The following is a 55,856-nucleotide window of genomic DNA, read 5'->3' on the forward strand; positions in this document are numbered from 1 at the left end:
ATATCTTCGAACGGCAAACGCCCGCGGCCAGCGGTGCCGGGGCCGTTCACAACATCGCTCATCGCCTGGCGCACATAGCGGACGTGATCGTCTGGGAAATCAACCTGGTCGAAACCTTTGGGCGTTGCATCCATTGTGAGGCGCGGCATCACATGGCGCCCGGTTGCGAGCCGAGCTGAACTGACCGCGAGTTGCAGCGGACTGGCGAGATAATAGCCCTGACCGATGGAGGCGTTGACTGTATCAAACGGCTCCCAATCGCGGTCAAACTTGTTCCGCTTCCAATCCGCATTCGGGACAGTGCCGTAAAATTGACTGGTGACGGGCAGGGGGAATTCTTCGCCCATGCCAGTGAGCTTCGCCATCTCGGCCACTTTGTCGAAGCCGATCAGCTGCGCGAAATGATAGAAATAGCTATCGCAGCTCTGATAGATGGCCTTGGCCATGTCGACCCGGCCATGATTGCTCCAGCAATTGAAGAAGCGATTTCCGATCCGCCGTCCGCCTGCGCAGGTGATCGCCTCATCCGGAGCAATGCCAGCCTTTAAAAAAGCCATGCAGTGCATCGGCTTTACCGTGGAGCCGGGCGGGTAAAGCCCTTTTAATACCTTGTTGCGTAGCGGAATGCGCGCATCTTCGCGCAGCATTGCATATTCGACGCTGCCAATGCCGTCAGAGAAGCTGTTCGGGTCGAAGCTGGGCATGCTGGCCATGCAGAGCAGATCGCCAGTTGCGCAATCCATCACCACGACAGAGCCAGATTCCAAGCCAATCCGGCGCGCGGCATAATCCTGTAGCGGGCCATCAATGGTGAGGCGCACCGGCGCGCCTTGAACGTCTTCGCGTGTGTCGAGGTCGCGGATAATCCGACCAGAGGCGGTCACTTCGACGCGGCGAGCGCCTGGTTCTCCGCGCAATTCCTGCTCGAACTGTTTTTCCAACCCGTCCTTGCCGATCTTATAGCCGGGGGTGATCAACAGCGGATTGCGCTCCTCCTCGTCATATTCCTCGGCATTGGCGGGGCCAACATAGCCGATCAAATGGCCCACGCTTGGCCCGGTTGGATAGAACCGAGAGAAGCCGCGCTGAGGCATCACGCCCTGCATATCTGGCAGGCGGACGCTGAGCGCGGCGAATTGCTCGTAGTCCAAGCCGCTGGCGACTTCGACTGGTTGAAACCCGCTGACCGCTGCGACTTTCTGTTTAACGTCGGCAATGCGCGCTGGGGACAGCGAGAGCAGCGCGCCAATCTCATCAATCGTTGTATCGGCATCAACCAAGCGATCTGGGATCAAATCGACCCGGAAGTCTGCGCGATTGGACGCTAGCGGGGCTCCATTTCTATCGAGGATCCATCCGCGGCGCGGCGGTATCAGAGTGAGGTTTACGCGGTTGCTTTCCGACTCGAGCCGGTATTTCTCATTCTCAGCAATCGCGAGATAGCCCATACGCGCAGCCAGCAGAACGCCGATCCCGCCCTGGATTGAACCCACCACCATGCTGCGCCGGTCGAACGTGTTCTTAAGGGTGGAGGCGCTGACAATCGGTTGGTTGCGGCGGTGCTTCGCCATCAGCCAATCCTCCGCGAACGCGAGAGTCGGTATCTATCGAGCCAAGCAATCATGCGAGATATTATCGGATAGAGCAGGACAGACAGCAAGACTTGCGGCACCGCAGCAATAAGTTGGTGGATCGTAGGGGGAGCGCCGGACACTGCCATTGCCGCAAATATGTACAGAACGATCGCTAAACCCGCGCTGAACCAGTCCTGCCAAAACCCTCGCCACGGGAAGCGGGTTTCAATCATTTCCAGCGCGATCATGGTCAGCGACCACAGCAATACCGCGCTACCAAATGGCTGACCGCTGAACAGATCATCGAACGCGCCCAGTGGCACGCCAACCCATAACGGTAGCAATCCCGGTCGCATGATCCGCCAGGCAATCAGCACGAGGAAACCGAGTGGTGGGGCCAGAGGCATCACGTCAGCGAGCAAGACAAATGGTACCAGCGAGCCGATCAGGATCGACGCGTAGGGCACAATGCTGGCGCGAAGCGGAGACTGCGTGCGGTTTATCCGGCTACCATATCTGTCTGATCTTGCCGCCGGGCTGTAACGCTCCATTACTCCTCGAGCTCCAACTCTATCGGGGTGTCTGCGCTCTCCACAGCTTCAGGCTGCCATAGCGGCTCAACCGATACGAAATCGGTGGCGGATGGATCCGCAATCAACCGGGCAATGCCGCCGTCATTGGTTTTCTCGCTCAGGATCGCCACCGCAACGCCGGGCCGGTAATATCCGCCTGCGCCGCTGGTGAGGAAGATATCGCCAACCTCTAACGGATTGATGCCCAGATTAATCAGGCGGATCCGAAGCAATCCGTCTCCGCGCCCTTCCGCAAAGGCAACCGTTTCATCGGTCGCACGCCGGACCGGCAATACGCTCTCGCTATCGGTTAGCAGCAGAATGCGTGAACTGCTGCGTGAGACCTCAAGCACGCGCCCTACGACGCCTCTGGCGCTGCGTACGGACATGCCGATCTCGACACCATCGTTGCGGCCCGCGCCAAGATAGGCGAAGCGGCGACTGCTGGTTGAGCTTGATCCGACCAACCTGGCAACGGCAACGGGTTCGGTTTCTGTGACTGACAGGCCGAGCAATCCCTTAAGGCGGATGTTCTCTTGCTCGACCGCTTCGGCCTCGGCCAAGCGGATGCGGGCGATCTCAACCTCTTCGCGCAAGGCCGAGTTTTGCTGACCCGCTTGGTAATATGCGGTGATCTTGTCCCAGAAACTGTCACTGCCGCTGCGCACGACGGATGCGCCTTCGCCAGCGGGGGCGGCAACATCAGTTGCTGCTCCGCGCAGGTCGGCAAATGCGCCGGGTTGCCAATAGGAGATGATGAGCAGGCCTGCGCCAATCAGCGCGCCGATCCCCGCGAGGAGATAGCCGGTAAAGACCGAATATTGTGCCCTGCGCGAATGGCCCGAGCGCCGGGATGAATTCGGCGCCATGCCTGTTTCTCCCCTTCTGCCTTATTAGGCGGTCATCAGCACGCCGCGATAGATCGGATCTTCCATCGCCCGGCCTGTGCCAACGGCAACGCAAGTCAACGGATCTTCAGCGATAGAGACAGGCAGGCCTGTTTCTTCCCGAAGATGCTCGTCCAAGCGGCGGATTAGAGCGCCGCCACCGGTGAGCACGATGCCTTGGTCGACGATGTCTGCGGCGAGTTCTGGTGCGGTGTTTTCCAGTGCAATCCGCACACCTTCGACGATCGCGCCGATCGGTTCGGACAATGCCTCTGCGACATGCGCCTGATTGATCGTGATTTCTTTCGGCACGCCGTTCACCAGATCGCGGCCCTTGATAATGATGCTCTCGCCAATGCCGTCTTCCGGAGTGACGGCGATGCCGTAATCCTTCTTGATCCGCTCTGCCGTCGCATCACCTATCAATAGGTTGTGGTGCCGACGAACGTAAGAGACGATGGCTTCGTCCATCTTATCACCGCCAGTGCGAACCGAGGTGGTGTACGCCAGGCCGCGCAGAGATAGCACTGCGACCTCCGTCGTGCCGCCGCCAATATCGACCACCATGGAGCCAACAGGTTCTGTCACCGGCATGTCTGCACCGATCGCCGCGGCCATCGGTTCCAGTATCAGGTGCACCTCAGATGCGCCCGCGTTGGATGCCGCATCGCGGATTGCGCGGCGCTCCACCGATGTAGAGCCAGAAGGCACACAGATGACAATCTCGGGATAGCGGAACAGGTTACGTTTTCCGTGCACCTTGCGAATGAAGTGCTTGATCATTTCCTCAGCGATCTCGATGTCGGCAATCACGCCGTCGCGCAGAGGGCGGATCGCTTCAATGCTGTCAGGCGTCTTGCCCATCATCATCTTCGCATCATCACCCACGGCCTTGACGCGCTTGATCCCGTTGATCGTCTCAATGGCAACCACAGATGGTTCGTTCAGGACGATTCCCTGATCCTGAACATAGACCAGTGTGTTCGCGGTGCCCAAGTCAATCGCCATGTTTTGGGAGCCGAATTTGAACAGGTTGGAAAGAAAGCTCATTTTTATCGTTTTTCCGTGGATTTGAAGGCAAATTCCGCAGACCCCCTGCGACGATTTGCACCCAATAATGACAACACCCCATCCGCCTAGCGAATCCGCCGCAAAAACGCCAAAATATTTGTCGACAGCGGGGCACATTTTCCCCGGAGCTCTCGAAATTGCGGCGTGTGGCCGCTAAGATGCGACAAATGCCCCAAAATAAGCCTCGTATCCGTCGCCTTCCCAGCGACCTTGTTAACCGTATCGCTGCTGGTGAGGTGGTGGAACGGCCTGCGGCTGCGCTGAAAGAGCTGGTTGAGAACGCAATTGATGCCGGTTCGTCGCGAATCGCTATCAAGTTAACTGATGGCGGACTGACCAGGTTTGAGGTCACCGATGATGGCTGCGGTATGGACCCTGAGGGTATGGAATTGGCGCTTGAACGCCATGCCACATCCAAGCTGCCGGATGACGCGATTGAACAAGTCGCAACTTTGGGTTTTCGTGGGGAGGCGCTGCCTTCAATTGCCAGTGTAGCAAAACTGACTTTGGAAAGCCGCCCGGATGATGCGGATCGCCCTTCGACAAGCTCAGGACAGGGCTGGCGTCGGGTGGTCGATCATGGTGAACTGGTCGAAGATGCGCCTGCTGCCTTGCCGCCTGGCACGCGGGTTCGCGTCGAGCAATTGTTTGCCAAGGTTCCGGCGCGGCGCAAGTTTCTGCGCACCGCGCGCAGCGAGTATATTGCCTGCCTCGATGTGGTGCGCCGCCTTGCCATGGCGCGGCCTGACATTGCCTTTACGCTTGAGCAAAGCGCCAATGGCAAAGACCGCCGTGTGCTAGCAACCCAGACGGATGAGCCGCTGGCTGACCGGGTGGCTCAGATTGTCGCACGCGAGCTGAAGGACAATGCGGTTGCGATTGATCTCACCCGCGAGACGCCAGGTGGCACGATGCGCCTGACCGGGCTTGCCGGATTGCCGACCTACAATCGCGGTGTCGCTGATCATCAATATCTCTTCGTGAATGGTCGCCCGGTAAAGGATCGCCTGCTGGTGGGTGCGGTTCGCGGTGCCTATTCCGACATGCTGGCGCGTGATCGCCACGCTGTCCTCGCGCTGTTCCTTGATTTGCCGCCAGAGGAAGTGGATGTGAACGTCCACCCCGCAAAGACCGAGGTTCGCTTCCGCGATGCGGCGGCGGTGCGCGGGTTTATCGTCTCCGGCCTACGCCAAGCTTTGGCAACAGGCGACCGGCGCAGCGCGCAAGGGCCAGACCGCGCAGCAATGGAGCGCTGGCAAGCGGAACCGATCGCGCCAGAGCCTAGGCCTGCGCTTCGATCAATTTTTGAGGGTCGGGATTGGACATCTTCCAATCCCGGGTCGCAGCATCGCGTCTCAGAGCCGCGGTTGCCCGATTGGCAGGCACAAGTGCTGGAGGGCGGAACTGAAGCGCTACCGACCGGCCGCGCGCATGAGGCGGCTCCGATTGCCGAGGAAGAGCGTGAATATCCGCTTGGTATTGCGCGGGGACAAGTGGCCAACACCTACATTGTTGCAGAGAGTAAAGATGGGTTGGTACTGGTTGATCAACATGCCGCGCATGAGCGGCTGGTTCTGGAACGCCTAAGGGCTGCCGGGGCAGGGGAGGCGACCGCCCGCGCGCAGGCTTTGCTGGTGCCGGACGTTGTCGAGCTGGACGAAGTGGATTGCGACCGGCTGGAGGCTGCGGCGGAAGGGTTCGCGCGCTTTGGCCTAGCGATTGAGCGGTTTGGTCCGTCGGCCATGCTGGTCCGCTCAATCCCACATGCGCTGGGCGGCGCGAACTCGGATAAGCTGCTGCGCGACCTTGCCGATGACATTGCGAAACACGGGGTCGATAAGGATGCAGGCGCGCTGCTACTGTCCGAACGGCTCGAATATGTGCTGGCGACCATGGCATGCCATGGATCGGTGCGGGCTGGGCGAGTGCTATCCGTGGCGGAGATGAACGCACTGTTGCGAGAGATGGAGGCAACGCCCAGATCGGGTCAATGCAATCATGGCCGTCCGACTTGGGTAAAGCTCGATATGGAAGATGTCGAGAAACTGTTCGGTCGGCATTGAGGGTTCCAAGACGCGAGGCACGAACTAGGATTTCAATCGATCATGAGGTGCTTTTGGCCAGACCAATTCGTAGATTCGTTGAAGGTCAGCACGGGCAGATACACCTGCGTGTTGCCGAGCCGGCTGTGCCAGAAGCACAGCCGCTGGCCTGTCTACATATGAGCCCCAAGTCGGGACGAATTTTCGCAAAGTTCATGGAGCAAGCCTCGAATGACCGCACCGTCATAGCGCACGACTATCCCGGTTTTGGCGAATCTGACCCGCCGCCGCCCAATCCGCTCGTTTCCGTTGAAGATTATGCGCAAAGCCTGTGGGATGTCGTTGATGCACTGGAGCTAGGGACGATCGATATCGTCGGATATCATACCGGCTCCGAAGTCGCAGCAGAGGCCGCACGTCAAAGACCGGAACAAGTCGGCAGTATAGTAATGATCTCGGCACCGATTTTCTCGGATGACGAACTCAAGAAGATGCATGAGACCTTTACACATATTCCATTGGATCTTGAGGGAACAAGATTCCGGAAAATGTGGGAAAGTGTGGTTCACCACAGAGGCCCGGGTACAGAGCTTGAATCGATGGCAATGTCATTCGCTGAAAATCTACGTGCCGGTGAAAATTACGAATGGGGACACCGGGCAGCGTTCGCGTATGCTACGAAATATCCGGAAGTAGTCGCCAGCCTTGCCCATCGCATAACCGTTTTGATGCCGGGTGATGAACTGGAAAAATACACTCCTCGGATTGCTCCATATTTGTCCAACGGGAGAATAGTCGCACACCCCGAATGGGGGCATGGTTTTCTGGACGCGCATACTGAAGCCGCAGTTGCGGCAGTGAAATCAGCATTAGCTTGAAAGTCAGGATCGTTGCTTGATTTCCCTTGTCGGGATTGAACCACTATTGACGATTTCTAGGCCAAGCGTCCGTTCCTCACCCAGTTAGAAATGCTACGTGATCAGTGTTCTAGACGTTGAACTTGAACAGCATGATGTCGCCGTCCTGCACGTCATAATCCTTGCCTTCTTGGCGCATTTTACCCGCTTCTTTTGCGCCCGCTTCACCGTTCAGCTCGATATAGTCTGAGTAGGCAATCGTCTCAGCGCGGATGAAGCCCTTCTCAAAATCCGTATGGATTTCGCCAGCGGCCTGCGGGGCTTTTGCACCCGACGGGAAAGTCCAGGCACGCGATTCCTTTGGCCCTGCGGTGAAGAAGGTTTGCAGGCCCAGCAGCGTGTAGCCAGCGCGGATCACACGGGCGAGGCCGCTTTCTTCCAGACCCAGTTCGGTAAGATATTCGCTGCGGTCTTCCATCGGCATGGCGACGAGTTCCGCTTCGATTGCGGCGGAGACGACCACCGCTTGCGCGCCTTCAGCCTCGGCCTTGGCAAAGACTGCTGCGGACAGATCATTACCGCTGGCCGCTTCGTCTTCCGCGACATTGCAGACGTACAGAACAGGCTTTGCAGTGAGCAGTTGTGCTTGCTCAAACAGTGCAGCTTCCTCGTCATCCTTCGGCTCAGTCAGGCGCGCGGGCTTGCCATCTTTCAGCAGATCGAGCGCTTGGCCCAGAACGCTGGCGAGCGCCTTAGCATCCTTGTCACCGCTGGTCGCGCGACGTTTCGCGTTCTCAACTCTCTTTTCCAGGCTCTCAAGATCGGCCAGCATCAGCTCGGTCTCGACCACTTCGGCATCCGCAATCGGATCGACCTTGTTGGAGACGTGCTGAATATCGTCATCTTCAAAACAGCGCAGCACATGCACAATGGCGTCGACTTCGCGGATATTGCCGAGGAATTGATTGCCCAGACCTTCGCCTTGGCTCGCGCCTTTGACGAGGCCCGCAATGTCTACAAAGGCGAGCTGGGTCGGAATCACTTTGGCGCTCTTCGCGATGGCCGCGATCTTATCCAAGCGATCATCCGGCACAGCAACTTGGCCTACATTGGGCTCAATCGTGCAGAACGGATAGTTGGCCGCCTGCGCAGCTTGCGTCTCAGTAAGAGCGTTGAAGAGGGTCGACTTGCCGACATTCGGCAGGCCCACGATCCCGCATTGGAAACCCATTGTAATTCTCGCTTAGGTCAAGGAATTTGCGCTCCCTTAGCGGTCGGGCGCGTCTATTGCCAGCCCAGCGAGCATGCCGATCAGACGTTGTGAACCGCCTTGATCCATGGGCCGAAGGGTGATGCGCCAAGCCAGCCGACCTGAACCTCTGCCGCGACATTGTTGATCGCGATTTGCGGTTTGGCACCCGGATGCACTTCTTTGCGAAGCGGGCGCGTGCCAGTGGGCATGGTGATGATCTCTGCAATGGCGTTTGGCACATCCATCGGGTCGGTCGTGCCGCCGCCGGTTCGCTTGCCCAGCGGTTCGATCAGAGCCGGGTAGCCAGAGGTATGCTTCTCATCGGCGCGTTCGAGAAGTGTGACGCTGTTCTTGTTGGAATTGGACCAGATCATTGTCGGATAGCCGCCCGGTTGGATCACGCTAACCTCAATACCGTGCGGAACCAGCTCGTAAGCGAGCGCTTCGCTCATGGCTTCAAGCGCAAATTTGGTCGGTGAATATTGTCCAAAGCTTGGTGCAATCACGCGGCCGAGCTGAGACGAGATATTGACGATCAGGCCAGACTTCTTTGCGCGCATCGCGGGCAGGGCGGCGCGAGCCATACGGTGCGGGCCAAAGACATTGGTGTCGAAAATCAGCTGGGTTGCCTCCATGTCCTGAATTTCGATTGGGCCGCCGAATGATATCCCGGCATTGTTGATTAGCACATCGAGCGCGCCGCCAGCGATGCGTTCTGCTTGGGCGACGCCAGCTGTGACCTGCGCATCGTCCGTCACGTCAATTTCTATCACGTGCAGGTCGAGTTCTTCGGCCTTAGCGAGTTGTCGCAACTCGTCTGCTTCAGAGCGCGGAAGGTTGCGCATGGTGGCGAACACTTTGGCACCTTGGCGAGCGAAATCCTCCGCCATCAACCGGCCAAATCCGGTCGAGCAACCTGTGATCAGCACGCTTTTGCCAGACATGTCGGGCTTTGCGGTGAGGGCGTCTTCTTGAGCGAGGCTGGCCGTGGCGGTGAGTGCGGTGGTTGCGGCGGCGCCTGCGAGCAGGGAGCGACGAGTAACTTGGGTCATGATGTGGTCTCCAATTTCATTGAACCAACGCGTGGGCGCGACAGGGTTCCCGAGTGAGCTTACTTTGTTCTCTATTGCGGGTGCTGCGTGATCTAACCTGCAGCGGGCTCTTGGTCAGCCGATCCCGTGTCTTGTGGCGACTCAAACAATTGCAAGCGGTGCATTTCTTTCTGCAGGAACCAGATGGCGTAAACGTCGTAAAGAGCGTGGCCGATCATCACGGCGAGCAAACTGCCGCTCCAGATGTAGAAAAGGCCGAACAAGGCTCCAATCGCGAAAATAATGACAGCGATCAGCGGTTTGGCAAAGTGGATGAGCGCAAAGATCAGGCTAGCAAAGATGATAGCCAGAGGCAGCGACACATAATCGCTCATCAATGTCTGCAGGCCGCCGCGAAACAACGCCTCTTCACCCACGCCTGCGCAAATCGAAAAGAAGATGATTACGGGCACCGAAAGCCGCTTTTCGAGGAACGCGAAGTTCTTTGATTGAAGCCGTGTGAGCTTCTCAGCAAGTTGAGGGAAGCCATGAAAGATGGTTGCCGCCACGGCGATCATTGCGAGGCCGAGGCCAATCCCTAAGGCGATTTGCCGAAAGTCGACTGTCACAAATCCGGTGAGAGCGCGATCAGATATCCACCACAGCAGCAAGCCGATTGTGACAAACAAGGAAGCTTGAACGCCGAGAGATTTGCAAATGTCAGCGACTGACATCTTTCGCATCTCTTCATAAGGATTGCTCATTGCTGGCGCATCGCAATCTCGCTCATGAAGCGCGGCTCATCGCCGTTGGCGAGCCATTCTGCCTCGCCTCCGACAGCACCCAGCATCGTGACAAGGTCGTCTTGCTCAGCCTTGGCGTAGTTCCCAAGCACATAGCCTGAGACACGATCTTTGTGGCCTGGATGACCAATGCCGAGGCGCACGCGGCGGAAATCTGCACCCAGATGTCTGTCGATAGAGCGCAGGCCATTGTGCCCGGCGGTACCGCCGCCTTGTTTCACCTTAACCTTAAAGGGCGCGAGGTCGAGTTCATCATGAAAGACCGTGAGAGCGTCGAGGTCCAGCTTGTAGAACCGCATCGCCTCGCCAACACTCCGGCCGCTTTCATTCATGAAGGTTGCCGGTTTGAGCAGCAGAATACGCTGGGCACCGATCCGCCCTTCTTGAACCCAGCCCTGAAACTTCTTTTGAACCGGTCCAAAGCTGTGCATTTCGGCCAGCACATCGCATGCCATGAAGCCGACATTGTGTCGGTGCATGGTGTATTTCGGTCCGGGATTTCCAAGGCCAACCCAAAGCTGCATCGTTTTCCTTTAGCAGGCTTCGCCTGCCCCTCAAGCGGCGAGGAGTTTTAGTTTTCCGCACATCATCCGATGTGCGATTTCCTCGCTCATGCAACCTTAAGGTCGCGTCGCTGCGGGCGGGCGTGCGCCCTTGCGGTCGCTTACGCAACCGAGCTCCGCGACCAAGCCGATCCTTCTGCCGCGAATCAAAACGGCGGACTGGTTTCCCAGCCCGCCGCCTTGGTGATTGGGTCTGTAAAGTACTGGTGCGACTTACTCGCCGCTGTCCTCGCCACCTTCAGCTGCTTCTTCGCCGCCTTCGGTTGCTTCACCTTCTTCGCCCTCGACCTCTTCATCTTCGGCGCTCTCTGATTTCTTGAGAGCCGATGGAGCGACGAGCGTCGCGATGGTGTAGTCACGATCGGTGATCGCGCTTTCGCTACCAGCTGGCAGTTGCACTTCGCTGATGTGGATCGAATCGCCGACTTCTTTGCCGGTCACATCGATTTCAATCTCGCTTGGAATCTTGTCAGATTCGCAAACCAGGTCGAGCTCGTGACGGACCACGTTAAGAACGCCGCCCTTCTTAAGGCCAGGCGATTCTTCTTCATTGGTGAAGATAACCGGAATGGCGACTTCGATCTTTGCATCCTTGGAAAGGCGGAGGAAGTCGACATGCGTCGGACGGTCACTGACCGGATGCAGGGCTACGTCCTTCGGCAGGGTGCGGACACTCTTACCATTAACATCGATGTTCACGATCGAGTTCATGAATTGGCCAGTCATCATCTGACGGACCAGTTCTTTTTCCTCGATGTGGATCGTGGTTGGTTCTTCTTTGCCGCCGTAAATAACGGCGGGGATGCGGCCTTCGCGGCGTAGTGCACGGGAGGCTCCCTTGCCTGCCCGTTCGCGTGCCTCGGCCGGCAGTGTCAGAGCGTCGCTCATAATCGTCTACCTTTCAAATGCGGATAAAGTTTCAAAATCTTCGCGCGCCACGCCTCCAGGGATGACCATGACGGGTGAAGAGGGCGCGCCTTAGGGCGTGCGTGCTGGCTTGGCAAGCGTTTTGGCATGGGCTGTGACGCCTCTGACCAGGGCGGTGAGAGCTAATGCAGCGGCGTTACTGTGTAGCCGCTTGCCTTCAACATCGCGGGCAAGCCATCTGGCCCGACCAGGTGAGCGGCACCAACGGCGACGAGTGGCCGGTCATCGCCTGCCAACATCGTCTCTAGCTTTTTCGTCCAATCCCGATTGCGCCCGACCAGCAAAGCTTCGCGCAGTTCCGGGTCGGCCATGATGCCGGTTTCGGTCGCGTCGATCAAAGTCGCTGTGTCGCCGGTTAGCCAGGCATTGCGCAGGCGCGCCGGATCGGCCTGAAGCTGCTTTGCCTCTGTAATAATGCCGGAAAGCAGGTCGCGTTGGTCCTGTTCCGGCAGGCTGTCAAAGATGCGTAACTGCGCAATTGCGCCTTCGAACTCTTGAACCGTGCGACCCTCAAAATCGCGTACGACCTCGCGGTCAACGCCGTTCGCAGGGTCACCCTGAGCGCCGACCTGAGCCAGTTGCAGCGCGGCGGCCCATGTCTCGGTTGATCCGAATTGCGCCGCAGAGAAGTTTGACTTCGATATGAGGTCGAACAGGGCAGGGCGCTTGTCTTCGCTGACCCGCATCGCGAGGTCCGGTAGGCCCGGTGTGTAGGCGAGCTGGGCAAAGACCGTGGCAATTGTCTCGTTGTCTTCCAGATTGGCGACCTCCACAACGACCAAATCAGCCGCATCAATAGCCGCCCTGATCTCCGGTGTGCGCCAATTTGTGCCATCGGGAAGGGCATGGATCGTGCCGAGCATCCAGCCCTCGGTTTCACCCTCTGCATTGGTGATTTCGAACAGTGGTGGAGATGCTTCGTTAGGAGCAGGAGCGACTGGGCCAGAGCCGCAACCGGCGAGCGCCAGCAAAGCTGCCAATGGTGCAGCAACGCGGACGCTCACCAAACGGTACATTATTGGATACGAGCGGAATCGATACCGCGTTCTTCGAGATAATCCTGAACGCTTTTCTCACCGGCAAGGTGACCTGCACCCACCGCGATGAACAGAGTGCCAGGGGTTTCCATACGGTTCTCAATCCAATCGGCCCAGTTGCGGTTGCGAGCGTAAAGCAATTGCTCAGCCAATTCTGGATCGCTCAGGCCTTCGTTCATCAGCTCAGCCAATCCGTCGGCGTCCCCGGCAACCCATTCAGCGACCATTTTGTCGAGGAACGGTTTGACCTCGTCGACACCCTCAGCAGCCTCCATCAAGAATTCGATTTGCGAAGCCTGCGGCAGCCCATCGAAAATACCGAACTGGAATTCAATCGTTTCAAGCGCTTCGGTCTTCTTGTCGCCAGCCTTTTCGAGCAGCACGTTTTCAACGCCTGCATCGGGTGAATAGCCCTGCTGGATGAGCGGCAATGTCGCGAGCGTGATGCCCGCAAACCATGGCTCAACTTGATCGAAGGCAGCAGCAGGTGCGCCAAGTTTTGCCAGAGAGGCTTCGTAAACGGTGGTTTGCTCTTCGCTCAGTAGCGACCGCAATGTGGTGCCAGCGGGTAGCAGTGCTTTAGAAACGACCAATTGCTGGATCGCGGCCTCGGTGTCTGGACCCATGTCGATTTCGGTGACGATGGTGTCGGACGATGTCAGTGCTTTTGAAATAACGCCATCATACCATTCCAGCTCTTTCGGCAGGGCATGGACGGTGCCGAACAGATAGATCGTGGTGTCCTCATCAGAGACCGACCATAGCGCCGGTCCAGAGCCGGTGTCTTCAGCGATTTCCAGTTCTGATGCGGGCACTTTGGTGTCCGGAACGGGAGCGGGTAGAGTTTGCGTTTGAGCGCAAGCGGTCGTTCCGGCGAACAGAGTAATAGGGGCGAGGGCAGCTGTGACTGTGCGGGAGAAGTTTTTCATATTACGTTCCTAGATAGAGAAAGTTGATTGGAAGGGAATGGGCAATTTTCCCATGAAGAATTTGATCGTGCGGCGCGACTGTCATGCCTGCTTCAGGCATATTTGCGATAGAACCACACGGCGGTCCAAACGACGCAGACGATCAGGAAAACGATCATTGGTTGCTGCTCTGGCACCCAGCCAGCTCGAGCGGCCAGCCACCATGCTGGCACCATGAAAAGGTACAGGTGCACGGCAACCATTGCGCCTTCGCGGTAGGCACCGGCTTCATGCTCATCGACGGCCCGCCACCAAAGCCAGCTTATCCAAGGCACTACAATCAGCCATACAACGATCCCGATACCAGTTACCGCGGATGAGACTGGGTTGTTGGAGAATAGTATGTCCATGCTGCCATCGCCCATCGCTCCAAAATATATGCCGAGCACAAATCCCACGGCCAAGGCAATCCAGAGAAGATTGCGTGCCTTGCGAATTTTGGGTGACATGGGAACCGAGGTTTCTCGTTCATTTTTGGTCATCGAAAATCTCCTCGATTTGCATTTCAAACAGGCGGGCGATCCGGAATGCGAGCGGGAGTGAAGGATCGTGCTTGCCGGTCTCGATGGCGTTGACTGCCTGGCGCGACACGTCGAGATGAAGCGCCAGTTCAGCTTGGCTCCAATCTCGCTCCGCGCGCAGCACTTTCAGCCTATTGTTCATCCGCGTTCCTTCCAGCGCTTGACTAGAACCGCGATCAGATATGCTGACACTGCGGTGAGTGCGGCTGTCCGCAGGCCCAACACGCCAGTCGGATTGAACCCTCTGGCAAGAGCGTCCGCGACTAGAAAAGCAACGATCACCGCGAAACCCGCCGATGTTCCTGCGTGCCAGGTCGCGAGCGTGTATTCGTCTTTCGCTCGATTTGCGAACATAAGGACAGTTGAAGCGAGGATCATACCTGCGGCCAAACCGGCGGCGAAGTCTGGTAAGGCAATCGCAGTTCCAATCCAAAGCAGAATAACACTGGCCGAAGCTGTGAGATGAGAGACGAAAAACACGTCTGCACCACCTTTTGATCGCGATAATAACATGGCATGTCCTAATCATATGCGCCTGACTAAATGTCAGGTGTGCTTGACTATATGTCGTGATTTGCTGACTATGTCAAGATAACCTGACATTTTGTTTTGGATAGTTGACTTTATTGGGCGCAGACCCCGCTTTTGGATGGGCTGTTATGCTCCCGTGCTGCGCTGCGGCATTGACGCTGGTTAGGGCATCCGCCAAAGCCTGCCGCCATGACTACCCAGCTTCCTAAGTGCGATCCCCAAAGAGATCCCACGTGCTCGTTTCAAGACATGATTCTGACGCTGCATGATTTTTGGAGCGCCAATGGCTGCGTTATCCTGCAGCCTTACGATATGCGGATGGGCGCGGGCACGTTTCACACCGCAACAACTTTGCGCGCTCTTGGGCCAGAGCCATGGAACGCGGCGTTTGTTCAGCCGTGTCGCCGCCCAACCGATGGCCGCTATGGCGAGAATCCCAACCGCCTGCAGCATTACTATCAATATCAGGTCATCCTGAAGCCTTCGCCGAGCGACATTCAAGAGCTGTATCTTGAGAGCCTGCGTCAGATCGGGATCGATCCGTTGAGGCATGACATCCGCTTTGTTGAGGATGATTGGGAATCGCCTACACTCGGCGCTTGGGGCCTCGGCTGGGAAGTGTGGTGTGACGGGATGGAAGTCACCCAATTTACCTATTTCCAGCAAATGGGCGGCTTCGACTGCAAGCCTGTGGCGGGTGAACTCACTTACGGGCTCGAACGCCTTGCCATGTATATCCAGGGCGTCGACAGTGTCTACGATCTGGCATTTAATCAGAACGGCGTTTCCTACGGCGATGTGTTTCTCGAAAATGAGAAGCAGATGTCGAAATGGAATTTTGAGGTCGCCGACACAGACGCACTGTTTGACTTGTTCAACAAAGCAGAGGCGGAATGTCAAAATGCCCTCGCAGCCCAAGTGCCGATCGCTGCCTATGAGCAAGCGGTTGAGGCAAGCCATATCTTCAACCTGTTGCAAGCACGCGGTGTGATCAGCGTGCAGGAACGCGCGAGCTATATGGCCCGTGTCCGCGACCTTGCGCGCGGATCATGCGAGGCGCATATGGAGAAAGAGGCCGCGGGCTGGGCGGAGAAATATCCGGAGTGGTCGAAATGAGCGATTTTCTCCTGGAGCTCCGCAGTGAAGAAATCCCAGCGCGCATGCAGAAGAGCGCCCGCGCTGAGCTGGAAAAGCTGTTCCGCCGCGAGCTGGGCGCCGCTGGGGTTTCCGTCGGTGAGCTGACCATCTGGTCGACCCCACGCAGGCTCGCGCTGATCGCGCGTGGCCTTCCGATCGCAACGGAGGCGGTGCGCGAAGAGGCCAAGGGCCCGCCGGAAGGCGCGCCGGATCAGGCGGTCGATGGTTTCTGCCGCAAGAACGACGTGACGCGCGACCAATTGGAAGTGCGCGAGGTCAAAGGCCGCAGCACCTATTTTGCCGTGATCGAAAAGCCGGGACAGGCGGTCGCCGATCTGCTGTCTGCGGCGATCCCCGCGATCATCCGCGATTTCTCCTGGCCCAAGTCTCAGCGTTGGGGCGCGGCCTCAATTTCGACTGAGAGCCTCAAATGGGTGCGCCCTCTGTCTGGCATTATCGCGCTGCTCGATGGTGAAGTTGTGCCGTGCGAGGTGGATGGGATTGTCAGTGGCCGTGAGACCAAGGGGCACCGGTTCCATTCTGCTGAGGCGATTACGATTGAAGGCGCCGATGATTACGCGGCCAAGCTGCGCGATGCCCATGTGATCGTCGATCATGTTGAGCGTGAAGCGATGGTGCGCGAAGGCGCGAAAGCGGCTGCTGAAGCGGCTGGTCTGAAACTCGTCGAAGACGAAGGACTGGTAGTCGAAAACGCGGGCCTGACCGAATGGCCAGTGCCGCTGCTTGGGCGGTTTGAGGATGACTTCCTCGACGTGCCGCCAGAGACGATCCAGCTGACCGCGCGGGTGAACCAGAAATATTTCGTGTGCGAGGATGCCAGCGGCAAGCTCGCCAACGCCTTTATTTGCACCGCCAATATTGAGGCGGAAGACCCCGCCGTGGTGGTCGACGGTAATCGCAAAGTTCTGGCCGCGCGGCTGGCCGATGCGCGCTTCTTTTGGGAATTGGATCAGAAGAAAACGCTGGCCGAGCATGCCAAGGGGCTGGAGCGGATTACGTTCCACGAGAAGCTTGGGACGGTCGACGAGAAACGGATGCGGCTCGCTAATAGTACACGAGAATTTTGTGAGGAAGGCGTTGTGAAAGGCGCTGATGCTGATCGAGCGGAATTTGCAGCTCTGATATGCAAAGCTGATTTGGTCACCGAGATGGTCGGAGAGTTTCCCGAACTGCAGGGTTTAATGGGAGGCTATTATGCTAAAGCTGAAGGATTGTCAGACGAACAGGCTGATGCAATCCGTGACCATTACAAGCCGGTTGGGCAAAGCGACGCAGTTCCCCTAGCTCCCACAACCGTGGCGATCAGTTTAGCTGATAAGTTAGACAACCTGGCTGGCTTTTTTGGCATTGATGAACGGCCAACAGGTTCCAAAGATCCGTTTGCTCTAAGAAGGGCTGCTATTGGCGTCTCGAGGTTGATCCTCGAAAATCACCTACGCCTCTCTCTCTTCGAGACAGTCAGAGACCTTCAAATCTTGTCACCATACACGGATTCTTACGCCATCTTTGAGAGAATTTACGGCGAAGGGTTCGAAGAAAGACTGTCTAAAGAGCAAGCGACTGAAGTCGATAACGAGAACCTAAATGAGGTTGCTCATGGGGTTGTGGAGTTCATCATTGACCGCTTCAAAGTCCAACAACGCGAAGCAGGCGTCCGGCACGATCTGATCGACGCCGTTTTTGCTCTCGGCGGAGAAGACGACCTCGTCCGACTGCTTGCCCGCGTCAAAGCGCTCCAAGCCTTCGTCGAAACAGACAACGGCACAAACCTGCTGGCAGGCTACAAACGTGCGGCCAATATCCTGAAGAAAGAGGAATGGGGAGCGGAGCCACGAACCCATCGCCTGAACCCGCTGAGAAGGTTCTGATTGAAAGGCTTGAGTTTCTTGAGAGTGCCGCGCGTGGTGCCATTGTGAATGAGGATTTTGAAGCCGCGATGGAACTGCTTGCTAGTCTGCGTTCGCCAATCGACCAATTTTTTGAAGACGTGATCGTCAATGCTCAAGATGCGGATATTCGCAGCGCCCGGCTCGATCTGCTCGCTCGGTTCCGCGATGCGGTGCACAAGGTCGCCGATTTCAGCCGGATCGAAGGATAATGTCTCTCCCCAGGACAAGCCTGTAATTGTCCAATTTCGCTGCCAAGAAGGTACAAGTAACGTGAACACGGTTTATCCATTTGGCGGAAACGCCGCTCACGATGATGCCCGTCAAAAAGACAAGACCGTCACTGGCGGCAAGGGCGCCAATCTGGCGGAGATGGCGGCGATTGGCCTGCCGGTTCCGCCAGGTTTCACGATCACGACCGAGGAATGCGTTCGTTATCTGCAAGACGGCGCGGACCCTTCGACATCGCTCGGGACAGGTTTTTCCGATGATCTGCGCGCGAACGTAGCAAAAGCGCTGGCGCATATTGAAAGCGCAGTGGGCAAGACCTTTGGCGATGCGAGCGATCCTTTGCTCGTCTCGGTCCGATCCGGTGCGCGGGTGAGCATGCCGGGCATGATGGACACGGTGCTCAACCTCGGCCTCAATGACGATACTGTTGAGGGGCTGGCGAAGACTTCTGGCGACGAGCGGTTTGCCTGGGACAGCTATCGCCGGTTTGTGCAAATGTATTCCGACGTGGTGCTGGGCGTGGATCACGGCCTGTTCGAAGAAGCGCTGGAGATCTGCAAAGAAGACAATGGCTTTTACGCCGACACTGAACTGAGCGCGGATGATTGGCGCGCTTTGGTGAGCGAATACAAGGGGATCGTCGAAAGAGAGCATGGGAAGCCATTCCCGCAAGATGTCGCAGAGCAGCTGTGGGGCGCTATCGCCGCTGTTTTCGACAGCTGGGATGCGGACCGGGCGAAGGTTTATCGCCGTCTCAATGATATTCCCAGCGATTGGGGCACTGCCGTCAATGTGCAGGCGATGGTGTTCGGCAATATGGGTGAGACCAGCGCGACCGGCGTGGCCTTTACTCGCGATCCGGCAACGGGCGAGCGCGCCTATTACGGCGAATATCTGATCAATGCTCAGGGTGAAGACGTGGTCGCGGGTATTCGCACGCCGCAATATCTCACCAAGGCCGCTCGCGATGCAGCGGGCGCAAAACCGCTGTCGATGGAAGAAGCCATGCCAGACGCTTACGGCGAGCTGGCGCGCGTGTTTGACCTGCTCGAAGGCCATTACCGTGACATGCAGGACATCGAGTTTACCGTGGAGCGCGGCAAGCTGTGGATGCTGCAAACGCGCAGCGGCAAGCGGACCGCCAAGGCGGCGCTAAAAATGGCGGTCGAGATGGTCGGGGAAGGCTTGATCGATCAGAAAACCGCGATCCTGCGGGTTGACCCGATGGCGCTCGACCAGCTGCTGCACCCGACGCTGGATCCCGATGCGCCGCGCAATGTGATGACCACTGGCTTGCCGGCCTCTCCGGGTGCGGCGGCGGGCAAGATTGTGCTCGATGCCGACACGGCGGAGCAATGGTCTGGTCGCGGTGAAAAAGTCATTCTGGTACGGGTTGAGACCAGCCCAGAGGACATTCACGGCATGCACGCGGCGCAGGGTATTCTGACCGCTCGCGGCGGGATGACGAGCCACGCGGCGGTTGTCGCGCGCGGCATGGGGCGCCCTTGCGTCTCGGGTGCAAACGGCGTTTCGATTGACCTTGCCTCGCGCAGTTTGCGGATCGGTAATGAGGAGCTGAAAGAGGGCGACGAAATCACCCTCGACGGCGCCAATGGTCAGGTTATGCTGGGTATTGTGCCGACGATTGAGCCAGAGCTGGTCGGTGACTTTGGCACTCTGATGGAATGGGCGGACAGCCACCGCCGGATGCGCGTGCGCACCAATGCGGAAACGCCGGCGGACTGCAAAATGGCGCGGCAATTTGGCGCAGAGGGCATTGGCCTGTGCCGTACGGAGCATATGTTCTTCGACGCGGGCCGAATTAGTGCGGTTCGGCAGATGATCCTGGCCGAGGACGAGGCTGGACGGCGCGCCGCGCTGGAGAAGCTGCTGCCAGAACAACGCGCTGACTTTACCGCGATTTTCGAGGTGATGACGGGCCTGCCGTGCACGATTAGACTGCTCGATCCACCGCTGCATGAATTCCTGCCGCATGGAGATGCTGAATTTGCAGACCTTGCCGATGCGACCGGACTGGGTGTCGATCACCTCAAACGCCGGGCGGGTGAATTGCATGAGTTCAACCCGATGCTGGGCCACCGTGGTTGTCGTCTGGGGATCACCTATCCTGAGATCTATGAGATGCAGGCGCGCGCGATCTTTGAAGCGGTGTGCGACGTTCAGGCCTCAAGCGGCGAAGCGCCTCTGCCCGAGATCATGGTGCCTTTGGTGGCGACCCGCAAAGAGCTGGCGATTTTGCGCGAGCTGATTGATCGGACCGCCGAAGAAGTGTTCGCCGAAAAGGGTGCGCGCGTGGAGTATCTCGTCGGCACGATGATCGAGCTGCCGCGCGCTGCCTTGATGGCGGGCGAAATCGCGCATGAGGGCGCATTCTTCAGCTTCGGTACGAACGACCTGACCCAAACAACCTTGGGCGTGTCGCGCGACGATTCTGCACGTTTTCTCGCGCCTTATGTTGATAAGGGCATCTTCGCTCGCGATCCGTTCGTCAGCCTCGATGTTGACGGCGTTGGTCAGCTGGTCGAGCTGGCAGCGGAGCGGGGCAGGGCAACGCGCGCTGACATTAAGCTCGGCATTTGCGGCGAGCATGGCGGTGATCCGGCGAGCATCGCATTCTGCGAAGAAGTCGGGCTCGATTACGTTTCCGCATCGCCATACCGCGTGCCAATCGCCCGGTTGGCGGCGGCGCAATCGGCGCTGCGGGACTAACGCCAACCAGTAAGGGTTAGCAGTTCGAAGGTTTCAGTGACGCGGCCTTCGCTGTCTTTCATGGCTTCGAACGCGTCTTGGGCGCGGGCGAGGGCGCTGCGCGTCAATGGCGGCGGCGCATCGGCCAGTACGTTGGCTAGAGCCTGCTCGCGCAGATCAGCGATCAAACGATCCAGACTGCGATAACTGACATCCACCGTGTGGCTATCAACGACCTGACGTTTGAAGCCAGCTCGTTCGAGCAGGCCGGTTGCAGCGCGGCTGCCAATCTGAGGATGGACGCGCGCGGCCGGGCGCTCCCCGTCTGCGGTCATCATGATTTGACGCAGCGCAGGCAGGCTGCCCGCACCGACCACCTGCGCAAACAAGATACCGCCGTCGGCCAAGGCATTGCGATAGTGCAGCAGCGCGCCGGGCAGATCATTGACCGTGTCGAGCCGATTTAGGCTGATGATGAGATCAAGGTCCGAGTGGCCGCTCGGTTGCTCTTCATCATGTAATGGCAGGGCGGTGAGATCGGCGCCCAATCGGCGTAAGTCGGCCGAAAGTTCGCCCGTGACCTCCCCGATCACCAGCGCGTGCGACGGCTCAAGCCGCATAAAACCAATGCGTTCGATGCAGTCCCGCTCCAGCTCCTCCGCCAGCCAACGCGCGGCCCCATCAGCCTGTGCCAAGCGGAATGCGCGCGCTGCTCTTGCCTCGCGCCGTGCTTTTGAAAAGATCGTTGGAACTTGGCGTGTCTGCATAACCGGCGCTGCCCTGCCGTGCTTGCCACCACAGTGCAAGCCATGCGACACTTTGCGCATGGGTTTGGGTGCGCATATCGCCGAAGGGTTGAAGCCCGTGGTAGACTTGGTCTATCCACCGCGTTGTCCGCTATGCGGCGATGCAATCGCTGATCAAGGCGGGGTTTGCGGCGCGTGCTGGGGCGATCTGGTTATTCCGGGAGAGCCCTCCTGCAAAACCTGCGGCAGGCCGTTTGGCTCTGACCAAATGGATGAAGAGGCGCTGTGCGCACCGTGCATGGCCGACCCGCCTAAGCATTCCGGGATTGTTGCGGCCACGGTCTACAATGACGCTTCGCGCAAGCTGATTTTGACCTTCAAGCATGGCGGCAAGATTTCGCTCGTGAGTCTACTTGGCCGATTGCTGGCTGCTCGACTTCCTGATCCGGAGGAAGGTGGCGATGCGCCGCCATTGTTGATTCCGGTTCCGCTGCATCGCTGGCGGCTGTGGCAACGCGGCTTCAACCAATCGGGGCTATTGGCCAGCCAACTAGCCAAGCAGGGCAAGGGCGAATTGCTGGTCGATGGATTGGTCCGGCGCAAGCGAACACCAAGCCTAGGCGGCCTGGGCGCGAAGGAGCGGCGCAGGACCCTGTCTGGTGCGATTGCGATTCGGGAATCGCGCAGGGCGGCGATCAAGGGACGCGATGTGATTCTTGTCGACGATGTCCTCACCAGCGGAGCGACCAGCGATGCCTGCGTCAGCGTGTTGCTGAAAGCGGGCGCTCGTTCGGTGTCGATTGCGTGTTTTGCCCGCGTTGTAGACAGCGAATTCGATGCGTCGCTCCACCGCATGGCCGCGACTGGAGCTTAACAAAAAAGAAGCCGGAAAACACAACGCCCGAGGCCATTACGACCCCGGGCGCCACGTGACGAAAAAATGCGGACCCGCTCTTAAAGAGCTCAGGCAGCCACCCCCTAACTTGGCTACCAGGATCCAATCCCTCATCGTTCGAACTGTCTCTTGCCAACACCCCGCGGCCAGCAGAGAAACAGTTACCCCCTGAACCTGGCATTCTTATGACGCCGGTATCCGGTGGACAGACCCGCTAAGGCCTGCTGAGAAGCTTTGTCTCATTGGAGTCTTAATTCGCAAAGGTCGAAACCGCTGGCTGGTGGATTTTGCGTAGGCTCTGTGGTTATCGTGCAACAAGCCATCGCATTAACAGCCCCATTCACCGAAGGATTAACCATTGAATAACAATTTTGACCGCGATGACGCGGCGGAAAAGCAGGATCGCGAGCGGGGTAGTGCGCTCCTACCCAAGTTTGATGATCGCGGTTTGTTAAGCGCAGTTGTTACCGATTCGGCCAGCGGTGAAGTCTTGATGGTCGCCTTTATGAACGCCGAGGCTTTGAACAAAACGATGGAAACGGGTCGCGCGCATTTTTGGTCACGCTCGCGCCAGAACCTTTGGATGAAGGGGAGACCTCTGGCAATGTCCTGGAAGTCCAAGAGATGCTGGTGGACTGCGATCAAGATGCGATTGTGCTGAAGGTTCAGCCAGTCGGGCCGACTTGTCATACCGGCGCGCGTAGCTGTTTCTACCGCCGGATTGAGGACGGCGAATTGATCGATGCTTCTCGTTAAGGTCAATACTTGACGCTCACGTAAAGGTAAGGTAGATAATGGTGCATGGCTACAGCACACGCACAATCATCTTCCCGTAAAGCCGACGTTTCGGACGAAGCAGGCCAGCGCCGTAACGGTGCGCATCTCGATCGCCCCGATAAGCATGAGCGTGAACAGTTCTCGATCTCTGATCTGACCAGCGAATTTGAGTGCACTGCACGCGCGCTACGCTTTTATGAGGACGAGGGGCTTATCTCTCCGGCTCGCGTCGGGCTGACCCGGGTCTATTCAAAGCGAGACCGCGCGCGGCTTGCCTGGATTATGCGGGCAAAGAACGTCGGGTTCAGTCTGACCGAAATTCGCGAGATGATCGATCTTTATGATCTAGACGATGGCCGCGTTGAACAGCGGCGCGTCACGATTGAGAAGTGCCGCACGCATATTGCAAAATTGAAAAGCCAGAGGGCCGACATCGATTCCTCGATCAAGGAACTCACCGATTTTGTGGCCGAGATTGAAAAGCTCGATCTTTGACCGCCTAACCCCCTGAATACTCAACACTCCACTAAGGGATCTAGTGATGCCAACCTACACCGCTCCAACCCGCGAGACCCGCTTCATCATCAGCGAAATGCTAGACCTCGCGAGCTACGGCAATCTGCCGGGCTTTGAGAATGCGACGCCTGACATGATCGACACGGTTGTGAATGAAGCCGGGAAGTTTTGCTCAGAAGTTCTCGCGCCGCTCAACCAGATTGGCGACGAGCAAGGTTGCACCCGCCACGAAGATGGCTCTGTGACCACGCCTGATGGTTTCAAAGAAGCGTATGAGGCGCTGGTTGAGAGTGGTTGGACGACTCTGACCGGCCCTGAAGAGTTTGGCGGTCAGGAATTGCCGCATGTTCTGGGCTTTGCGTTCGAAGAATATATTGGCACTGCGAACCAGGCATTTGCGATGTACCCGGGCCTGACCGGCGGCGCGACCGCAGCTCTATTGGCAGCGGGCTCTCAAGAGCAGAAGGAAATGTACGCGCCAAAGATGATCTCTGGCGAATGGTCCGGCACTATGAACCTGACGGAGCCACATTGCGGCACCGACCTTGGCATGATCCGAACGAAGGCTGAGCCGAAGGGCGATGGCTCTTATGCGATCACTGGCACCAAGATTTTCATCTCTGCCGGTGAGCACGACCTAACCAGCAACATCATTCACTTAGTGCTGGCGAAGACACCAGGCGCTCCGGACAGTTCAAAGGGCATCTCGCTGTTCGTGGTGCCTAAGTTCATCGTTGATGAGAACGGCGAGCCGGGTGAGCGCAATGGCGTATCCTGTGGCTCTATTGAGAAGAAGATGGGCATTCATGGCAATGCGACCTGCGTTCTCAATTATGATGGCGCTACCGGTTGGATGCTGGGCGAAGAGAACAAAGGTCTTGCCGCCATGTTCGTGATGATGAACGCGGCGCGTCTCGGCGTTGGTATGCAGGGCCTCGCCCAAGCAGAAGTCGCCTATCAAAACGCTGTCACCTATGCGCTGGATCGCCGCCAGGGTCGCGCTTTGACTGGTCCAGCGGACACTGACGCTCAGGCTGATCCGATCTTTGTCCACCCGGACGTTCGCCGGATGCTGATGGATGCGAAAGTCTTCAACGAGAGCATGCGTGCACTGTGCCTCTGGGGCGCTTTGCAAGTGGACCTGACGCACAAGGCGCAAACCGAAGAAGACCGCCAGCTGGCGGATGACCTCATCGGTCTGATGACCCCGGTTATCAAAGGCTATGGCACTGACAAGGGGTATGACATCGCCAACAACATGCAACAGGTCTATGGCGGCCATGGCTATGTGACCGAGTGGGGCATGGAGCAATTTGTCCGCGATAGCCGGATTGCTATGATCTACGAAGGCACCAACGGCGTGCAGGCGATGGACCTTTGCGGCCGTAAGCTTGCATCGAAAGGTGGCCGTGCGGTTCAAGCGTTCTTCGCAATGATCGACGAAGAGATTGCCTCCGCGAAAGACTCGCCTGAATTGGCCGATGTTGCAACCAAGCTTGAAAAGGCGCTGGGCGAGCAGAAAGCCGCGACCATGTGGTTCATGCAAAACGCGATGGCGAACCCGAATCATCTTGGTGCTGGTGCGCATCATTACATGCACATCATGGGCATTGTGACGCTGGGCTTTATGTGGCTGAAAATGGGCAAGACTGCGCTTCAGCAACTGGCAACGGACACCGAAGACCCCGCGTTCTACGAAGCCAAGTTGACCTCAGCAGCTTATTATGCGGAACGTTTCCTGCCAGATGCAGGCGCGCTGCGCCGCAAGTTGGAAGCTGGCTCTGACAATATGATGAAACTGTCAGCAGATGCGTTCGCAACAGCGGCGTAACGCCAAACATAATCGTCACGTGAAAAGGCCCGAGAGCGCAAACTCTCGGGCCTTTTTCGTGTCTCAGTTGGAACCAGCTCCGGCCATGACTTTCTCAGCCACTTCCTCAATCGAACCGGTGACGAGCAGCGGGCTGCCCCCGACCATCCCGACATTGGTTTGGCCATTTTCGCCGGTGCGCAGCCAAGCGATATTGTTCGCAACAACCAAGTAATTGCCACCGCGCGATTCGAGTAAGACGAATTTCATATCAGTATCTCCAGACCGCGCTTGTGATGAAGCGATAAGGTCAAGATCAGATTAAACTCGCGGCCTCGATAGAGGCGTTATTACACTGGCAGGAAGTCGGGCACGGAGAGATAGCGCTCACCCGTATCATAGTTAAAGCCAAGCACGCGTGTGCCAGCATCCAGCTCCGGCAGCTTCTTGGCGATTGCAGCCAAGGTTGCTCCGCTGGAAATGCCGATCAGCATGCCTTCTTCAGCCGCCGCGCGGCGTGCCATTTCACGGGCGTCCTCCGCGTCAACCGGGATGGCACCATCGATCGCGTCAGTGTGCAAATTGCCTGGGATGAAGCCTGCACCAATGCCCTGGATCGGGTGTGGGCCGGGCTGGCCGCCATTGATCACGGGCGAAAGCTCTGGCTCAACTCCGTAAGCCTTAAATCCGCTCCAGTGCTTCTTGAGTTCCTCTGCGCAGCCGGTCAGGTGACCACCGGTGCCAACGCCTGTGATCATCACATCAATCGGACTGTCTGCAAAATCGGCGAGGATTTCCTTCGCTGTCGTGCGGGCATGGACGGCAACATTGGCTGGGTTCTCAAACTGCGAAGGCATCCAAGCACCGTCGGTGCTCTCTACGATTTCGGTCGCGCGCTCAATTGCGCCCTTCATGCCCTTTTCCTTAGGAGTGAGGTCAAAAGTCGCGCCGTATGCAAGCATCAAGCGGCGTCGCTCAATCGACATGCTCTCTGGCATGACCAGCACCAGTTTGTAGCCTTTGACCGCAGCGACCATTGCCAGGCCAATGCCGGTATTGCCGCTGGTCGGCTCAACGATTGTGCCGCCTGGCGCGAGCTTGCCTGATTGCTCAGCGTCTTCAACCATGGCCAGGGCGATACGATCCTTGATCGAGCCGCCTGGATTGCTGCGCTCTGACTTCAGCCAAACTTCATGATTGGGGAACAGTCGCGACAGGCGAATATGCGGGGTATTGCCAATCGTCTCTAGGATGTTTGCAGCTTTCATCTCAGGCCTCCTGATGTTTTTCCGTGGGGGAATTCGTTTCTGACGGTGTGTCTAGCATGTCTTCTGGCGGATCGAAGCTCTTAGTCATACGCAATACAGGAAATATTCGGCTCCACAGCCCAACGGTTACAATCGCGCCAATGCCGCCTGCCACTACGGCGGCAACCGGACCAACTGCGCTGGCGAGGAAACCTGAGAATGCGTCCCCGCCCTCGTTGGAGGCGCTAATCGTCAGTAGTGACGCAGACGACACTCGACCGCGTTTGTCATCGGGCGTGTGCAGCTGGATCAGTGATTGCCGGATGTAGACGCTGAACATGTCCGCCGCGCCAACAATGACCAGCATAGTTAGGCTCAGCGGCATCGAGGTCGACAGTCCAAAGACAATCGTGGCGAGGCCGAACACGGCGACGGCCCACAGCATTTTTGGGCCGACATTGATCTTAAGCGGGCGGAACGAAAACCACAGAGCTGTAACCGCTGCGCCAACAGCAGGGGCCGCGGCGAGGAAGCCCAGTCCAACCTCGCCCGCGTTCAGGATGTCGCGCGCATAGACCGGGAAAAGCGCGGTTGCTCCCGCAAGAAACACGGCAAAGAGGTCGAGCGTGATCGCGCCGAGCACCATCTTGTTGCGTACAACATAGGACACACCATCAATAATCGCGCCGATCGGACGCTGGTCTTTGCGGGTCGCAGGCTGCGGAACTTTGCCAATGATGGAGAGCGCGATCAGCGAGACTGCAAACAGTGCGCATGCGGCGAAATAGGGCAGGGCGGGTCCTGCACGGTACAATACGCCGCCAATGGCTGGGCCAATGATCATGCCAACCTGCCATGCGATGGATGACAAAGCGATCGCCGTCGGCAGCAGGGCTTTTGGTACAAGATTGGGGGCAAGCGCTGACAGGGCTGGTCCTGCAAATCCGCGCGCTATTCCCAGAAGAACCGCGATTGAGAAAAGGACGGGGAGCGTGATTGCTCCGCTCCAGGTGAACCAGGCAAGGGCGGCGGCGCACGCAAATTGCAACAGCACGGTCAATTGCCCAAGGCGCCGCCTGTCAAACCGGTCCGCCGCTAGACCCGTAAACGGTGTCAGTACGAATAATGGCAGGAATTGAAACAGGCCGATAAGCGCAAGCTGACCAGAGGCCTCGGCTATGCTCATTCCGGCATCGCGCGCGATATTATACGTCTGCCAGCCAATGATCAGCAGCATGGCGTATTGCGCCAGCGTCATTGCAAAGCGGCTGACCCAATAGGCGCGGAAATTGTGGACCCGAAATGGGTGGTTGGGGATTTTGTCAGTATCGCTCACGCACGGCCAATGGCAGGCGCATCATGGCCTGCCAAGGTGCGAGAGCTATTTGTTGTGACGCTGCCCGGCTAAACCAGCCGTACGAGCGAGTGACTACCGTTTGCGGCGCAGGCGCGGATTGGGCTGAAGCGCGTCAATGATATCGACGAAATCGTCGATCCGAATGATGCGCTCAAACTGAAAGCCTGCCCGTTCTTCGTGGATCCAGATCAAATAGGCTTCGATCCGGCCAACAATTGGCAAGCGGATGATCACCCGATCACCGCGATTGAGATTGCCGCTCGCGTCATCGACCATAAAGCCGTGCGCGGACAGGTTAGATACGTGTAATTCTAGGTCGCCGTGCGCAAAGTGCTCCACAATCACCGGGAAATCCACCGGGTGACGTGCAGCTCGACGCATATCAGTGACGCTCAGATTCGCTCCGGCTGACACAGTTCTCGACCCTCCATTATTGTGCGAGTGACAACTCTAATGGCTGGAAAAGGCTGATAATTGGTAAAGCTGGCGAAATAGAGCGGCGAAAAGACCTGTCGCGAAGGCGCGAATTAGCGGGTGATCAGCCCATGCTTCTTCTTGCCGAGGCTCAATTTCACCGTCTCACCATCCGCTGGCGCGACGAGGAAACCGGGCTCTGTGATTGCTGCATCGTCGATCTTCACTGCGCCCTCGGCGATCTTGCGTTTCGCCTCACCATTGGAGGCGGTGAAACCGATTTCGGTTAGCACTGCGCCGATCCGCATACCGTCTGCGCCCACCGCCAATGACGGCAGGTCTTCGCCCGTGCCGCCGCCAGCGAAGGTCTCCTTCGCTGTGGCTTCGGCCGCTTTGGCGGCCTCATCGCCTCGGACCAACTTGGTAACTTCGTTTGCCAGCACAACCTTGGCATGGTTGATCTCTGCGCCTTCCAGCGCTTCGAGCTTCGCGATCTCATCCAGCGGCAGATCCGTGAATAATTTCAGGAACCGGCCCACATCGCGGTCATCGCAATTGCGCCAATATTGCCAGAAGTCATAGGCGGGCAATTGATCTTCGTTGAGCCAGACAGCTCCCGATGCGGTCTTACCCATCTTCGCGCCATCCGCCGTTGTCAGCAGCGGCGTTGTTAGACCGTAGAGCTCATGGCCTTCCATCCGGCGCGACAATTCCATGCCGTTGACGATATTGCCCCATTGATCGCTACCGCCCATTTGCAGGCGGCATTCGTAACGGCGCGTTAGCTCCAGGAAGTCATAGGCCTGGAGGATCATGTAGTTGAATTCCAGGAACGTGAGCGGCTGCTCCCGGTCAAGACGCAAGCGGACCGAATCAAAGGTCAGCATCCGGTTGATCGTGAAGTGCGGCCCGACATCGCGTAGCAATTCGACATAGCCTAGCTTTGACAGCCATTCGTCATTGTCGACCATTACAGCGTCGCTTGGTCCGTCGCCGAATGTCAGCAATCGCTCAAATACCGTGCGGATCGAGGTGATATTGTCCTGAATTGTTTCCCCGGTCAGCAGCTTGCGGCTTTCGTCCTTTCCGGAAGGATCGCCGACCTTGGTTGTTCCACCACCCATAACAACAATTGGCTTGTGGCCCGTCTGTTGGAGGCGGCGCAGCATCATTATCTGAACCAGACTGCCTACGTGCAGACTTGGCGCGGTCGCATCAAAGCCGATATATCCTGGCACGACCTGCTTGGTCGCGAGCTGATCAAGCGCACCGCTGTCGGTGACTTGGTGGATGTAGCCGCGTTTGTCGAGCAGCTGGAGCAGATCAGATTCGTATTCTTTCATGATGGCGAGCGCTTAACAGCGTGAGCAGCGGCGGGAAAGTCATGAATGGCCATTGCCTGACGGTGGCTGCTCGGCAATAGCAAGTGCCATGCAACCACTTATGCTTCATCAGACATGCGAGCTTGGACCTATCAAGGCGGTAACGGCGCAGATTACGCCCACGGCCGGGGGCTGTGATGCGGAATTTCGCTTTGACGGGACGATTGGTGGGATCAAAGTGCCTCAGCACGCCGCACCAGAGCGCAAAGACTTCCTGTGGAAGACGACCTGCTTTGAGATTTTCTGGCAGCCGATTGGCGGCACATACTACCGCGAGTTCAATCTCTCGCCATCATCGCGCTGGGCGGCGTATGATTTTGACGATTTTCGTGAGGGCACTCGTGATGCTCCGGTGGATGCGATTGCCGTGTCATGCTCGCACAGCGACAATGAACTGGTGTTAAAGGCCAGCATTGCCGCTGAATTGCCCGGCCCAGCGCAGGTCGCACTGAACGCCATCGTTGAGCACAATGACGGGACCATTCAGTTCTGGGCGCTGGCATTCCCACCGGGCAAACCGGAATTCCACAGCGAGGCCTGCCGGCAAATGGTGGTGGAGATCGAAAGATGAGCGTGAACTTCGGAATTGATCGCCTGTTGGCAGACAAGCAATTGCTCGGCGCCTTAGAGGGCAAACGCGTCGCTTTGGTAGCGCACCCGGCCAGTGTCACCGCTGATCTAACCCATTCGCTCGATGCGCTAATCGCCGCTGGAGTGAATGTGACCAGCGCCTTTGGCCCGCAGCATGGCCTGAAAGGTGATAAGCAGGACAATATGGTGGAGACGGCGGACGAGACCGATCCGCAATATGGCATTCCTGTGTTCTCGCTATATGGCGAGGTGCGTCGTCCAAGCGGTCAAATGATGTCGAGCGCGGACGTCTTTCTGTTTGATCTTCAGGATCTTGGTTGCCGTATTTATACCTTTGTTACGACGTTGCTCTACCTGCTGGAAGAGGCGGCCAAGGGCGGGAAAGAGGTCTGGGTGCTCGATCGTCCTAACCCTGCTGGTCGTCCAGTGGAGGGCACTTTGCTTGAGCCTGGGCATGAGAGCTTCGTCGGAGCAGCGCCTATGCCCATGCGCCACGGGCTGACCCTGGGCGAGATGGGACATTGGTTCATCGCCCACTTCGGCCTTGATGTGGACTACCGCGTGGTAGCGATGGAGGGGTGGGAGCCAAGCGGTGAGGGGCATGGCTGGCCCACGTCCCGGATCTGGATCAATCCTTCGCCCAATGCCGCCAATGTTAACATGGCTCGGGCCTATGCGGGCACGGTGATGATCGAAGGCGCCACTGTGTCAGAGGGCCGCGGGACCACGCGGCCATTGGAGGTGTTGTTCGGCGCGCCAAACATTGATGCAAAGGCTGTGCTGGCGGAGATGCACGGCCTCCAGCCTGATTGGCTTCAGGGATGCGCTCTGCGGGATTGTTGGTTTGAGCCGACCTTCCACAAGCACACAGGAAAGCTGTGTAACGCTTTGATGATCCATGCAGAAAGCCGGCATTACGATCATGATATGTTTAAGCCGTGGCGTCTTCAGGCGCTTGCCTTCAAGGCGATCCGCAGCCTCTATCCTGACTATGAATTGTGGCGCGGGACTGACTTCAAATATGAATACACCAATGATGTACTAGCCATTGATGTGATCAATGGTGGGCCATCTCTGCGCGAGTGGGTTGACGACGCAACCGCGCGGCCAAGCGATCTCGACGCGCTGGCGTTAAACGACGAGGCGGCGTGGGTGCAGACCGTGAGGGAGCATTTGCTTTATTGAGGGGTGTCCGCTTTTGGAGGTGAAAGCGGACATTGCCAAACTGCCGTTTCAGAGTTTGGCCTGCCCCGTTATGGCGGTCCACCCGTTAAGTTAGAGTTCCGGCCGTTGTGGTCGCCCTGCTGAACTGCCTTACGCTACGCTTCAGCCCGCCCAGCAGGGCGACCACAACCGTCGCACTTGCCTGCTTCTGCGGCACCTTGAGCCCCTCACGTCGCCATATCCGTTCAAGCCGCTTGGCGTTCACCAACCAACCTTCATTGCGCAGCAGTGTTGTGATCTGACGGCAGCCATGGCGACCATATTGCTGAGCTAGGCGGACAATCACCGATGTCAGTGGCTTCTCATCTGCAGCTTGCGTTGGGTCGAACGGTGCTGGCCAACGACCTTGCAGGCACGATGCTCGGATACATCCAGCACCTCCTGTACATGATCGATGGCCAGATGACGCCGTGAAGGGTTTAGTACTTTCCCTCCACAACCTCCTTCAATACTAGGGTATCCAGCGTCAGATCAGGCACCGCTTTCCTATGCCGCTGGTTCTCCTTCTCCAGATCCTTCAAGCGCCTCGCCTGGTTCACCTTTAGTCCGCCATACTCACGTCGCCAGCGGTAGTAGCTCTGCTCCGAGATGCCCAGCGACCGGCTGATCGCACCAACCCTCTCTCCCTGTGATAGCCGCACCTCGACCTCACGCAGCATCCCGATAATCTGTTCTGGCGTGTATCTCTTCCGTGCCATTCTCGGCTCCTTTCAAGCGGTAAATAGCCGAAATCCTAACTCTCAGTGTGGCTCACTTTCCTGGGGGCGGGCCAGGGTGCTGTTAGGCGCGATGCGCGACCCTTGCAGTCAATCTGACAAGACCAATAGCCCTGCAAGCGGACCGCCCTTGTCAGAAGAGTGCGAGCCTTGGTTGTTAGTATAAGGACGATCCCCGTCCCAACTAACAAATTGATCGACGACTTTATCGGCTTCGATATCGGTTAAGGATACGCGAGAATATGACATCTCACTGGGCCAAGCGAGTTGGTCTCGTTCGGCAGCGAGTAGATATTCAGCTGTTGATGTCTCGACTTCTTGAGCGGTGATGCATATCGTCAAATCTGATGCAATATGACGATCATCAATTTGGCTTGTCAGTTTTGCCTCCCTACCAAGGCAAGCGTCTTCATTATATCCCCGTTGATAACGGATGATTGGACTCTCCCCAATCTCAATGAAATCTAACGTTCCGTCTCCAACCTTCACTAGGAACGGCGCATAACATTGTTCAAATGAGTGAGAGCCAACACAGGAATAGGCAGCTTGCTCGACTCTCGAAAAACCAGGATCACGAATACGCAGACTTTTTACCGTAACATCCTGACCAATAGAGGTTTGTCTTTTCGGAGAATTTCTAAAATCACTCTCTTGGAGGCTGGCAACTGGATATTGCGCAAAATACAAAGCACCAAGAACAAGGTAGCCCCAAATCCCCCAGACAAAAGGGTTGGATGCGCGGCGAAATCGAGGAAAGAACTGGAGAGCCAAACAGACTGCCAAGCTGATGAGGAAGATCAAATTCAAAGCCAAGAAATTTGCGTAATCTTCGGTCAAAAACATGCCAATCCTCCGAACTTCGAATGTCCCATAACGTTAGTCCGGCCGCACCTTTCGATGTCATGCGTCTCAGCGGATGAGTCGCAAGCTAAAGGCTGACCTTCCGTTCCGTCCAATCGGCGGCGGCCACCTCGCTAGCCGCCTGATTTATCACCGCTTTCACCTATCGACCACGAATGCTCTGCCGTAATCGGCCTTAACCACACCCTTGGCCCAATCCGCCATCAGATCGTAATAGCCTGGCGTCACTTGGGTCATTTCACGTGAACCATCATCGCGTAAAGTGTATTCCCACATGCCGTGATCAGTGTCCGGGAATGTGTAAATCGTGATGTCTTTGCCTTCCTGTCTGAGAGTGGACAGTCTCTCTAACGTAAGATCAATCGGTGCTTCACGATCTTCGCCGGCGAGAACCCAAAGTTGAGGCACATCAACGCTTCGCATCACAGCCATTGGGTTTAGCGTCCAGTCAATATCTAGATCGTTGAAGCGTGGGACGCCATTTTCAGCCAGTTCCGCTGCAGACATTTTCAAAAAGACACCGCTATATCCCCCTTGGATCACTGAGAACCAAGGTTCTGCAGAGTACCTTCGTTGAAGATCGCTTAGTTCATCCAGACCATCGGTATAATCGGATGAGGCAATTCTGGCTGTCACGTCAGTAATCTCAACCGCTGCCGCCAGAACGCTCTCTGGGTATCCTGCGTCACGAAGTTCCTTTTGGACCTGTGCTGCATCTTCTTCCCGAATATCGGCAACAAGGCCGTATCCAATGCTGATGAAATCAGCCCGCGCATCTTTGGCGGCGAGCGGTGCGATCCACCCTCCTTGGCTCAGCCCTACGAGACCGAGGCGCCCAAACCGGCCTTCGGCCAATCGCTTTGCCTCTCGAGAAGCCGCCACCAAGTCCTTTGCAAGCAATGGAAAGTTCTGACTGTATCGGCCTTCAGACTGTCCCGTACCCCGCTTGTCGTAGACGAATACCGAGATGCCACGTCCGACCATCTGATACGGATCGCGCGCCCGCTCAATCCAGGCCGTATCTTCGGAGCCATGTGCAAACACCAATAGCGGCGTGCTATTGTCGGCACCAATCGGTTCAATAAGACGGCCGGTTAGCAGAATGCCATCGGCAAGAAAGCGGGTGTCGGTTTGGATGATGGGAACTCTATCCCAGACTTCAGCACTTTCAATACGCACGTCCCCGTCGCCGCATTCTACCATTGCTCCCGGCGATTGAATATTGCCTAGAATGCCATCGTTGAAGCTATACGCGAAGCCTTCACCAGACCGGGTTATCGCTACAAATCGCTTGGCGTCGGTCCGATAGATTCCACCTGGCATGCCAGAGGCGAGAACTCCCGCGTCGCCTGTGGTGTTCGCAGCTCAGAAGCGGTTTGCAAAGCAGGCATGCAAGCGGATGTGAAAAGGGCGCATGCGAATAAAGGAGAGTTTCCTAGTGTCATGTTTATGTCATCCGGCTTGAGTGAGATAGATCAACCTACTCTCTTGTTTGTCCAATTGGCGATTGGGCTACATTGTTATCAGCACTCTTTGTGGTCAGCGGGGGCCACAGGATAAAGAGAATGATCAGCATAGTACTCAACCCGGCCGGTAGAAATATGCTCCATGGCTGCAGCGCGATCATGACATTGCCTCCAGCTGCGGAAAGCAAGGCACCGAAACTGCCAAGCATCTTGACGATGTGCTCGTTCAACCATGAGCGTTTCAGCCAAGCTGCTCCGCCAATATTGCGCAGAAGATCATAGAAGGAGAATGCAAACATATTCCCAAGAGCGGAATAGCTTATTGTTGCTGCGTCCTGTGGTCCGGCCTGGATTAGAGCGATGATTCCTAAACCAGCAAGAATGGCGGCGCATGAGAGAGCGTTGTCGAAGGTCTTTGGTCCGCTCGTCCGAATAGCAAATACACGCACAGCGGAAATCAGCAGGTAGCTCGCAGACAGAGTCAGGGAGGCAAGGAGGGATCTAAAGCCGAAGACAAATGTACCAATGACGGCTGTCACCAACGCAACGGACATGACGAGCACGAAGAGCTTGCCGACGCGACGGTGCGTTGCACCTCCCTTGCGAGAGAAGATTTGATAAATGCCCAGCAAGATTGCCAAGGTTCCAAAGCTGACGTGGATGAGAATATTAAAATTATGTGCGAAGCTGTAATCAGCAAGCACCTCTAGCCAGTGCATAGCAGAAGTATCCTTGTTATAATGCTGTCTTTCCGTCAGAATTATGGGCCACAGGAAAATGTTGTGAAGTCGCTAGAAGCCGAATTGCACGCGAAATTCGCAAGTGGTAGCGTAAAGCCGCTGGCGTTTCGCGAATGGTAGAGAGATCAAAGCCTGTTTCACGCATGCGAGGGAGGACGCGCGCATTGGAGGGCGCGTTCATTCTGATTCTTGGTTTAGGGATCGGCCTTGCCGGGCCTTATGGTACTTTCGTTTCCCTCTCTTTGGAAACGCGTCTTTTATACTGGGTGACCATGCTGTTCGTGCCCTGGTGTATCTGGCAGGGGCTAAAAGCTCTTGTGATGCTGATTGCTCCGAGTTCGTTTTCACCGCGCCTGATGACAGCCTTGTTGATGCCTGGCTTTGCGATTGTCGGTTCGGCTTTCGGCGTACTGATGAATTGGCTCTTTGGCTTGATGCCAATGGATATGCCCTTCCTGCAGGCTTGGCCTATCGCGCTGGTTGCTTGGCTTGGCTTTTCGTTTCTGATCGTTTTACCACTTTTGATACTTGGTCAGGAGATCAGCCGCACCAATGAACGCGAGGGCGCGTCCAAGGCAATAGACCTTCTGAAGCGCAAGCTCCCGGCAGAGCTACAAGCGAGCCCTCTCATCGCTATGAAAGCAGAGGATCATTATGTCCGTGTCTATGCTGAGACTGGGGATACATTAATCCTGATGAGTTTCGAAGATGCGCTCATCGCAGTGGCAGGGTATCAAGGCGTACAAACACACCGCTCCTGGTGGATTGCACTGGATCAAGATATTGCCACAGCAGAACTACAATCGCTTGGCGCCTCTATTACCCTTAGACAAGGGGTTAGGGTTCCGGTCAGCCGCAGGCGTAAAAAAGCTGTCAAAGCGGCCTTGGCAGGGTTGGTATAGCGCCCCGCTAGTCAAACACTGAACTTTCGAATTTTTTGGGTCGTGAGCTGACATCAGGACTAGTGGCCCTGTTTGCGGCTCAGTTCGCGAGTTGCGTCGTCCAGACCGTCCAACGTCAGCGGGTACATCCGGTCATTCACCAGTTGCCTCAGCATCTTGGTTGACTGCGAATAACCCCACTGTTTTTCGGGCACTGGATTTAGCCATACGGTCGCCGGATAGGTATTGGTCACCCGGTTCATCCAGATCGCGCCGGCTTCTTCATTCATATGCTCAACGCTGCCGCCTGCATGGGTGATTTCATACGGGCTCATTGCTGCATCACCGACAAAGATCACTTTGTAATCATGGCCGAATTTGTGCAGTACATCCCAGGTCTTCGTGCGTTCCTGCCAGCGGCGTGAATTGTCTTTCCACACCCCTTCATAAAGGCAGTTGTGAAAGTAGAAGAATTCCAGGTTCTTGAACTCTGAGGAGGCCGCGCTGAACAGCTCCTCACACAGCTTGATAAAGGGATCCATCGACCCACCAACATCAAGGAACAACAGCAATTTCACCGCATTGTGCCGTTCGGGGCGCATGTGAATGTCGAGCCAGCCTTGCTTTGCGGTGCCATCAATCGTCGCATCCAGATCAAGCTCATCCGCTACGCCTTCGCGTGCAAAGCGGCGCAGGCGGCGCAGCGCCATCTTGATGTTGCGTGTGCCCAGCTCTTTGGTGTTGTCGAGGTTCTGAAACTCGCGCTTTTCCCATACTTTGATTGCGCGCTTGTGCTTGCTCTCACCGCCGATCCGCACGCCTTCGGGGTTGTAGCCTGAATTGCCGAATGGTGAGGTGCCGCCTGTGCCGATGAACTTGTTTCCGCCTTGGTGGCGCTTTTCCTGCTCTTCCAGACGTTTTTTCAGCGTGTCCATGATCTCGTCCCAATCGCCCAGGGATTTGATCTTTTCCATCTCTTCCTCGCTGAGGAATTTCTCGGCCACGGCTTTCAACCAGTCTTCCGGAATATCGACCGGGTTTTGACCGTAATCGGACAGAATGCCTTTGAAGACCTTGTTGAACACCTGATCAAAACGATCGATCAACCCTTCGTCCTTAACGAAGGTCGTACGGCTGAGGTAGTAAAAGGCCTCAGGCGTTTGCTCAATCACATCCTTGTCGAGCGCCTCCAGCAAGGTGAGGTGCTCTTTGAAACTGGCCGAAATCCCGGCTTCACGAAGTTCGTCGACGAAGTTGAAAAACATGGGCAAAGCTCTAACTGGACTGATCCTCAAGCGCTAGCCCTCAATCTCTGACTGCCGCCTTTACTGGCTCTAGCTATTAGCGCTTTCTTGGCCTCCTTAAGTCTTCGCTAACCATCACTGGTTACGAGTGCTTTGGACAAAGGATCGGGGACCCGGCGGCTATGAAGCCAATTGAAATTGATAAGACAAATGCGGCGTCGCTAAACGCTATTCCAGAAAGCTGTGCGGCGGTAACCGTCGGCTGCACTGACGTGGCTGGCGTTGTTGCGGAAGTAATCCGTTCGTCTGAGGCTTTGCGCGAAGAGCATGAGGCTTTGCGTGGCACCGTCAGCGCGCTGGAAGCTGACCAAGCGAAGGTTTCAGAGGCAAGTGACGAGGCCCGTCTGCTTTCGGAGCGAGCGATCGAGCGCTTGGGCGAGGGCACATCGCTGATCCGTTCTTCTTTGGGGCAGATCAACGCCGTGCTCGAACTGGTCGACACGCTTGGACAACACGTAACCGGTTTCGCGGCAGCAATGGATCAGGTTAGGCGCAGTGCGCAAGATATTGATCAAATTGCTGAAACCACCAACATTTTGGCGTTGAATGCCACGATTGAGGCGATGCGAGCCGGCGAAGCTGGTCGCACATTTGCCGTTGTGGCGGGCGAGGTAAAAAGCCTTGCCAACGATACGCGCAGAGCCACCGAGGAAATTTCGCAAACCATCGATACCCTGGGTGCAGAAGCGAGCGTGGTTATCGGCCAAATCGAAGAAGGCTCGCTCGCCAGCGGAGAGGCCAAAGCATCTGTATCGCGCATCGAGACGACCATCAGTAGCGTTGGCGAACTGGTTGAAGAAGTCGATAAACAAAACGACGTCATTGCACGTTCGACCGGGACTATCAGCGGCCATGTGGCCTCAGTTCAGGACGTGCTTGAGCGATATGATAATGCAACGCGCAAGAATGAAGGCCAGCTCCAAGACGCGCATGAGCGCATGGGAGAGTTGGAAATAACAGCAAGCGAAATGTTCGATAGCATAGTTAAGGCAGGGCTGAGTCCTGAAGACACCGCTATGGTCGTAAAGGCTCAAGGCTTGGCGACGAAGTTATCGGAGCTTACCGAAGAGGCTCTCAAAGATGGTGAGCTAACGATGGATCAGCTGTTTGACCAAGAATACAAAGAGGTTCCAGGCACCAATCCGCAACTTTACCGAACTTCGTTCAGCGATTGGGCCGACGCCAATTGGCGCCCTATCAACGACACGCTCTATGATGAACCGGGCGCGGTAATCATGTGTTCTCAGGCCGATATGAACGGCTTCTTGCCGACCCATATTACGGCGTGGTCACGCGAGCCGAAAGGCGAACTTGCCCATGATACAAAGTATTGCCGCAATGGGCGTAAAATCCTTGAGACGATCGACCATAAGGCAAAGGCCAGCAATGCGCCGTATATGATGGCAATTTATCGCCAAGAAGGCGATGGTAAGACCTATCGCGTTATTCGCAATGTCTATGTGCCATTGGTGATCAAAGGGCGCCGATGGGGCGATCTAGAGCTGCCCTACACGTTCGATTGACAAGGTTCGAGTGTTAACTGGGGTTGCGCCGCGCCATAAAGGCCAGTCGTTCAAACATCATCACGTCTTGCTCATTCTTGAGCAGTGCACCGTGCAGCGGCGGGATGGCGCTGTTCGGATTGGCATCCTGCAGCGTTTCTAGCGGCATATCTTCGTTCATCAGCAGTTTTAACCAATCGAGCAGCTCACTGGTTGATGGTTTTTTCTTGAGGCCGGGCACTTCGCGCAGCTCATAGAAGATATCCATCGCCTTTTTGACGAGCGTCTTTTGGATTCCGGGATAGTGCACATCGATGATCGACTGCATCGTGTCGCGGTCTGGGAACTTGATATAGTGGAAGAAACAGCGACGCAGGAACGCGTCTGGCAATTCCTTCTCATTGTTTGAGGTGATGACAACGATTGGGCGCTCTTTAGCCGCCACGCGCTCTTGCGTTTCGTAGACGTCGAAGCTCATCCGATCGAGCTCTTGCAGGAGATCGTTTGGAAATTCGATGTCGGCCTTATCGATCTCGTCGATCAACAAAACTGGCAGCTGCTCAGAGGTGAAGGCCTCCCACAATTTGCCCTTCTTGATGTAATTGCGGATGTCATGGACCCGCTCTTCGCCCAGCTGGCCATCACGCAACCGTGCAACCGCATCATATTCATACAGGCCCTGCTGAGCCTTTGTGGTCGATTTCACATTCCACTCGATCAACGGCGCGCCAATGGCCTTAGCAATCTCATGCGCCAATACGGTTTTGCCTGTGCCAGGTTCACCTTTGACCAGCAGAGGCCGTCGCAAAGTCACCGCAGCATCCACCGCAACTTTCAGATCATCGGTGGCGATGTAATCATTGGTGCCTTCAAAGCGCTGCTGCGTCGTGTCGGTCATGGGTTTTCCTGTAAATCTCAAATGGCAACTTTTAACGCGAGCGTTAAGGTCGATCCGTTCGGGTGGCAAGGGTGACGCTACGTAAGCTCGCGCTCAAATTGGAGGTCTGTTCTGGGCGACTGCTTTAGCGGGGCAGGGCCAGGATGCGCTGCGCGATCAGCTCTAGCTTGCTGTTTTCAAGTGCAGCATCCGGGTTATTCCAGCTGAGTATGAGGACATGCTCGTTGCCACTGAAATCAGTGAGCAGCCAGGTAAGGTTGAGGACGCCGGGCTCCGATCCGCCCTTATATCCAACGTAAGCCCAATCTTCGCGCGCACTGGCTCGCACCGATGGATTGATACCCATAATTGAAAACGCCGTATAATCGGTCACTCTATTCATATGATGGAACAATTTGCGCAGATCATTGGCGCTCGCGAACCATTCAACATCCAGTGCGACCGGACCATCCGCAAAAGCGGAGTTAACGTCATCAGCGGTCACGGACACCACGTCAATTTCTCGCAACATCGCCAGCTTGCGCTCAATGCTGGTTTCCGATCGGTAAGCCTCTAAGACTTCACGCGGGCCGCCCTTCAAAGCAAACAGTTCTAGAGTGGTCAAAAGCGGATTGGCTTTGGCGGGGTTGCTGTGGCCACTTTCTTCTAGCAGCTTGGCAATGCGGTCCCTCCCGAGCACATGTATCAACTCGTCTGTCGCGGTATTGTCGCTGATTGAGATCATCATACCAGCAAGTGTATGTAACGTTACTGGAGCGCCTTGAGGCCAGTCTTGCATCATGCCGCTAGGAAAGCTTTCTCGGCTTAGCGATACCACGTCGTCCCAGCTGCGCTTTCCCGCCTCAATATCCTCGGCGAGGGCCGCCAAGACATAGAGTTTAAATGTAGACCCAATCGCGAATTGATCATCAGGATTGATCGAGAGTTTTGGGACGCCGCCGTTGAGCGGACCATAATAAACGCCCACTTTGCCCGGCAGTGCTGCAAGATCAGCCTCGATTTTCGCGAAACTGTCATCGATTGTATCAAATTCGCGTAATAATAGGCCTTCGATTTTGTGCGGCTCAATTGGACTCAGAGCCAAAGTGCCTCTTCCAATCGCCCGTTCGAAGCGGATCGCGATGTTCGCGGAGAACTCACCGGTCGGTTCAATGCTCTCAACAACGATGGCTGCGCCAAATTGCGACGTGAGCTGCTGCGTCACAACATTGAATTGTGCAGGAGGGACTGCGGCCAAGAATTGCTGCCCGAAAACATCTTCGGTCGCTTTTTCTTGCTTTAGCAAAGCGATCACATCCTGTGTCCGTATTTTTAGCGGCTCGGAAACAGCCGTCTCGTTATCATTGGCGTCTTGCGCAAAAGCGGCGCTAGGGATGAGTAGGAGCGAAAGGGCGAGCACAAGGATTCTAAGCATGAAATGTGTTGTGCATCGCGCCATGATCCTCTGCAAGGCGTAACCAAATGGCGAAGGTGCGCTAATAGCTTTACAAGCATCACCCATAGGAGGGACCACAATGCCGACAGAGACACTCTCGATCACGACCACCACTGGACACAGCCTGGATGGAGCGCTGGAAATGCCAACCGGCCTGGTCAGGGGCGCTGCGGTCTTTGCGCATTGCTTCACCTGCACCAAGAAGAGCCGCGCCGCGATTAGTGTCGCGCGCGCATTGGCCGCGCAAGGCATTGCGACGCTGAGGTTCGACTTTACCGGGCTTGGTGGGAGCGAAGGCGAATTTGGCCGCGCTGGCTTTGCTACGGATATCGCTGATCTCGTTTCCGTTGCGGGCGCTTTGCGGGCGCGCTTCAATGCTCCGCTACTATTGGTTGGGCATAGTCTTGGCGGAGCGGCGGTGCTGGCCGCTGCGCATGAGCTGGGCGCGGAGAACGTCGCAGCTATCGCGACGATTGGCGCGCCTTCGGATGTCCCGCATGTGCTGCACATCATCAAAGGCGATCACGATGCGATTCTGCGCGGACGGTGAGGGGCCAGTGACTATTGGTGGGCAAAGCTTTTCGGTCAGTCGGGAGTTTCTAGAACGAACGGAATCGGTCAAGCTGCTCGAACTGGTGAAGGAGCTGAGGCTCCCCTATCTGGCATTACACTCGCCGATCGACACAATCGTTGGTGTAGAGCACGCGGCGGCTCTGTTTCAGGCCGCCTATCACCCAAAGAGTTTCATTAGTCTGGACGATGCCGATCACCTGTTGACGAAGGGAGAAGATGCCGAATATGCCGCTGTAGCGATCGCTTCATGGGCAAAGCGGTACCTCAAAAGTTGCGGCGAAACTGAGCTGCCAGAAGCAGGCGTCTTGGTGAAGTCTGGCCATGGCAAGTTCGGAACCGAGGTGTTCACCGCCAGCCACCGCTTCGTGGCTGATGAACCGCGCAGCTATGGCGGTGATGACAGCGGCCCAACGCCGTATGATTTGCTCAACGCTGCGCTGGGCACTTGCACCGCCATGACGATGAAAATGTACGCTGACCGAAAGGGATGGCCGGTAGAGAGCTACCAAGTGCATGTGACCCATGAACGCGATCATGCGGACGACTGTGATCATTGCGAGGAAGAGGGAGAGGGTGCGAAAATCCAGGCGCTCAATCGCTCGATTACGGTGCTAGGTAATGAATTGACGGATGATCAACGCGCGAAGATTATTGAGATCGCCGACAAATGCCCTGTACACCGAACGTTAGAGGGACATTTGCATATCCATACCGAAATGGCGGATTAGAGGCGCGATGACGCCGTCAGCGCGACCAGCGCAAACTGCACGATAAGCAGCACGATGGTGGCGACCTTCCATCCGGTCGCGGCGTCCTTCATCCCCCGGTCCCATGTCCATGCGCCAATCGCTCCGGTGGCAATGGCTGCACCGGCAATGGTGAAATATCCGCTTTTGCCGATCAGCAGCATGAAGATTGCGAACATGGCGATTGATTGCAGTAGGAATGCCGCCGCAAACCAGGCGATGGGAATGGGGCGGTAAACGGCATCAGGGATATGCCAATCGGGTAGAGCGCTGTCCGGGCGCGAGATACGGCGGTCGCCCGCCATGATGTCTTCCTCGCGCGGGTTTGGATATTTTTTTGGCGCATCGTCAGGCGGGGGCTGATCGTCAGGCATCAATCGCCTCGCGATCGACCTCACCAGCGCGGTTCTGGATGAAGTTGAAGCGGTGCTCTGGATTGCGCCCCATCAATTGATCGACGACCTCTTTCACCGCTGCGCGATCTTCAAATTCTTGCGGTAAGGTAATACGGATCAGGCTGCGCGTGTCAGGATCCATAGTGGTCTCGCGAAGCTGTTGAGGGTTCATCTCGCCAAGACCCTTAAACCGACCAACCTCAACCTTTTTGCCTTTGAAAACCGTCTCTTCCAGCTGCGCGCGGTGCGCATCGTCATTGGCATAGCGGCTTTCTTTGCCAGCGGTGAGCTTATAGAGCGGCGGCTTGGCCAGGAACAGGTGCCCCTTTTTCACAATGTCTGACATTTCCTGGAAGAAGAACGTCATGAGCAGGGTTGCAATGTGCGCGCCATCAACGTCCGCATCGGTCATGATGATTACGCGGTCGTAACGAAGGTTTTCCGCGTCACAATCTTTGCGCGTGCCGCAACCGAGCGCGAGTGAGAGATCAGCGATCTCCTGATTGGCCCGGATCTTATCCGCTGTAGCGGATGCTACGTTCAGGATCTTACCGCGGATTGGCAGGATCGCCTGCGTCTTGCGATTGCGCGCCTGTTTCGCGCTGCCACCGGCCGAATCGCCCTCAACGATAAAGAGCTCGGTTTCTTTGTCGCCTTCGCCCGAACAATCGGTCAGCTTGCCCGGTAGGCGGAGCTTTTTGGCATTGGTTGCGGTTTTGCGCTTGATCTCGCGCTCTTGCTTGCGGCGCAGGCGCTCATCCATGCGTTCCATAACCTCGCCAAGCAGGGCCTTACCCCGGTCCATATTGTCGGTGAGGAAGTGGTCGAAATGGTCGCGCACGGCGTTCTCAACGAAGCGTGCGGCCTCTGGCGAAGTCAGTCGGTCCTTCGTTTGCGACTGAAATGATGGATCGCGGATAAAGACGCTGAGCATCACCTCGCCGCCTGTCATCACGTCGTCTGCGCTAATATCCTTGGCTTTCTTTGTGCCAGTCAGCTCGCCAAAGGCGCGTAGCCCTTTTGTCAGAGCAGCCCTGAGGCCTTGCTCGTGCGTTCCGCCATCGGGTGTTGGAACAGTGTTACAATACCAGCTGGTCGATCCATCGGAATAGAGCGGCCATGCGATGGCCCATTCGACCCGGCCTTGCGAGGTGCCGCTGTCGTCCTCGGGAAAGTCTTGATTGCCGGTAAAGGCCTGCGCGGTTACGCATTCGCGCGCACCCACCTGCTCGGCCAAATGGTCAGCGAGACCTCCTGGGAACTTGAAAGTGGCCTCTTCGGGAACATCTTCGGACGCGAGGCTGGGCGCGCATTTCCAGCGGATTTCGACGCCCGCAAACAGATAGGCTTTGGAGCGAGCTAGCTTGAACAGCCGTTGCGGTTTGAATTTACGATCGCCAAAGATCTCTTCATCGGGCGTGAAGCTGACCTGAGTTCCGCGCCGATTGGGTGTTGCGCCCAGGTTCTCGATTTTCCCGAGGGTTTGCCCCTTGGAAAATTCCTGTGCGAACAATTGCTTGTCGCGCGCAACTTCGACGCGGGTGTGCGATGACAATGCGTTGACGACGCTGACGCCAACCCCGTGCAGACCGCCGCTGGTTGCATAGGCCTTGCCGGAGAATTTACCGCCGGAGTGAAGCGTCGAAAGGATCACCTCAAGCGTGGATTTGCCCGGGAACTTGGGGTGCTCATCGACTGGTATGCCGCGGCCATTGTCACCGATGGTCAGGCGATTGCCTTCCTCCAGGCGCACTTCGATACGGTTGGCATGGCCTGCAACGGCTTCGTCCATCGAGTTATCGAGCACTTCGGCGGCAAGGTGATGCAGCGCGCGGTCATCCGTGCCGCCAATATACATCCCCGGCCGGCGGCGCACCGGCTCCAGCCCTTCGAGCACCTCAATCGAGGAGGAATCGTAATCGCCGCTCGTTGACGGAGTACCTTCAAACAGATCATCTGACATGCGTAAGGCTATAGGCTCGGCAGAGAGCCGCTAACAAGCAGGTGGCTATACGTTTTGCTCAGTCCTCGAAGCGTTGGGGCGCCTGATCCACGATTACGACGCTGTTGCCGCGCACCTCGCGCACTTCCATCGCACGTTCGACCACGCCGTTGCGCTGGAACCGGAACGGGCCATCCAGACCCAGGAAGCCGCCGCGATCACGCAATTGCCGTTCAGGGAACTGGCTGCCAACGCGCCAATCGCGCGCCACTCTGAGCGTTAGCAGAACCGCATCATAACCCAGGGTAGAGATCCGGTATGGCTTTGAGCCAAAGCGACTCTCGTAGCTTTCGGTAAAGCGCCTATACCGACCGTCAGATACCGCAGAGAACAATGCACCCCGCATTGCGCCGGATCGGGTGAGGGCGGTTTCACCGCTCCACAGTTCCGTGCCAAGGATGCGGGAGTTTACGCCGTTTTCTTTCTTAAGCTCACCAGCGGCCTGGACCGAAAGCCTCGCGCCTTCTCCCAGCAACACTGTGTCATAGCCGCCAGCATCGCGCAGGCGCTGGGCCGCACTGACGATAGAGGTGTTTCCGCGTGAATAGCGCTGACTTGTGGTTAGCGATCCGCCAAAATCACGCAGAGCATTGCTCAGCGCGCTCAAGGAACGATCGCCGTAATCACTGTTTGACAAAAGAGCGGCAAATCGCGTTGCACCTTGATTGCGCGCATATCGCACACTGCGACGGATCGATTGCTCTGGAATGTGCCCCATTACAAACACATCAGGACTCGCAACGTTGGTGTCGTTTGAGAATGAGATCGTCGTCACGCCCGCTGGGCGCGCCTGAGCCTGCACGCTTGCCACATTTTCGGACATCAATGGGCCGAGGATCAGGCGGTTGCCGTCGGCAATCGCTCTACGAGCTGCCGCGCCTGCGCCCTGCGAAGTGTCATAGGTCGTGATCCGCAGATTGTTAGCATTGGTATCGAGCAAAGCCATGGTAGTCGCATTCGCCAGCGACTGACCAACGGCGCCTGTGCTGCCTGACATGGGAACAAGCAGAGCAATCCGGTGACGGGTCGCATCCGTTGGCAAAGCGGTCGCGCTTGGCTCCGTCGATGGACCCGGGTCAGTGGTGGTGGTTGGCCCCGTCTTGGGGATCACCTGACACCCGCCGAGCACAGCGGCAGTGCCCGCAATCACCAGAGTGCGCCGATTAAACCAATTACGCTTCATACTTGCCGACCCCTGTTGGCTGTTCCAAAGAGCCTGGGTGACTGACCCGCACTCTTCATCGCCTGTATCAAAAACACTTGAGCAGGGCCTCTACATTGTAGCAACTCCGATTGGCAATCTCGGCGATATAACGCTCCGTGCTGTCGACATTTTGCAACGTTGTGATGTGATTGCCTGTGAGGACACGCGGGTCACGGGCAAGCTTTTGTCACATCTTGGCATCTCGAAACGAATGCGGCGCTATGATGACCACAGCGAGGAGGGGACGAGGTGCGAGCTTATCGATGCGGCGCGCACTGGCTCTGTGGCGCTGGTGAGCGACGCGGGTACTCCGCTGGTTTCTGACCCAGGCTTTCGGCTGGTGCGCGATGCAAGAGAGGCTGATGTAGCGGTTACTACGCTGCCTGGAGCTTGCGCAGCGATCGCGGGACTGACGCTGGCGGGCCTGCCCAATGATCGTTTCCTGTTCGCGGGATTCCTACCCGTGAAGCAGAAGGCGCGCGGAGAGGTGCTGCAAGAACTCGGCGCGGTGAACACGACGCTGATTTTCTATGAGACAGGGCCGCGGCTGGTCAAAAGCCTAGATGCCATCGCCTTAGATATGCCTGATCGGCAGGTCGCGGTGGCCCGCGAGCTGACCAAGCTGCATGAGGAATGCCGGGCAGGGACGGCAGCGGAACTTGCCGTCCATTACACGAACCATCCGCCCAAGGGTGAGATTGTGCTGCTCATCAGCCCGCCATCAGGTGATGCGCCAATCGGCGATCCTGATGAGCTGCTGAGAGAAGCGCTGGAAACCATGAGCCCCAGCAAGGCGGCAGGACAAGTGGCGAAGGCCAGCGGGTTGGACCGCAAGACGCTCTATGCACGCGCGGTGGAGCTCAAGGCGCAATGAAGCGTCAGATCGCGGAAAAGAGCGGCCGCGATGGCGAACTACGGGCGGCCATGTGGCTGCGCCTCAAAGGGTGGCAAATCCTTGCTCAAAGGGTGAAGACGCCTCGCGGAGAGATTGACCTTATTGCTCGTAAGGGAACGCTTGTTGCCTTCACTGAGGTGAAATGGCGCAAGAAGAAGGCTGATCTCGACTACGCGATAGACGAAAGGCGCCTAACCCGCGTTGCCGCCGCCGCCGAATGCGTCGCCCATGAATACCTGCGCGAGGGCGATGATATGCGAATTGACGTTATCCTCCTTGCACCGGGCAGCATGCCTCGCCACATCACCAATGCCTGGATGCCGTAGACTGGCACCCGCTTCGAAAGGATTATTGATGAGTCTTCGCATCGCGGTTCAGATGGACCCCATTGAAAATATCAACATCAAGGGCGATTCCAGCTTTGCGCTGATGCTGGCAGCGCAGGAGCGCGGGCATTCGATTTTCGAATATCACGTGGAGAGCCTGACGCTGGATGCGGATGACCGTCTGTTTGCCGAATGCTCTCCGGTCACGGTGCAGCGGGTGGAGGGTGATCATTTCACCAAAGGCGCGGCTGAGCGGCTCGATCTGGGCAAGGATATCGACGTTATCCTGATGCGGCAGGACCCGCCGTTTCACATGGGCTATATCACCGCGACCCATCTGCTGGAGCGGATTGGCAAAGAGACCCTCGTGGTCAATGATCCTGCGAATGTTCGCAATTCGCCTGAAAAGGTCATGGTACTCGACTACCGCCGGTTTATGCCGCCGACCCTGATCACGCGCTCCCCAGACGAGGTGAAGCGGTTTATGGCGGAACATGGGGCAGTGGTGGTGAAGCCCATCCACGGCAATGGCGGCAAAGCGATCTTCCGCGTGCCAGCCGATGGAGACAATCTCACCGCCCTATTTGAGGTGTTCAACCAGACCTGGCCAGAGCCGCATATGGTCCAGCCTTTCCTCCCTGAGGTGGCGGAAGGCGACAAGCGTATCGTGCTGGTCGATGGCGAAGTTGCGGGCGCAATCAACCGGATACCGGGCGAGGGCGAGTTTCGTTCTAACCTGGCGATGGGCGGAAGCGCGGAAAAGACCGGCCTGACCGAACGCGAGCAAGAGATTTGCGATGCGATGGGGCCAGAGCTCAAGCGGCTGGGCCTTACATTTGTCGGTATCGATGTGATCGGCGGCAAATGGCTGACTGAGATCAATGTGACTTCACCGACTGGCATTGTGGCCATCGATGCGTTTAATGGCACGGATACGGCTGGGATGATCTGGGACGCTATTGAAGGGCGGGTGCAACTGATTTGACGATCAACAAGCTCCTGCTTGTTCGGCTCCATACCGGGCTTCGCCTTGCGTGAACTTATCACCAGCTTGAGAAGAAAGTTGCTCAATGAGGCCATTGCAAGAAGACCCCATCATGTTGGTGTAGTTCTTAGCACTCTCAGCAGCTTCCGCGTTCCAGTCAACATTCAGACTTTCAACCGCGACAGCAGCGTCCGCTCGCTCGTAGCCATCGCCCGCGCTCGAAGATAGTTGATCGATAAGCCCTGCTTTAGAAAACCCCATCATATCCAGATAGTTTTGCGCGCTGCGCGCTGCATTTCTTTGTGGACCGGTCAAAGTAGCTGCGGCTGCCGCAGTCGCATCATCGGTATCAGACTGCGCTTCAGTGTTTTCGGCTGTCTGGCCTTCTTCCTCATTCGATGCCGCGCCATCAACGGCAACTTTGCTTCCTGAGTCATCTGGCTGGCCAAAAATAGCTACCAACAGCATCAACCCCAAGAAAACCCCACCACCCCACAATACAATTTTCTTCATTTTGTTGCCCCGTAAACAATTTATTTTGTATTCGCGCGACAGGTTTATCGAATTTGATACTGCAAATCAAATCAATGTTTTGATCTCAAGGCCTATTTAAGCCTTACTCTTCTTCGCCCTTGGATGCGCGTTCCGATAATTCTCCAGCATCGTCGCAGCATCAACCTTGGTGTAGATCTGCGTTGAGCCCAAAGATGCATGGCCCAGCAGTTCTTGCAGGCTTCTGAGGTCCGCGCCTGCGCCCAGCAAGTGCGTGGCAAAGGAGTGGCGCAGGGCATGCGGAGTTGCCGTATCGGGCAGGCCCAACGCGCGGCGCGCGTTTGCCATCGCCTTTTGCACCATGCCGGGGGACAGCGGGCCGCCCTTCGCCCCTCGGAACAGCGCTTCGCTAGGCTCAGCCTTCCACGGGCAAAGCTCTGCATAGCGCGCCACCGCATCCCGCGTGACGGGCAAGATCGGGACAATTCGCTGCTTTCCGCCTTTGCCTGTCACTTGCAGGATCTCACCCAGCTCCGCATCGCACCATTTGAGCGACAGCGCTTCCGCGATGCGCAGGCCCGATCCATACATCAGCAGCAGCACCGCTCGATCACGCACGCCGATCCAGTCCTCGTCCGGCATGCCCGCGACAAGATCAGCTATGTTCACAGCTTCATCAGGGGTGACAGGGCGTGGCAGGCCCTTCTTGGTGCGCGGGCCGCGTAGGCGAGGGGCGGATGGATCAGGATCGCCGGTCTGCGCCCGGGCGAAGGTGATGAACGCCTTGAGCGCGGATAGCTCGCGCGCTGTGCTGGCGTTGGAAAGGCCGTCGGTGCGGCGTGTGGCGAGATGCGCGCGCAGGTCATGCGCCTCCAATCCAGCAACGCCATCCCAATCCGTCAGATTGCGCGCCTTCAGCAGTCGTTCCGCTGCAGAGCAATAGGCGCGCACCGTGTGCGGGCTGCGCCTCCGTCCCTCGGCCAGATGATCGCGCCATTCAGACAGGAGATCGTGCAGGCTCACGCGTCCACCAGACTGTCGGCCACCACTTCGCCAAGCAGCGCGTCGAGCAATGGCAAGCCCGCTTGCGTCACGCCAACTGCGTCATCGCGCCGCCACATCAGGCCAAGGTCGCAGTTGCGGGTCAATCCGCGCGGATCGATTAATTGCGCCTCTTCCAATTCGAAGCGCGCCGACAACGCGCCAAGGTCGATCCCCTCGATCAGGCGCAGACCCATCAGCAGCGCTTCTGCAGCTTGATCTCTCGGGCGAAGCGCCTGTTTGTCGGCAATACCGTGCCCTTGCTCACTTACGGCGCGAAGGAAGTTTTCGGGCTTCTTGTGCCGCGTTATCGCCATTCCGCCGCGCCGACCATGCGCGCCGGGGCCAATCCCGCAATAATCCTGATAACGCCAATAGGTGAGGTTATGGCGGCTCTCCTCACCCAGCCGCGCGTGATTGCTGATTTCATAGGCGGGCAGGCCAGCCTTGCCAGTCAGCTGTTGCGTGATCGTGAACAGCTCAGCCGCCGCATCGTCATCTAACGGCGTGAAGATCCCACGCCGCACATCGCTGGCAAAGCGCGTGCCCGGTTCAATTGTGAGCTGGTACAACGACAGATGCGAAGTGCCGAGCGACAGCGCGCGCGCGAGCTGCGCCTCCCACAATTCTGGGGTGTGATCAGGTAAAGCGTAGATGAGGTCAAAGCTCACCCGTTCAAAATGCTCTTGCGCGGTGGCGAGCGCGGCTAGCGCTTCGTCTGCCCCATGTAGTCGCCCGAGCCATTGTAAACTTTCGTCTTCAAGCGATTGAACACCCAGCGAAACGCGATTGATCCCGGCGTTTGCCAAGGCCGAAAAATTGCTCGCTTCGACGGAGGAGGGGTTGGCCTCCAAGGTAATTTCAATTTCAGGGACGAACCCCCACAATTGCTCTGCCTCGGCCAGCAGCGCCGTGACCAGTTCAGGCGGCATCAGCGAAGGCGTACCTCCACCGAAAAAGATCGATGTCAGCGGCTCTCCGCCGGCCAGTTTCGCCTCAAACCGCATATCGGCGAGCAAGGCAGTGTGCCATAGCTGCACGTCCACGCTGGCGCGGACATGCGAGTTGAAATCGCAATAGGGGCATTTCTTCGCGCAGAAGGGCCAGTGGATGTAAAGAGCACGCGCCATCGCTTCTTTCAGCCTTTGTTAAAGGCTCTAAGTCAAGGTTGGAACATGCGTTTCAGCGTGAAAATCTTTGGGTGTCTGGCCCTTCTTACGAGCGTGAGCGCGCCAAGTGCGTTTGCGCAGGAACGCCAGAATTCTGCCTCGCATGCAGACCGCTTCGCCAGTGAATTGTTGCAAGCGCACAATGTAGAACGCGCCGAATTCGGTGTTGAGGCACTCTCATGGTCTCCGCAGCTCGCCAATGAGGCTCAGGATTGGGCCAATCAGCTCGCGCGCAGGGGCACAATGCTGCACGCCTCGCTGGATCAGCGCAAAGGGCGCGGCGAAAATCTCTGGATGGGCACCGCAGGTTATTTCAGCCTCAGCGCGATGATCGGCTTTTTTTCTGAGGAAAAGCGGCACTTTAAGCCCGGCACTTTCCCAAATGTCTCACGCACCGGGAATTGGGCCGATGTCGGTCACTACACGCAAATGGTCTGGGCTGAGACACGTGAAGTCGGCTGCGCAATTGCGCGGCGCAGAGGCAATGAATTCCTAGTGTGCCGATATTGGCCCGCAGGAAACACATATGGCCGCAAGGTGGGTTGAGCGCTGGGAGCGTTTTGGGGAAGGTCGATTAATGTTCAAGATTTCTAAAACATGCAGCAAAATGGTCGCGCCGGTTGCGATCATTCTCGTCGCGTCTGGCTGCGGAGGCGGCGAAAGCGGTTCTTCGCCGAGCACTAACACGGCTGCGACAGGCGGAACGTCGTCGTCACCGCCGCCTGCTCCTCCCCCGCCACCGCCTCCTCCACCGCCGCCACCAACCGGCGGCACGCAAACGACGCGTCAGGACGATATGCTTCGGGTGATGCTGGCGGAACACAATGACGCGCGCCGGGAAGTCGGCGTTGCGCCGATGACCTTGGACGATGACTTGAGCCGCCAAGCGCTTGCTTATGCTGAAGAACTCGCCCGCACGGGTCGCTTCGAGCACAGCACCAGCGCCTCGCGCCCCAATCAGGGCGAGAACCTATGGGCAGGCACCGAGGGGGCATTCACTTACGAAGTGATGGCGGATGGTTGGATCAGCGAAAAGCAATTCTACATCCACGATCGCTTCCCCTATGTCAGCAATACGGGCGATTGGACCGACGTCGGTCACTACACCCAGATCATTTGGGCAAACTCAACAGAACTTGGATGCGGGGTCGCTACCGGTTCGGGCCGCGACTACCTCGTCTGCCGTTATTCGCCGCCGGGCAATGTCTCAGGGCAATTTGCCTACTGATCCCTCTGGTCAGGCGCCGAACTGATCTGCGACGAGCTTGGCAAAGGCATCGGCACGGTGGCTGATGCTGTGTTTTTCCGCTGGATCGATCTCGGCAAAAGTTTCGTCGCCTTCGCGTGAGGAGGGCACGAACACTGGGTCATAGCCAAAGCCCATTTCGCCTCGTGGAGGCCAGGTTAGGCTGCCCGGGCATTGGCCTTCATAAACCATGTGTTGACCATCGGGCCATGCGATGGCGAGCACGCAGTGGAAGGCTGCGCTTCGGTCAACATCCGCTCCCTGCTCTGCCAGCAATCCTTCGACTTTGCCCATGGCCATGTACCAGTCGCGGCCAGGATCGCCTTCAAACCATTGCCTCTCCGCCCAATCGGCGGTGTAGATCCCAGGCCGTCCATCCAATGCGTTAACAGATAGGCCGCTATCGTCAGCAAGGGCGGCCAGACCTGATGCTTCAGCCGCAGCCCGCGCTTTGATCAAAGCGTTTTCAGCGAACGTTTTGCCAGTTTCTGGCGGCTCTGGCAGGCCAAGCGATCCGGCCGAGATGCACTTCATCCCATAAGCATCGAGTAGTGCCGAAATCTCTTTCAACTTACCCGCATTGTGCGTTGCAATTACGAGCGATCCAGAGCCAAGTTTGGTCATTTTCGGCGCTTTCCCTTTGTAACAAGGCCGGATGCAATCAACCGCTCGCGTGCGAAGTCAATGATCTCCTTACCTACCTGATCCTTCGGCAGAATATAAGCGAGCTGGCTGTTCAAATACATTGCGAACAATTCATCTTGCTCATTCCATCTGACGATCTGTGTCCATTTGGCGTCCACATGCGCCGATGGTTGGATAAGTGAAAAACCTGCCTCATCCACGGTCAGATCGACATGCTCTTTTATCAAAGCATAGTCGGCCCAGGCCTTCTTCGCTTGTCGTGGGAACAGGATAAAACGTATGCACAGCAAGGTGGCCGTTCCACCAAGCATAATGCAGATCATTGCGGTCAGCGCAGCGACCCAATCTTCAAAGACGAACACCAGAATGCCCAAAATGACAACTATCGCCGCTATAACTGCAAGCGCGCGCGGCAGATTGCTGCTAAAGTTTAGCTTCCAGAATGCGAGCTGTAATTCTTCTGAGATTGAATAGCGAACCGGACCCATTGGTTTATGCGCCGGTCGCCTTCAGCTGCTCCGCGAAAATACCATCGCAGCCGATGTTCGCGAGGCGCAGCAGGCGCAGCAGGCCTTCTTCATCATAGGTAGCGCCCTCTGCGGTCGCCTGAACTTCAGCGATTTGTCCGCCTGAGATCAGCACGAAGTTCGCATCCGCGTCCGCATCGCTGTCTTCTGGGTAATCGAGGTCGAGGACTGGTGTGCCCTTGTAGATGCCGCAAGAGATCGCTGCGACCTGCGCGGTAATCGGGTCTTCCTTGATATCGCCCGATGCAATCAAGCCATTGACCGCCAGGCGCAGGGCAACCCATGCGCCAGAAATTGATGCTGTGCGCGTGCCGCCGTCGGCCTGGATCACGTCGCAATCCAAGGTGATTTGCCGCTCGCCGAGTTTCTTAAGGTCGACCACAGCGCGCAAAGAGCGCCCGATAAGTCTCTGAATTTCTTGAGTTCGGCCCGATTGCTTGCCGCGAGCTGCCTCGCGAGAGCCGCGTGTGTGCGTCGCGCGCGGTAGCATCGAATATTCACCTGTGACCCAGCCTTCGCCCTTGCCGCGCAGCCATGGCGGAATACGTTCTTCGACACTGGCCGTGCACAGCACGCGGGTGTCGCCAAAGCTGATGAGGCAAGACCCTTCTGCGTGTTTGGTAAAGCCGGTTTCGATAGTGATTGCGCGCATTTCGTCAGGCGCGCGGCCAGATGGTCGCATGATGTTTTCCTATGTTCGATTCGCTTGCTCGCCGGTTTGGCGGGACAAAAGAGTGGCGGCAAGGGCACGGCCGGGCTTGGCTCGGGATAGTTTCACGTTAAATAGCACGCATGGCCTCACCACCAATTTCAGAAATGACCGATAGGGCGCGCGAGATTTTTCGCCGTGTGGTGGAAGGCTATATGGATAATGGCCAGCCGGTTGGGTCAAAAACGCTGTCGAGCGACAGTGGCCTGAACCTTTCGCCGGCCTCCATCCGCTCGGTATTGGCTGATCTGGAGAGTGTTGGCCTACTTGCCGCGCCCCATACCAGCGCGGGGCGATTACCCACCGATATCGGCCTCAGATTGTTTGTCGACGGTATGATGCAGGTCGCTGAACCAACAGCAGAAGAACGCGCGCAGATAGAACAGCGGCTCGGCGAACCTGGGCCGGTGGAGCAAGCACTGGAGCAGGCAAGCTCTGTGCTGTCAGACCTGTCGGGCGCTGCTGGCATGGTCATGGTGCCCACACGCGAGCAGCAATTGGCGCAGTTCAATCTTGTGGATCTGGGTCAGGGTAGGGCGCTGGCTGTCCTAGTCGGTGAGGATGGCGGGGTCGAAAACCGGGTTTTGGAACTCGGTGGGGTGGTGTCTGCTAGCGCGCTGGAGGCGGCGACCAATTACATCACCGCGCGGCTTTCAGGCAGGACGCTGAGCGATGCGGCCGCGGCGATGCGACAAGAGATCAAAACCGGACAGTCTCAACTTGATGACGCGAGCAAAGATCTGGTTGAGCGCGGGTTGGCCGTTTGGAGCGAAGACACAGAGGAACGCCCCGTCCTGATCGTGCGCGGTGCGTCCAATCTGCTGGATGATGCGGCGATGGAGGACATAGACCGTGTCCGCTCGCTGCTTGACGACCTAGAGAACAAACAATCGGTTGCCGCTTTGCTTGATAATGCACGCGAGGCCGAGGCAACCCGCATTTTTATCGGCAGCGAGAACCGCCTGTTCGGGCTTTCGGGCTCTTCCGTCATAGCCTCGCCCTATCGCGACAGAGAGGGAAGGGTGGTTGGAGTTCTGGGTGTGATTGGGCCGACGCGGTTGAATTACGCGCGCGTGGTCCCCATGGTGGATTTAACAGCCCGTTCTTTGGGCAAACTCATTGCATAATTTGGACACAAGACGACGATGATCGACAATGATAAGCCGCACGACGAAGCGGCAGAAGCAGAACTGAAAGGCGTGCCGGAGGAGTTTCTTGACGATCCTGAGGCTCAAGATGCTGAGGGCGGTGAAGAAGATGATTTTAGCGAGGCGCTGGAATCGCTCCGCCGTGATCTGGAAGAATCCAAGCAAGAGACGTTGTATGCCAAGGCGGAGACGCAGAATGTGCGCCGCCGGATGGAGAAAGACGTCGGCGATGCGCGTGCCTATGCCGCGACTGGCTTTGCGCGCGATGTGCTGAGCGTGGCGGACAATCTCTCCCGCGCGATTGAGGCCATCCCTGAGAGCCTGCGCGAAGATGAGAAGATGAAAGGCCTGGTGACCGGTATTGAGGCCAC

57 protein-coding genes and 2 pseudogenes (2 of these 59 only partly in view) are annotated in these 55,856 nt (G+C 57.1%); 23 read left to right on the forward strand and 36 right to left on the reverse strand.

The window, feature by feature from the left end:
- The 4 genes in view from mrdA to AC0V6O_RS06955 are tightly spaced (at most 24 nt apart) and all read right to left on the reverse strand, a layout consistent with a single transcriptional unit that may run on beyond the window.
- On the reverse strand, positions 1–1,571 hold the 5' portion of the coding sequence (gene mrdA, locus AC0V6O_RS06940; RefSeq protein WP_486142686.1) for a penicillin-binding protein 2. 538 nt of this gene lie to the left of the window's left edge; the window shows 1,571 of its 2,109 coding nt (coding positions 1–1,571); its start codon is at positions 1,569–1,571; its stop codon lies off the left edge, out of view.
- Entirely contained in the window at positions 1,571–2,125 is a 555-nt protein-coding gene (gene mreD / locus AC0V6O_RS06945) for a rod shape-determining protein MreD (protein ID WP_486142688.1), read from the reverse strand. Before mreD ends, mrdA begins: the two co-directional genes overlap by 1 nt.
- Positions 2,125–3,015, reverse strand: coding sequence for a rod shape-determining protein MreC (locus AC0V6O_RS06950; RefSeq protein WP_486142690.1), 891 nt, complete (start codon positions 3,013–3,015; stop codon positions 2,125–2,127). Before AC0V6O_RS06950 ends, mreD begins: the two co-directional genes overlap by 1 nt.
- 24 nt (positions 3,016–3,039) lie before the next feature.
- The gene (locus tag AC0V6O_RS06955) at positions 3,040–4,083 is read right to left on the reverse strand and encodes a rod shape-determining protein (RefSeq protein ID WP_472638594.1); all 1,044 of its coding nucleotides are present in this window, start codon (positions 4,081–4,083) and stop codon (positions 3,040–3,042) included.
- Positions 4,084–4,271: 188 nt separating this feature from the next.
- Here AC0V6O_RS06955 and mutL point away from each other — a divergent pair, with 188 nt between their 5' ends.
- Complete coding sequence (gene mutL / locus AC0V6O_RS06960) at positions 4,272–6,167, forward strand: DNA mismatch repair endonuclease MutL (RefSeq protein ID WP_486142693.1); 1,896 nt, start codon at positions 4,272–4,274, stop codon at positions 6,165–6,167.
- On the forward strand, positions 6,095–7,024 hold the full coding sequence (locus AC0V6O_RS06965) for an alpha/beta fold hydrolase (protein WP_486142695.1): 930 nt from the start codon (positions 6,095–6,097) through the stop codon (positions 7,022–7,024). The genes mutL and AC0V6O_RS06965 overlap by 73 nt, the downstream gene beginning before the upstream one ends.
- Positions 7,025–7,133: 109 nt before the next feature.
- Here the strand turns inward: AC0V6O_RS06965 and ychF are convergent, their stop codons facing one another.
- From ychF to AC0V6O_RS07015, 10 genes are all read right to left on the reverse strand, one after another.
- Entirely contained in the window at positions 7,134–8,234 is a 1,101-nt protein-coding gene (gene ychF, locus AC0V6O_RS06970; protein WP_486142697.1) for a redox-regulated ATPase YchF, read from the reverse strand.
- Positions 8,235–8,314: 80 nt separating this feature from the next.
- Positions 8,315–9,307, reverse strand: a complete 993-nt coding sequence (locus tag AC0V6O_RS06975) for an SDR family oxidoreductase (protein WP_486142699.1) — start codon at positions 9,305–9,307, stop codon at positions 8,315–8,317.
- Between the two features lie 92 nt (positions 9,308–9,399).
- On the reverse strand, positions 9,400–10,050 hold the full coding sequence (locus AC0V6O_RS06980; RefSeq protein ID WP_486142701.1) for a CPBP family intramembrane glutamic endopeptidase: 651 nt from the start codon (positions 10,048–10,050) through the stop codon (positions 9,400–9,402).
- On the reverse strand, positions 10,047–10,613 hold the full coding sequence (pth, locus tag AC0V6O_RS06985) for an aminoacyl-tRNA hydrolase (protein ID WP_486142703.1): 567 nt from the start codon (positions 10,611–10,613) through the stop codon (positions 10,047–10,049). The genes AC0V6O_RS06980 and pth overlap by 4 nt, the downstream gene beginning before the upstream one ends.
- A gap of 252 nt (positions 10,614–10,865) precedes the next feature.
- Positions 10,866–11,540: a 50S ribosomal protein L25/general stress protein Ctc gene (locus tag AC0V6O_RS06990; protein WP_486142705.1), complete on the reverse strand. Its 675-nt coding sequence runs from the start codon at positions 11,538–11,540 to the stop codon at positions 10,866–10,868.
- Positions 11,541–11,701: 161 nt separating this feature from the next.
- Positions 11,702–12,595 carry a TraB/GumN family protein gene (locus AC0V6O_RS06995; RefSeq protein WP_486142707.1) on the reverse strand — a complete coding sequence of 298 codons (894 nt, stop codon included), beginning with the start codon at positions 12,593–12,595 and terminating at the stop codon, positions 11,702–11,704.
- Positions 12,595–13,545, reverse strand: coding sequence for a TraB/GumN family protein (locus AC0V6O_RS07000; protein WP_486142709.1), 951 nt, complete (start codon positions 13,543–13,545; stop codon positions 12,595–12,597). Before AC0V6O_RS07000 ends, AC0V6O_RS06995 begins: the two co-directional genes overlap by 1 nt.
- Positions 13,546–13,637: 92 nt before the next feature.
- Positions 13,638–14,066, reverse strand: coding sequence for a hypothetical protein (locus tag AC0V6O_RS07005; RefSeq protein WP_486142711.1), 429 nt, complete (start codon positions 14,064–14,066; stop codon positions 13,638–13,640).
- Complete coding sequence (locus AC0V6O_RS07010; RefSeq protein ID WP_472638604.1) at positions 14,053–14,247, reverse strand: helix-turn-helix transcriptional regulator; 195 nt, start codon at positions 14,245–14,247, stop codon at positions 14,053–14,055. Before AC0V6O_RS07010 ends, AC0V6O_RS07005 begins: the two co-directional genes overlap by 14 nt.
- On the reverse strand, positions 14,244–14,585 hold the full coding sequence (locus tag AC0V6O_RS07015; RefSeq protein WP_486142713.1) for a hypothetical protein: 342 nt from the start codon (positions 14,583–14,585) through the stop codon (positions 14,244–14,246). The genes AC0V6O_RS07010 and AC0V6O_RS07015 overlap by 4 nt, the downstream gene beginning before the upstream one ends.
- Before the next feature lie 300 nt (positions 14,586–14,885).
- Here AC0V6O_RS07015 and AC0V6O_RS07020 point away from each other — a divergent pair, with 300 nt between their 5' ends.
- The 4 genes from AC0V6O_RS07020 to ppdK all read left to right on the forward strand — a co-directional run bounded on the left by AC0V6O_RS07020 (position 14,886) and on the right by ppdK (position 20,641).
- Positions 14,886–15,752, forward strand: a complete 867-nt coding sequence (locus AC0V6O_RS07020; RefSeq protein WP_486142715.1) for a glycine--tRNA ligase subunit alpha — start codon at positions 14,886–14,888, stop codon at positions 15,750–15,752.
- Complete coding sequence (gene glyS / locus AC0V6O_RS07025; RefSeq protein ID WP_486142717.1) at positions 15,749–17,662, forward strand: glycine--tRNA ligase subunit beta; 1,914 nt, start codon at positions 15,749–15,751, stop codon at positions 17,660–17,662. The genes AC0V6O_RS07020 and glyS overlap by 4 nt, the downstream gene beginning before the upstream one ends.
- Positions 17,611–17,892 carry a DALR anticodon-binding domain-containing protein gene (locus AC0V6O_RS07030; protein WP_486142719.1) on the forward strand — a complete coding sequence of 94 codons (282 nt, stop codon included), beginning with the start codon at positions 17,611–17,613 and terminating at the stop codon, positions 17,890–17,892. The genes glyS and AC0V6O_RS07030 overlap by 52 nt, the downstream gene beginning before the upstream one ends.
- 61 nt (positions 17,893–17,953) lie before the next feature.
- Positions 17,954–20,641: a pyruvate, phosphate dikinase gene (gene ppdK / locus AC0V6O_RS07035; protein WP_486142721.1), complete on the forward strand. Its 2,688-nt coding sequence runs from the start codon at positions 17,954–17,956 to the stop codon at positions 20,639–20,641.
- On the opposite strand, the gene AC0V6O_RS07040 is transcribed toward ppdK, so the two are convergent.
- Positions 20,638–21,387, reverse strand: coding sequence for a class I SAM-dependent methyltransferase (locus tag AC0V6O_RS07040; RefSeq protein WP_486142723.1), 750 nt, complete (start codon positions 21,385–21,387; stop codon positions 20,638–20,640). The genes ppdK and AC0V6O_RS07040 overlap by 4 nt on opposite strands.
- Before the next feature lie 58 nt (positions 21,388–21,445).
- Between AC0V6O_RS07040 and AC0V6O_RS07045 the strand changes: the two genes are divergently transcribed.
- From AC0V6O_RS07045 to AC0V6O_RS07060, 4 genes and pseudogenes are all read left to right on the forward strand, one after another.
- The gene (locus tag AC0V6O_RS07045; RefSeq protein ID WP_486142725.1) at positions 21,446–22,240 is read left to right on the forward strand and encodes a double zinc ribbon domain-containing protein; all 795 of its coding nucleotides are present in this window, start codon (positions 21,446–21,448) and stop codon (positions 22,238–22,240) included.
- Positions 22,241–22,619: 379 nt separating this feature from the next.
- Positions 22,620–23,017 (forward strand): annotated as a pseudogene (gene hisI, locus AC0V6O_RS07050) (phosphoribosyl-AMP cyclohydrolase).
- A gap of 45 nt (positions 23,018–23,062) precedes the next feature.
- Positions 23,063–23,533, forward strand: coding sequence for a MerR family transcriptional regulator (locus AC0V6O_RS07055; protein ID WP_486142727.1), 471 nt, complete (start codon positions 23,063–23,065; stop codon positions 23,531–23,533).
- A 46-nt stretch (positions 23,534–23,579) separates the two neighbouring features.
- Entirely contained in the window at positions 23,580–25,385 is a 1,806-nt protein-coding gene (locus tag AC0V6O_RS07060; RefSeq protein WP_486142729.1) for an acyl-CoA dehydrogenase C-terminal domain-containing protein, read from the forward strand.
- 63 nt (positions 25,386–25,448) lie between these two features.
- On the opposite strand, the gene AC0V6O_RS07065 is transcribed toward AC0V6O_RS07060, so the two are convergent.
- The 5 genes from AC0V6O_RS07065 to tyrS all read right to left on the reverse strand — a co-directional run bounded on the left by AC0V6O_RS07065 (position 25,449) and on the right by tyrS (position 29,725).
- Positions 25,449–25,634, reverse strand: coding sequence for a hypothetical protein (locus tag AC0V6O_RS07065; protein WP_472638613.1), 186 nt, complete (start codon positions 25,632–25,634; stop codon positions 25,449–25,451).
- Positions 25,635–25,714: 80 nt separating this feature from the next.
- A complete protein-coding gene (gene cysK, locus AC0V6O_RS07070; RefSeq protein ID WP_486142731.1) occupies positions 25,715–26,632 on the reverse strand; it encodes a cysteine synthase A in 918 nt (305 codons plus the stop codon).
- A 1-nt stretch (position 26,633) separates the two neighbouring features.
- Positions 26,634–27,869, reverse strand: a complete 1,236-nt coding sequence (locus AC0V6O_RS07075; protein WP_486145537.1) for an MFS transporter — start codon at positions 27,867–27,869, stop codon at positions 26,634–26,636.
- A gap of 171 nt (positions 27,870–28,040) precedes the next feature.
- Positions 28,041–28,382: a PilZ domain-containing protein gene (locus AC0V6O_RS07080; protein WP_472645353.1), complete on the reverse strand. Its 342-nt coding sequence runs from the start codon at positions 28,380–28,382 to the stop codon at positions 28,041–28,043.
- 113 nt (positions 28,383–28,495) lie between these two features.
- Positions 28,496–29,725, reverse strand: coding sequence for a tyrosine--tRNA ligase (gene tyrS / locus AC0V6O_RS07085; RefSeq protein ID WP_472638616.1), 1,230 nt, complete (start codon positions 29,723–29,725; stop codon positions 28,496–28,498).
- An 88-nt stretch (positions 29,726–29,813) separates the two neighbouring features.
- On the opposite strand from tyrS, the gene AC0V6O_RS07090 reads away from it, so the two are divergent.
- Positions 29,814–30,335 (forward strand): DOMON domain-containing protein, encoded by a 522-nt coding sequence (locus AC0V6O_RS07090; RefSeq protein WP_486142734.1) that lies wholly within the window; start codon positions 29,814–29,816, stop codon positions 30,333–30,335.
- A gap of 2 nt (positions 30,336–30,337) precedes the next feature.
- Entirely contained in the window at positions 30,338–31,540 is a 1,203-nt protein-coding gene (locus tag AC0V6O_RS07095; protein WP_486145539.1) for an exo-beta-N-acetylmuramidase NamZ family protein, read from the forward strand.
- A gap of 181 nt (positions 31,541–31,721) precedes the next feature.
- Here AC0V6O_RS07095 and AC0V6O_RS07100 read toward each other — a convergent pair.
- The 4 genes and pseudogenes from AC0V6O_RS07100 to AC0V6O_RS07115 all read right to left on the reverse strand — a co-directional run.
- Positions 31,722–32,277, reverse strand: a pseudogene (locus AC0V6O_RS07100) (transposase); the annotation flags it as partial.
- 108 nt (positions 32,278–32,385) lie between these two features.
- Positions 32,386–33,138 carry a hypothetical protein gene (locus tag AC0V6O_RS07105; RefSeq protein ID WP_486142736.1) on the reverse strand — a complete coding sequence of 251 codons (753 nt, stop codon included), beginning with the start codon at positions 33,136–33,138 and terminating at the stop codon, positions 32,386–32,388.
- Positions 33,139–33,294: 156 nt separating this feature from the next.
- Positions 33,295–34,479: an alpha/beta hydrolase family protein gene (locus AC0V6O_RS07110; protein WP_486142738.1), complete on the reverse strand. Its 1,185-nt coding sequence runs from the start codon at positions 34,477–34,479 to the stop codon at positions 33,295–33,297.
- A gap of 157 nt (positions 34,480–34,636) precedes the next feature.
- On the reverse strand, positions 34,637–35,341 hold the full coding sequence (locus AC0V6O_RS07115) for a DUF2306 domain-containing protein (protein WP_486142740.1): 705 nt from the start codon (positions 35,339–35,341) through the stop codon (positions 34,637–34,639).
- Positions 35,342–35,526: 185 nt separating this feature from the next.
- Here AC0V6O_RS07115 and AC0V6O_RS07120 point away from each other — a divergent pair, with 185 nt between their 5' ends.
- On the forward strand, positions 35,527–36,264 hold the full coding sequence (locus AC0V6O_RS07120) for a LytTR family DNA-binding domain-containing protein (protein WP_486142742.1): 738 nt from the start codon (positions 35,527–35,529) through the stop codon (positions 36,262–36,264).
- 59 nt (positions 36,265–36,323) lie between these two features.
- On the opposite strand, the gene AC0V6O_RS07125 is transcribed toward AC0V6O_RS07120, so the two are convergent.
- Positions 36,324–37,508, reverse strand: a complete 1,185-nt coding sequence (locus tag AC0V6O_RS07125; protein WP_486142744.1) for a vWA domain-containing protein — start codon at positions 37,506–37,508, stop codon at positions 36,324–36,326.
- 161 nt (positions 37,509–37,669) lie between these two features.
- Between AC0V6O_RS07125 and AC0V6O_RS07130 the strand changes: the two genes are divergently transcribed.
- A complete protein-coding gene (locus tag AC0V6O_RS07130) occupies positions 37,670–39,070 on the forward strand; it encodes a methyl-accepting chemotaxis protein (RefSeq protein WP_486142746.1) in 1,401 nt (466 codons plus the stop codon).
- Between the two features lie 13 nt (positions 39,071–39,083).
- Here AC0V6O_RS07130 and AC0V6O_RS07135 read toward each other — a convergent pair whose 3' ends face one another.
- Entirely contained in the window at positions 39,084–39,947 is an 864-nt protein-coding gene (locus tag AC0V6O_RS07135) for an AAA family ATPase (protein ID WP_472638621.1), read from the reverse strand.
- Positions 39,948–40,071: 124 nt separating this feature from the next.
- Entirely contained in the window at positions 40,072–41,361 is a 1,290-nt protein-coding gene (locus AC0V6O_RS07140; protein ID WP_486142748.1) for a serine hydrolase, read from the reverse strand.
- 100 nt (positions 41,362–41,461) lie between these two features.
- Here AC0V6O_RS07140 and AC0V6O_RS07145 point away from each other — a divergent pair, with 100 nt between their 5' ends.
- Positions 41,462–41,932, forward strand: coding sequence for an alpha/beta fold hydrolase (locus tag AC0V6O_RS07145; RefSeq protein WP_486142750.1), 471 nt, complete (start codon positions 41,462–41,464; stop codon positions 41,930–41,932).
- The gene (locus AC0V6O_RS07150) at positions 41,910–42,683 is read left to right on the forward strand and encodes an OsmC family protein (protein WP_486142752.1); all 774 of its coding nucleotides are present in this window, start codon (positions 41,910–41,912) and stop codon (positions 42,681–42,683) included. The genes AC0V6O_RS07145 and AC0V6O_RS07150 overlap by 23 nt, the downstream gene beginning before the upstream one ends.
- Here AC0V6O_RS07150 and AC0V6O_RS07155 read toward each other — a convergent pair.
- From AC0V6O_RS07155 to AC0V6O_RS07165, 3 genes are read right to left on the reverse strand one after another with little or no spacing between them, the layout of a single operon-like run.
- Positions 42,680–43,075: a hypothetical protein gene (locus AC0V6O_RS07155; RefSeq protein WP_486142754.1), complete on the reverse strand. Its 396-nt coding sequence runs from the start codon at positions 43,073–43,075 to the stop codon at positions 42,680–42,682. The two genes, AC0V6O_RS07150 and AC0V6O_RS07155, sit on opposite strands and share 4 nt — an antisense overlap.
- Positions 43,068–45,059 (reverse strand): DNA topoisomerase IV subunit B, encoded by a 1,992-nt coding sequence (gene parE, locus AC0V6O_RS07160; RefSeq protein WP_486142756.1) that lies wholly within the window; start codon positions 45,057–45,059, stop codon positions 43,068–43,070. Before parE ends, AC0V6O_RS07155 begins: the two co-directional genes overlap by 8 nt.
- 58 nt (positions 45,060–45,117) lie before the next feature.
- The gene (locus AC0V6O_RS07165; RefSeq protein ID WP_486142758.1) at positions 45,118–46,281 is read right to left on the reverse strand and encodes a penicillin-binding protein activator; all 1,164 of its coding nucleotides are present in this window, start codon (positions 46,279–46,281) and stop codon (positions 45,118–45,120) included.
- Positions 46,282–46,318: 37 nt separating this feature from the next.
- Here AC0V6O_RS07165 and rsmI point away from each other — a divergent pair, with 37 nt between their 5' ends.
- Genes rsmI through gshB form a run of 3 tightly spaced genes read left to right on the forward strand, consistent with a single transcriptional unit; the run spans position 46,319 to position 48,508 of the window.
- Entirely contained in the window at positions 46,319–47,176 is an 858-nt protein-coding gene (gene rsmI, locus AC0V6O_RS07170) for a 16S rRNA (cytidine(1402)-2'-O)-methyltransferase (protein WP_486142760.1), read from the forward strand.
- Positions 47,173–47,523, forward strand: a complete 351-nt coding sequence (locus AC0V6O_RS07175; RefSeq protein WP_486142762.1) for a YraN family protein — start codon at positions 47,173–47,175, stop codon at positions 47,521–47,523. The genes rsmI and AC0V6O_RS07175 overlap by 4 nt, the downstream gene beginning before the upstream one ends.
- Before the next feature lie 28 nt (positions 47,524–47,551).
- Positions 47,552–48,508 carry a glutathione synthase gene (gshB, locus tag AC0V6O_RS07180; RefSeq protein ID WP_486142764.1) on the forward strand — a complete coding sequence of 319 codons (957 nt, stop codon included), beginning with the start codon at positions 47,552–47,554 and terminating at the stop codon, positions 48,506–48,508.
- A 3-nt stretch (positions 48,509–48,511) separates the two neighbouring features.
- Here the strand turns inward: gshB and AC0V6O_RS07185 are convergent, their stop codons facing one another.
- From AC0V6O_RS07185 to hemW, 3 genes are all read right to left on the reverse strand, one after another.
- Positions 48,512–49,021 (reverse strand): Ltp family lipoprotein, encoded by a 510-nt coding sequence (locus AC0V6O_RS07185; protein WP_486142766.1) that lies wholly within the window; start codon positions 49,019–49,021, stop codon positions 48,512–48,514.
- Between the two features lie 96 nt (positions 49,022–49,117).
- The gene (locus AC0V6O_RS07190) at positions 49,118–50,023 is read right to left on the reverse strand and encodes a tyrosine recombinase XerC (protein ID WP_486142768.1); all 906 of its coding nucleotides are present in this window, start codon (positions 50,021–50,023) and stop codon (positions 49,118–49,120) included.
- Entirely contained in the window at positions 50,020–51,171 is a 1,152-nt protein-coding gene (hemW, locus tag AC0V6O_RS07195) for a radical SAM family heme chaperone HemW (RefSeq protein WP_486142770.1), read from the reverse strand. Before hemW ends, AC0V6O_RS07190 begins: the two co-directional genes overlap by 4 nt.
- A 93-nt stretch (positions 51,172–51,264) precedes the next feature.
- Here hemW and AC0V6O_RS07200 point away from each other — a divergent pair, with 93 nt between their 5' ends.
- Together AC0V6O_RS07200 and AC0V6O_RS07205 are read left to right on the forward strand one after the other, a co-directional pair.
- Complete coding sequence (locus AC0V6O_RS07200) at positions 51,265–51,756, forward strand: CAP family protein (RefSeq protein WP_486142772.1); 492 nt, start codon at positions 51,265–51,267, stop codon at positions 51,754–51,756.
- A 31-nt stretch (positions 51,757–51,787) separates the two neighbouring features.
- Positions 51,788–52,438 (forward strand): CAP family protein, encoded by a 651-nt coding sequence (locus AC0V6O_RS07205; RefSeq protein ID WP_486142774.1) that lies wholly within the window; start codon positions 51,788–51,790, stop codon positions 52,436–52,438.
- Between the two features lie 9 nt (positions 52,439–52,447).
- Here the strand turns inward: AC0V6O_RS07205 and rdgB are convergent, their stop codons facing one another.
- The 3 genes from rdgB to rph all read right to left on the reverse strand — a co-directional run bounded on the left by rdgB (position 52,448) and on the right by rph (position 54,310).
- On the reverse strand, positions 52,448–53,080 hold the full coding sequence (rdgB, locus tag AC0V6O_RS07210) for an RdgB/HAM1 family non-canonical purine NTP pyrophosphatase (protein WP_486142776.1): 633 nt from the start codon (positions 53,078–53,080) through the stop codon (positions 52,448–52,450).
- Positions 53,077–53,475, reverse strand: a complete 399-nt coding sequence (locus AC0V6O_RS07215; RefSeq protein ID WP_486142778.1) for a YcxB family protein — start codon at positions 53,473–53,475, stop codon at positions 53,077–53,079. Before AC0V6O_RS07215 ends, rdgB begins: the two co-directional genes overlap by 4 nt.
- Before the next feature lie 118 nt (positions 53,476–53,593).
- A complete protein-coding gene (gene rph, locus AC0V6O_RS07220; RefSeq protein ID WP_486142780.1) occupies positions 53,594–54,310 on the reverse strand; it encodes a ribonuclease PH in 717 nt (238 codons plus the stop codon).
- Positions 54,311–54,420: 110 nt separating this feature from the next.
- On the opposite strand from rph, the gene hrcA reads away from it, so the two are divergent.
- Together hrcA and grpE are read left to right on the forward strand one after the other, a co-directional pair.
- Complete coding sequence (hrcA, locus tag AC0V6O_RS07225; RefSeq protein WP_486142782.1) at positions 54,421–55,464, forward strand: heat-inducible transcriptional repressor HrcA; 1,044 nt, start codon at positions 54,421–54,423, stop codon at positions 55,462–55,464.
- 18 nt (positions 55,465–55,482) lie between these two features.
- Positions 55,483–55,856, forward strand: the 5' portion of a protein-coding gene (gene grpE / locus AC0V6O_RS07230; RefSeq protein WP_486142784.1) for a nucleotide exchange factor GrpE. The gene runs 217 nt beyond the window's last position; the window shows 374 of its 591 coding nt (coding positions 1–374); it begins with the start codon at positions 55,483–55,485; its stop codon lies off the right edge, out of view.

Source organism: Erythrobacter sp. JB2-19 (assembly GCF_057365005.1).

Coding starts and splice junctions, on each gene's coding strand:
- mreD (WP_486142688.1), bottom strand. CDS start 2,125: ATGGAGCGTTACAGCCCGGCGGCAAGATCAGACAGATATGGTAGCCGG.
- AC0V6O_RS06950 (WP_486142690.1), bottom strand. CDS start 3,015: ATGGCGCCGAATTCATCCCGGCGCTCGGGCCATTCGCGCAGGGCACAA.
- AC0V6O_RS06955 (WP_472638594.1), bottom strand. CDS start 4,083: ATGAGCTTTCTTTCCAACCTGTTCAAATTCGGCTCCCAAAACATGGCG.
- mutL (WP_486142693.1), top strand. CDS start 4,272: ATGCCCCAAAATAAGCCTCGTATCCGTCGCCTTCCCAGCGACCTTGTT.
- AC0V6O_RS06965 (WP_486142695.1), top strand. CDS start 6,095: ATGCAATCATGGCCGTCCGACTTGGGTAAAGCTCGATATGGAAGATGT.
- ychF (WP_486142697.1), bottom strand. CDS start 8,234: ATGGGTTTCCAATGCGGGATCGTGGGCCTGCCGAATGTCGGCAAGTCG.
- AC0V6O_RS06975 (WP_486142699.1), bottom strand. CDS start 9,307: ATGACCCAAGTTACTCGTCGCTCCCTGCTCGCAGGCGCCGCCGCAACC.
- AC0V6O_RS06980 (WP_486142701.1), bottom strand. CDS start 10,050: ATGAGCAATCCTTATGAAGAGATGCGAAAGATGTCAGTCGCTGACATT.
- pth (WP_486142703.1), bottom strand. CDS start 10,613: ATGCAGCTTTGGGTTGGCCTTGGAAATCCCGGACCGAAATACACCATG.
- AC0V6O_RS06990 (WP_486142705.1), bottom strand. CDS start 11,540: ATGAGCGACGCTCTGACACTGCCGGCCGAGGCACGCGAACGGGCAGGC.
- AC0V6O_RS06995 (WP_486142707.1), bottom strand. CDS start 12,595: ATGTACCGTTTGGTGAGCGTCCGCGTTGCTGCACCATTGGCAGCTTTG.
- AC0V6O_RS07000 (WP_486142709.1), bottom strand. CDS start 13,545: ATGAAAAACTTCTCCCGCACAGTCACAGCTGCCCTCGCCCCTATTACT.
- AC0V6O_RS07005 (WP_486142711.1), bottom strand. CDS start 14,066: ATGACCAAAAATGAACGAGAAACCTCGGTTCCCATGTCACCCAAAATT.
- AC0V6O_RS07010 (WP_472638604.1), bottom strand. CDS start 14,247: ATGAACAATAGGCTGAAAGTGCTGCGCGCGGAGCGAGATTGGAGCCAA.
- AC0V6O_RS07020 (WP_486142715.1), top strand. CDS start 14,886: ATGATTCTGACGCTGCATGATTTTTGGAGCGCCAATGGCTGCGTTATC.
- glyS (WP_486142717.1), top strand. CDS start 15,749: ATGAGCGATTTTCTCCTGGAGCTCCGCAGTGAAGAAATCCCAGCGCGC.
- AC0V6O_RS07030 (WP_486142719.1), top strand. CDS start 17,611: ATGGGGAGCGGAGCCACGAACCCATCGCCTGAACCCGCTGAGAAGGTT.
- AC0V6O_RS07040 (WP_486142723.1), bottom strand. CDS start 21,387: ATGCAGACACGCCAAGTTCCAACGATCTTTTCAAAAGCACGGCGCGAG.
- AC0V6O_RS07045 (WP_486142725.1), top strand. CDS start 21,446: ATGGGTTTGGGTGCGCATATCGCCGAAGGGTTGAAGCCCGTGGTAGAC.
- AC0V6O_RS07055 (WP_486142727.1), top strand. CDS start 23,063: ATGGCTACAGCACACGCACAATCATCTTCCCGTAAAGCCGACGTTTCG.
- AC0V6O_RS07060 (WP_486142729.1), top strand. CDS start 23,580: ATGCCAACCTACACCGCTCCAACCCGCGAGACCCGCTTCATCATCAGC.
- AC0V6O_RS07065 (WP_472638613.1), bottom strand. CDS start 25,634: ATGAAATTCGTCTTACTCGAATCGCGCGGTGGCAATTACTTGGTTGTT.
- cysK (WP_486142731.1), bottom strand. CDS start 26,632: ATGAAAGCTGCAAACATCCTAGAGACGATTGGCAATACCCCGCATATT.
- AC0V6O_RS07075 (WP_486145537.1), bottom strand. CDS start 27,869: ATGACGCTGGCGCAATACGCCATGCTGCTGATCATTGGCTGGCAGACG.
- tyrS (WP_472638616.1), bottom strand. CDS start 29,725: ATGAAAGAATACGAATCTGATCTGCTCCAGCTGCTCGACAAACGCGGC.
- AC0V6O_RS07090 (WP_486142734.1), top strand. CDS start 29,814: ATGCAACCACTTATGCTTCATCAGACATGCGAGCTTGGACCTATCAAG.
- AC0V6O_RS07105 (WP_486142736.1), bottom strand. CDS start 33,138: ATGTTTTTGACCGAAGATTACGCAAATTTCTTGGCTTTGAATTTGATC.
- AC0V6O_RS07110 (WP_486142738.1), bottom strand. CDS start 34,479: ATGCCAGGTGGAATCTATCGGACCGACGCCAAGCGATTTGTAGCGATA.
- AC0V6O_RS07115 (WP_486142740.1), bottom strand. CDS start 35,341: ATGCACTGGCTAGAGGTGCTTGCTGATTACAGCTTCGCACATAATTTT.
- AC0V6O_RS07125 (WP_486142744.1), bottom strand. CDS start 37,508: ATGTTTTTCAACTTCGTCGACGAACTTCGTGAAGCCGGGATTTCGGCC.
- AC0V6O_RS07130 (WP_486142746.1), top strand. CDS start 37,670: ATGAAGCCAATTGAAATTGATAAGACAAATGCGGCGTCGCTAAACGCT.
- AC0V6O_RS07135 (WP_472638621.1), bottom strand. CDS start 39,947: ATGACCGACACGACGCAGCAGCGCTTTGAAGGCACCAATGATTACATC.
- AC0V6O_RS07140 (WP_486142748.1), bottom strand. CDS start 41,361: ATGCTTAGAATCCTTGTGCTCGCCCTTTCGCTCCTACTCATCCCTAGC.
- AC0V6O_RS07145 (WP_486142750.1), top strand. CDS start 41,462: ATGCCGACAGAGACACTCTCGATCACGACCACCACTGGACACAGCCTG.
- AC0V6O_RS07150 (WP_486142752.1), top strand. CDS start 41,910: ATGCGATTCTGCGCGGACGGTGAGGGGCCAGTGACTATTGGTGGGCAA.
- AC0V6O_RS07155 (WP_486142754.1), bottom strand. CDS start 43,075: ATGCCTGACGATCAGCCCCCGCCTGACGATGCGCCAAAAAAATATCCA.
- parE (WP_486142756.1), bottom strand. CDS start 45,059: ATGTCAGATGATCTGTTTGAAGGTACTCCGTCAACGAGCGGCGATTAC.
- AC0V6O_RS07165 (WP_486142758.1), bottom strand. CDS start 46,281: ATGAAGCGTAATTGGTTTAATCGGCGCACTCTGGTGATTGCGGGCACT.
- AC0V6O_RS07175 (WP_486142762.1), top strand. CDS start 47,173: ATGAAGCGTCAGATCGCGGAAAAGAGCGGCCGCGATGGCGAACTACGG.
- gshB (WP_486142764.1), top strand. CDS start 47,552: ATGAGTCTTCGCATCGCGGTTCAGATGGACCCCATTGAAAATATCAAC.
- AC0V6O_RS07185 (WP_486142766.1), bottom strand. CDS start 49,021: ATGAAGAAAATTGTATTGTGGGGTGGTGGGGTTTTCTTGGGGTTGATG.
- hemW (WP_486142770.1), bottom strand. CDS start 51,171: ATGGCGCGTGCTCTTTACATCCACTGGCCCTTCTGCGCGAAGAAATGC.
- AC0V6O_RS07205 (WP_486142774.1), top strand. CDS start 51,788: ATGTTCAAGATTTCTAAAACATGCAGCAAAATGGTCGCGCCGGTTGCG.
- rdgB (WP_486142776.1), bottom strand. CDS start 53,080: ATGACCAAACTTGGCTCTGGATCGCTCGTAATTGCAACGCACAATGCG.
- rph (WP_486142780.1), bottom strand. CDS start 54,310: ATGCGACCATCTGGCCGCGCGCCTGACGAAATGCGCGCAATCACTATC.
- hrcA (WP_486142782.1), top strand. CDS start 54,421: ATGGCCTCACCACCAATTTCAGAAATGACCGATAGGGCGCGCGAGATT.